We start from the raw sequence: 57,671 nt of genomic DNA, 5'->3' as shown, positions 1-57,671 counted from the left end.
TCTCCACACCGCAGACCGCGATTTCGTTCGTCGCCGCCGGTCTTGGCGTGACCCCGGTAACGGAACGCATTGCCGGGCATCGCGACGAAATCGTCCTCCTCGACCCTCCGGAATGGCTGGCACCCATGAAAGCGACGCTTCTGTGGAAACGGAACAGTGAGATTACGCCGCTCATGGAGCGCTGGCTTCAGGCCACCCGGGAGGTGGCGCGACACCTTCGCCTGAAAAGCAGGTGACGTAGCCATACAAGAAACTATGGGACCCCCCAATGATCCGTGTATGGAAAGGCTCCAGAAAGCTCGGTGAGCGATAGGGAAAACCCGCCCTCCAACGTGTGATACACATCACACACCAGGGTGGACCACGGGGTTTCGAAAGAGTCGGGGGATTCGACAAAAGCCCAGGTGGCGGGCTGTTCTGAGGGACGCCTCCAGCTGGGTTGACATGGTGTGTGGGCTGTTCCCGGGCCGTCTCGGGAACAGCCCATATCTATTGCCTGAGCCACCTTCTCCGTGTCAGTCTTCCGGGCAATTCGGCACGCCGCGAGCATCTTCGTAAACGCCACGAGAGCACCCGGCGGGCGAGGAAACCCCTCGCCTCAGCGCATTCACATTCTCTCGGATACACACGGTTCCGGCTCTCTGGCTGGACGCGGCAGAACTCTCTCTCACTCCTTCGCACAGGACCATCCGCATCGATGAAATGGGGATCCCGTCATGACGGCGACACGTACGAATCAGTCGGCTCCGGAACCCACCGGCCGGGAACACATCCCCTTCACCGGGGATGAGTACCTCGCCAGCCTCGATGACGGCCGCGAGGTGTGGATCTACGGCGAGCGCGTGGAGAAGATCACCGAGCACCCGGCCTTCCGCAACTCGGCCCGCATGATCGCCCGCATGTACGACGCCCTGCACGACCCGGCCCGCAGGGAGGTCCTCACCGCCCCCACCGAATGGGGTGGCTTCACCCACCGCTTCTACCGCGCGCCACGGACCGTCGAGGAGCAGCTGGCCTCGCGTGACGCCATCGCGGAGTGGCAGAGGCTCGCCTGGGGCTGGATGGGCCGTTCGCCCGACTACAAGGGGTGCTTCCTGGGAACCCTCGGCGCCAACGCGGAGTTCTACCGCGGCTACGAGGACAACGCCCGTGCCTGGTACCGCAAGGCGCAGGAGAAGACGTACTACATCAACCACGCGATCATGAACCCGCCGGTCGACCGCGGGAAGGGCGCCGACGCCGGTCAGGACGTGTTCGTCCGCGTCACCAGGGAGACCGACGAGGGCTTCTACGTCAGCGGGGCCAAGGTGGTCGCCACCGGCTCGGCGCTCACCCACCACACCTTCGTCGGCCACGTCGGCCAGGTCGCCATCCAGGACCCCGCCTACTCGCCGGTGTTCATCACCCCGACGAACGCCCCGGGCGTCAAACTCCTCTGCCGCACCTCGAACGAGTACCGTGCGGCCGCCCTGGGCAGCCCCTTCGACTACCCGCTCTCCAGCCGTCTCGACGAGAACGACGCGATCCTGGTCCTCGACGACGTGTTCGTCCCCTGGGAGAACACGTTCATCTACAACGACCTTGAGCAGGCCAACAAGTACAACATCCAGTCCGGTTACCTGACGCGAGCCTCGATGCACGGCTGTACCCGGTTCGCCGTCAAGATGGACTTCCTGGTCGGCATGCTCTCCCGGGCACTCGACGTCACCGGTGCCGGCCAGTTCCACGGTGTGATGTCGCAACTCGGCGAGGTCATCGCCTGGCGCAGCACCTTCTGGGCGCTGTCCGACGCCATGGCCAAGAGCGCCGTGCCGTGGCGGAACGGCATGGTCCAGCCCGACGCCGAGGCCGCTGGCGCCTACCGGGTCATGAACCAGCTCGCCATGCCGAAGATCAAGAACATCATCGAGCAGGTCGTGGCCAGCGGCCTGATCTACCTCAACTCGCACGCCGGCGACTTCAGGGTCCCGGAGATCCGCGGCTACCTCGACACCTACCTGCGGGGCACCGGAGGCATCGAAGCCGAGGAGCGCGTCAAGGTCATGAAGATGCTCTGGGACGCCATCGGGACCGAGTTCGGCGCCCGCCACGAGCTGTACGAGATCAACTACATCGGCAGCAACGACGTCACCCGCCAGACCAACCTCTTCGGCGCGCGCGGCAGTGGCCTGCTCGACCGCTGCCGTGACTTCGCCCAGAGCGCGATGGACGAGTACGACCTGGACGGGTGGACCGTGCCCGACCTGGTGGGTCCCGATGACGTCAGCATCCTCAAGGCCTGACCCGCCCCTCACCACCGCACGGCATTCCCGCCCACACCATCGGAGGGACCCATGGCCACCGCCATCGACGCCGCCCACGTCACCTACGAGGCACCCGACCTGGAGGTCGCGGAGAAGTTCCTGACCGCCTTCGGCATGACCAGGGTCGCGGGCAGCGACGACCACACCCTGTACATGCGGGGGACGGGCACCCAGCACCACATCCACGTCACCCGCAAAGCCGACAGGCAGCGGTTCGTCGGCGCCTCCATCGAGGTCGCCACCCACGACGACCTCGTCGAACTCGCCGCGCTGCCCGGCTCCTCGCCGGTGCGGAGGTCGACGGAGCCCGGCGGCGGCGACGAGGTCGTGATGACGATGCCCGACGGCATCGAGATCCGCGCCATCCACGGCCGGGCGAAGGCCGAGCCGATCACCGGCCGCGCCCCCTTCGTCCCGAACAACATCCGTGACAAGAACCGGGTCAACGCGACGGTCCGCGTCGCCACGGCACCCGCCACCATCGCGCGCCTCGGCCACTTCGTCCTGCATGTCAGGAACCACGACGAGTCGATGGCCTGGCTCACCGATCGCTTCAACTTCCTTCCGTCGGACTACTTCCTGCCTCCGGGCCAGGACGGCCCCGTCGTGGGCACCTTCGTCCGCCTCGACCTCGGCGAACAGCTCGTCGACCACCACTTCCTGCTGGTCCTGGAGTCCGACTGGGTCGGCGTCCACCACAGCGCCTTCGAGGTCACCGACATGGACGCGGTCATGAGCTCCCACGACTACCTCCTGCGGGAGGGCTACACCCCGGACGTGGGAGTCGGCCGTCACCTCCTCGGCAGCCAGGTCTTCGACTACTGGAAGGACCCCTTCGGCTTCCGGATCGAGCACTACACCGACGGCGACGTAGTCGACGCGAACCACCGTCCCGGCAGGTTCAACGGCACCGCCAGCGAGACCACCCAGTGGGGTAGCCGGCCGCCTCTGGAGTTCTTCGCATGACCGGCATCGCCACGCCGTCGGACGCGCCGCTCGACGAGTCGGTACGCGGCACCCTGCTGCGCGTCGGCTCGGCCACCGTCGCCAACGTCCTGCTCAAGCGCGGCCTGCGCAACGTCCTGATGACCGGCGTCCGGCCGCTGGCCCCGGGGCAGCCGGCCATGGTCGGCCCCGCCTACACCCTGCGGTTCATCCCGGCCCGCGAGGACCTCGACAGCATGGCCACCTACCGCCGCGACGACAACCTCCACCGCCGGGCCATCGAGGAGTGCCCGCCGGGCGCCGTCCTGGTGATCGACGCGTTCGGCTCCACCGCCGCCTCCTCCATGGGCGACCTGATGGCCGCCCGCCTCCACCACCGCGGCGTGGCCGGCGCCGTCACCGACGGCGGGTACCGGGACTCGGCGGCCATCCGCGCCACCGGCCTGCCCTGCTACCAGCGGGACAACGCCCCCCGGGCGACCCCGGTCGCCCTGTGTCCCATCGCCCTCGACGAACCCGTCGGCTGTGGCGGAGTCGCCGTCTACCCCGGTGACGTCCTCCTCGGCGACAGCGACGGCGTCGTCGTCATCCCTCGCCACCTGGCCGCCGAAGCGGCCCAGGAGGCCCTTGACACCGAGCGGTTCGAGGAGTTCGCCGCGCTGCGCATCGCCGCCGGCCGCCCCATCCTCGGCCTCTTCCCCGCCACCCCCGAAAGCCGACAGGAATACGACGCGTGGGTGGCCGCGGGCCGCCCCGGACTGGAGTGAACGATGGACATCAACCCCGAGACCCTGGCGTCCCTCGAAGTCCTGATCCACCCGGACAACCTCGACGAGGACCGGTGGATCGACTACCCGGACTACGGCTTCCGCCAGTACTTCCTGCACAAGAACGCCGAGACCGGCGCCAGCATCGCCCTCCTCGAGTACGAGAGGGGCGGCACCATCCCCACCCGGCACACCCACGCCTCGAACCAGTTCATGTACTGCCTCGAAGGCGACTACGAGTACACCGACTCCGGTCTCCGGCTGCGCCCCGGTTCCTTCTACATGAACCCCAAGGACCACCCCCACGGCCCCACCCTGGCCCACGAGCCCAGCCGCCTCATCGAGATCTACGACGGTCCGCACTACTACGAGAAGCCCGAGTACCACACCGAGGAAACCATCGGCGACTTCCTCGCCAAGGACTGACGGGCACCGCCCTCCACCCGCTCCTCCCGGGCGTTCCCACCCTCCGCCCACCGACCACACCAGGAGAGATGATGTCCGAGGCCACCAAGCCCCTGTTCGACACCGCCTCGGTCCTGGCCACCCTCGGCCTCGACCACCCGCACTCCGGTACGTACGCGGACTCCCTCGGCTGGGGCCCAGTCGAGGGCCGACCGGTCATCGAGGCGGTGTGCCCAGCCGACGGCGAGATCGTCGGCCGGATCTCCGCCTCCGACGCCGCTGACTACGAGGCCCTCGTCTCGGCCGCCGTGGAGCGTCAGAAGAGCTGGCGTGCGGTGCCCGCGCCGAGGCGCGGCGAGTTCGTGCGCCGCATCGGCCAGCTCATCGAGGAGAACCTCGACGACCTCGCCGCGATCGTCTGCCTGGACACCGGCAAGTCGATCATGGAGGCCAGGGGTGAACTCCGCGAAGCGGTCGACATGTCCACTCTGGCCGCCGGTCAGGCCCGCATGATGTACGGCTTCACCCAGCAGTCCCAGCGGGTCGACCACCGCATGTACGACCAGTGGCTGCCGCTCGGCGTCGTCGGCCTGATCAGCGCGTACAACTTCCCCGCCGCCGTCTGGGCGCAGAACGGGTTCCTGTCCGCGATCGCCGGCAACACGGTGATCTGGAAGCCCAGCCCGAAGGTCCCCCTGACCGCCGTCGCCATCCAGAAGATCGTCAACCGGGCGGCCGCTGAGACGGACTCGCGGGGCGTCTTCTCCCTCTTCATCCCCGACGACGACACCCTCGCGGAGAGGCTGGTCGCGGACGCCCGCGTCGACATGGTCTCCTTCACCGGCTCCACCCGGGTCGGCAGGAAGGTCGCCGAGATCGTCGGCTCCACCCTCGGCCGCCGTTACCAGCTGGAGTGCTCGGGCAACAACGGCTGCCTCGTCGACGAGACGGCCGACCTCGAACTCGCCGCGAAAGCACTCACGTTCGGCGTCGTCGGCACCACCGGCCAGCGCTGCACCAGTACCCGCCGCGTCATCGCCCACCACAGCATCGCCGACCGGCTGGTCGAGCTGATGAAGCGGTCCTTCGACCAGATAGCCGTCGGCGACCCGCGTGACCCGGGCACCGTCGTCGGCCCGCTCATCGACCGGCGGGCCGTGGAGGACTTCCGGAACGTCCTCGCCCAGGCGGAGAAGGACGGTGCCACCGTCGTCCACGGCGGCGGGGTCATCGACCGCCCCGGTCTGTACGTCGAGCCGACCATCGTCACCGGCGTCCAGCCGCACTTCGCCATCGCCCAGGAGGAGACCTTCGTCCCGATCGTCTCCGTCCTGACCTACGAGGACCTCGACGAGGCCATCGCCATCCACAACGACGTAGCCCAGGGGCTGGCGTCGGGGATGCACAGCACCAACGTCACCCACATCGAGACGTTCCTGTCGGCCCGCGGCAGTGACTGCGGCATCGTCCGCGTCAACATGGGGACCACCGGCGCCGACGTCGGCTCCGCCTTCGGCGGTGAGAAGGAGACCGGCGGCGGCCGCACGGCCGGTTCCGACGCCTGGAAGGGCTTCGCCCGCCGCCAGAGCGTCTGCGTGAACTGGGGCGGAACCTCCGCCTGGGACAGCCGCATCAGCCTCTGACGCTGAGCACCCGCGGAAGTCCCCGACGCCTCCCACGAGAAAGCACCGCACCATGAAGAAGCAGCGAATCCAGTCCGCCGCCGTCCGCGAACCGGCCGACGGGATGTGGTCCAACTGTCTCCGCGTCGACGGCCAGATCTTCGTCTCGGGCATGACCGCACGCGGCGACGACGGTGAGACCGTCCTCGGCGACACCGCGTACGAGCAGGCCAGGACCGTCTTCCAGAAGATCAGGGACCTCGTCGAGGCGGCGGACGCCGCGATGGACGACGTGGTCAAGATGACGATCTTCGTCACCGACATGAGCGACAACCACCTGGTCTGGAAGGCCCGCCGGGAGTTCTTCACGGGCGACTTCCCCGCCTGCTCCCTGGTCGAGGTCGCCGCCCTCGCCAAGCCCGAACTCCTCGTCGAGATCGAGGCCGTCGCCGTAGCGGGCTGTAGCCGCGGCTGACGAACGGTCAGTCGCAGCGGGCCGGCCGGCCCGGCCACGGACCTTGACCGCGGGCACCCACCCCACCCGCGGGCTCCCCCAAGGGTTCTCAACGACAGGACACACACCGTGACTCCACACACCAGCACTCCCGGCCCCGCCCCCGCCGGGCCGGCCGACTCCTCCCTGGCCGCCGCGGCCGAGGACCACGCACTGGTCAGCGTGCCCGAGGCCGAGCGCCGCAGCGGCTACCAACTGGCCCTCAGCCCCGTCAGTGTCGCCACCGCGCTCGTCGTCTTCGCCATCGCCGGCTTCACCGTGGTCCTCGCCGGTTTCACCGTCGGCATGATCGTCGGTGTTCTGGTAGCGGTGCTCGGCGTCGCCCTCGGCAAGGCGCTCGGACGGATGGCCCACGCCACCGGGATGTCGTCCACGCTCACCTCCCGGTTCTTCGGATTCGGCTTCAAGGGCTCGGCGATCGGCTCCGTCATCTTCGTCTTCATGATCCTGGGCTTCCTCGCCATGGAGTCCGCGCTGCTCTACCAGGGCACCCTCCTCATGTTCGACGTGCCCGACTCATGGACCTGGCGCATCCTCCTCTACGGACTCATGACCCTGGCGTGGATCGCGCTGGCCATCTTCGGACTCAAGCTCGCCCTGCGCGCCACCGGCGCCCTCACCGCCATCACCCTCCTCGTCACGATCTACATGATCATCGACATCTACGTCGTGCAGGGCGCCAGCCCGATGGACGTCTTCACCTACGAGGGGGTGGTCCCGGGGGGCCTGTGGGCCAGGTACGAGTCCGCGATATCGGTGATGGGCGCCACCGCCGGCACCATCGCCCTGGTCACCACCGACTTCGCCCGCTACTGCCGCACCCGCCGCGACGTGACCGTCCTGGCCGTGGCCGGACCGGTCACCCAGAACATCGTGATGACCGTGCTCGGCTCCCTCGTCATGATCGGCGGCATGCCCCGCGTCGTCGACCACCTGATGGCCGAGAACGCGGGCATGACCCGCGAGGCCGCCACCGCCAGCGGAAACGCCTTCGTCATGGAGAACACCGGCGCCTTCTTCGTCATCTTCGCGGCCTGGATAGGCTTCGTCACCATCTACGCCGCACAGGCTAAGGCCCAGGCCATCAACGCCTATTCGGGCTCCCTGTCACTGGTCAACCTCATCGACGCCCTCACCGGACGCAAGCCCGGCCGGGCTTCCATGGTGATCGTCGGAAACCTCATCGCCCTCGCCATGATCGCCGCCGGTATCCTCGGCAAGTTCAGCGAGTACCTCGCCTACCTCGGCGCGATGACCCTCGGTATGTGCGGCGTCATGATCGCCGACTACTACCTGGTCCGCCGGACCCGCTTCGACAGCGCCACCCACCGCGTGGAGAACTGGAACTGGGCCGGAGTGCTCACCCTCCTCATATCCGCCGCCGTCGGCGTCGTCCTGATGGCCACCGACGTCTTCGCGCTCGGCTTCCTCATCTCCCTCGTGCTGGCCATCGTCCTCTACCCGGTGCTGCGCGCATGGCTACCCGAAGGCACCGCGACCACCTTCGCCACCGGCGGCGAAGCGCGCACCGAAGCGCACTGACCCGGGCCGGGAGCCGTCCGCCCGCCGACTCCCGGCCCACCCGTATCCACCCGCGACTCGTTCCCCGGAGATCCGGCATGACCGACACCGTTCACGACGCGACACCCCGCACCGCCGTCCGGCCCCCCGACGCCCGCCAACTCCGCGACGCCCTGGGCAACTTCGCCACCGGCGTGATCGTCCTCACCTACCGGTCCGAAGGGCGCCACCACGGCGTCACCGTGAACTCGTTCACCTCGGTGTCGATGGACCCCGCCCTCGTCCTCGTCTCCATCCAGCGCACCTCGCGCGCCCTGCCATACCTCCTCAGACTGCCCTTCGCGGTCAACGTCCTCGGGGAGGACCAACTCGCCACCGCCATGCGGTTCGCGGGCCGCCCCCAGGACGCCCACCACGTCCCGTGGATCCAGGACACCCCCGACTCCGCGCCACGCATCAGCGGTTCGCCCGCCTACTTCCAGTGCACCCCGTGGGCCGACTACGACGGTGGAGACCACGTCCTGATCCTCGGCCTCGTCCACTCCTTCGGCCACACGGACGACAGCGGTCCCCTCCTCTTCCACCGGGGCAGATGGGGCTCCCTTGCCGGGGAGAGCGACGGACGGGGGAACCCGGCATGAGGCTCGCGACCGTACGCACCGCCGACGGCCGCGGCGCGGCCCGCCTCGACGACACCACCCTCACCCGAATCCCCGGCTACACCGACGTCGGCGCCCTGCTCGCCGAGGCCGACTGGCGGGAGATCGCTGCCGACGCGACCGGCCCGAGCCACCCCCTGACCCGGACCGACCTCGACACCGTCGTACCGAACCCGTCGAAGGTCATCTGCGCGGGCCTCAACTACACGTCCCACATCACGGAGATGGGCCGGGACCTCCCACGGTTCCCCACCCTCTTCGCGAAGTTCGCCGACACCCTCACCGGTCCCGCCGACCCGGTCAGCACCGTCGCGGAGGACCCCGCGATGGACTGGGAGGGCGAACTCGCCGTCGTCATCGGCCGCACGGCGTACCGGGTGAGCCACGACGCGGCGCACACCCACATCGCCGGCTACACCGTCGCCAACGACATCTCCCTGCGGGGCTGGCAGAACCGCACCGCCCAGTGGCTCCAGGGCAAGATCTGGGCCCGCTCCACCCCCGTGGGCCCGTACCTGGTCACCGCCGACTCCTTCGACCCCGCCGCAGCGACCCTGCGCACCACGGTCAACGGCACGCCGACACAGGAACACGCCCTGGCTGACCTGCTGTTCACCCCGGCACACCTGGTCTCCTACATCTCGACCATGGTCCCGCTCCACCCCGGGGACCTGATCCTGACCGGAACCCCCGGCGGGGTGGGGCACGCCCGCACACCGCGCCAGTACCTCGGGGCCGGCGACCGGGTCGAGGTGACGATCGACGGACTCGGCACGGTCTCCACCCCGATCCACTGACCGCACCGCCACCCCCGAACACGGCACGGCCCGCGGCCCGTCCGCCGCCGCCCGGGACCGACACCGGCCCCAGGGCGTTCTCCCGGGACACCGAGCACCCAGCGGCAGACGCGGGCGACGGCACATCCAGGCCGGTGGATGAGCGGCGAACGCCGAAGCCGACCACGAACCACGTCCCCGCGGCCAGCTCCCCGGGGCCCGGAGGCGGTGCGCGACGAACGGACGCTCCTCCCTGGAACGGAAGTGCGCCGGGTCCGTCGTGCACGGAGCTACTCGTTCCCCAGCTCCTTCTCGATGAGAGCGAACACCTCGTCGTCCACGAGGGGCACCAACTCCGTCTCCGCGATCGGCATGTCCGGCTCCGGACCCGTTCCCGTCCCCACCGCCGCTCCGTCGAACTCACGGAGCAGGAGTCGCAGCTTGTCCGCGACGGAGGAGGCCACACGGTCCTCGGGCGATGCGCCGCGCACTACGGTGTGCAGGCGGTCGAACGCTGCCAGCAGGTCCGACGGCTCGGGCACCTCCTCCTGTGGGAAGAGGTCCTCCTGGATGCGCGTGGCCAGTTGGGCGGGTGTGGGGTGTCGGAAGATGATCGTGCTCGGCAGGCGCAACCCCGTGGCCGCATTCATCCGGTTGCGCAGCTCGACCGCGGTCAGGGAATCGAACCCCATCTCGCGGAAGGACTGCTCGGGCGAGATGGCCTCCGCACTGTGGTGCAGAACCGCGGCTGCCTGGGACTGGACGAGTTCCAGCAGCGCCCGTTCACGCGTCTCGGGCGGACTCGTTGCCAGTTGCTCCCGCAGCCCGCCGTCCATACGGGACGCTGCCATCGGCCCCTCGGCGGCCCGCCGACGGACAGTACCCACCAGTCCCTGGAACAAGGCGGGGAGCTCGTTGGCCGCCGCCCGCTGCCGTAGGGAGGCCATGTCGAGCCGTGCGGCGACGACGTTGGGCCCGCCGACGGCGAGAGCGGCGTCGAAGAGGGCGAGCCCCTCGGCGGAGTCGAGTGGTGCCACTCCGGAGCGGGCCAGGCGGTCGACGTCCTGCTCGTCCAAGTGACCGGTCATGCCACTGGCCTGTCGCCATAGACCCCAGTTGACCGACACCGCGGGTAGCCCCTGCGCACAACGTCGCCGCGCCAGAGCGTCCAGGGCGGCGTTGGCCGCCGCGTAGTTGGCCTGGCCCGCCGTGCCGAGCACGCCGGCGACCGAGGAGAAGAGCACGAAAGCCTCCAGGTCGAGTCCAGCCGTCAGCTCGTCGAGGTTCTCCGCGGAGTGCGTCTTGGCCCGCAGGACCCGCTCAACCTGCTCGTCAGTGAGGGCTTCGACGACGGCGTCATCGAGGACACCTGCCGTGTGGATCACCGCGCCCAGCGGTCGATCGGCCGGTATGCAGGCGAGCTGTTCCGACAACGCCTCACGGTCTCCCGCGTCACAGGCGGCGACGGTGACCTGGGCGCCCGCTTCGACCAGCTCGGCTCTGAGTTGCTCCGCTCCTGGCGCGGCCGCACCGTGCCGGCTGGTGAGCAGGAGGTGCCGGGCACCGTGCTGGCTGACGAGGTGACGGGCGAGCAGGCTCCCCAGCGTGCCCGTGCCCCCGGTGATCAGCACGGTCTTCGCGGGGTCGAGCGGCCGGGGCAGGGTCAGGACGATCTTGCCCTGATGCCGGGCGTTGCGCATGGTGTCGAAGGCCTCGGGAGCATGACGGACATCCCAGACGCTGATCGGTGACGGCTGGAGCGCCCCCGTCGCGAAGAGGTTGACCAGGTCGCCCAGGGCCACCGCGACACGGTCGGGGTCCTCGACCATCAGATCGAACAACTGATAGTCGACACCCGGGTGGTCGACTGCCACGGTGCCCGGCTCGCGGATGTCGGTCTTGCCCATCTCCACGAACTGCCCCCCGCGGGGCAACAGATCGAGCGAGGCGTCGGTGAACTCACCGGCCAGTGTGTTCATCACCACGTCCACGCCCTCGCCGTCCGTGACCGTCAGGAACCGCTCACGGAAGCGGAGGTCGCGGGTGGAGGCGATGTGGTCGTCGTCGAGGCCCAGTTCGCGCAGCGTCGGCTGCTTGTCGGGGCTGGCGGTGGCGAAGACCTCGGCTCCCACGTGCTGGGCGAGCCGCACTGCCGCCATCCCCAGCCCCCCGGTGGCGGCGTGGATTAGGACGCGGCGCCCGGCGGTCAGCTTGGCGCCGTCCACCACGCCGAGCCAGGCGGTGAGGAACGCCACCGGTACGGCCGCTCCCTGGGCGAAGGTCCACTCATCGGGCATGCGTACCACACTGCGGGCGTCCGGGACGGCGGTCGGTCCCATGGCACGGGGGAGCAGACCCATGACACGGTCGCCCACCGCCATGCTGGTGACGCCGGGGCCGACCTCGGTGATCACCCCTGCGCCCTCGATGCCGATGGTCGACTCCCCCGGGTACATCCCGAGGGCGGTCAGGACGTCGCGGAAGTTCAGCCCCGCGGCGCGCACGGCCACACGCACGTGACCGACCGGCAGGCGCTCTGCGGCGTCGGGCACGGGAAGTGCCGTCAGACCATCGAGGGTTCCCTCGGCGCCGGCCGAGATCGCCCACGGTCCGTCCGCGGACAGCCGTACCGCACGGTCCTCGGGGTGTACCAGCCGCGGTAGCGCGATCCGCCCCTCGGCGGTCACGCGGATCTCCGGCTCCGTCGATGTCCCCAACGCACGCGCCGTCACGACGTACTCCGGGTCGTGGACGACGTGCGCCAGGACGAACCGCCCTGGGTGCTCGGTCTGCGCGGTGCGTACCAGCCCGGCCGCCGCGGCCTGGGCCGGACTGTCGCCATCCAGAGCAAGCACGAGACTCGACCCGACGAACCGCTCCCCGGCCAGCCATCGCCGCACCACGTGCAGCACCCGCACGACCGTTCCGCGGACGTCGGACTCGTCCGCAACGGGGAAGACGACGTGTGCGGGGACGGGATCAGGCAGATCGTCCAGGTCAGCCACGTCCTTGCCCAGGACGCACAGCGACCGGGGCATGGTGGCTACCGCGTCGGCGGTCGTCGTGTGGGACCAACCGATCCGGTACAACCCCCGCGCCGGCCCCTCGGCGGCCGCGCTCCCCTTCTCATCGATCGGCTCACGCAGGATCAGTGACTGGACCGAGGCCAGCGGCCGGCCCGAGGCATCCGCGAGGTCTACCGACAGGGCCTCGTCCTTCCCCGGTGCGACGCGGACACGCGCCGCCATGGCGCCGGTGGCGAAGAGTTCGACGCCGGCCCATGCGAACGGCAGGGCCGGACGTGTCGTGTCGCGATCCAGCCTGTCGAGCAACGCCCCGTGCAAGCAAGCGTCGAGCAACGCAGGGTGAATGCCGTAGCTCGCGGCGTACTGTTGCTGAGCGGTCGGCAAGGACACCTCGGCGAACACTTCGGCGCCCCGTCGCCATGCGGTCGTCAGACCCTGGAAGGCCGGGCCGTAGCTGTAGCCGATGACGGACAGCCGGGCGTAGAGCTCGTCGACGGGCACCGGCTCGGCGCCTTCTGGTGGCCAGGGGGCCGGATCGGCCTCATCACGCGAACCCGACGACGGCGTGAGCGTCCCGGTCGCGTGGCAGGTCCATGGGGCGTCAGTCGAGGCATCGGCCAGGCGGGCGTGCACGGCGAACGGTCGCCGGCCGGCCGGATCGTCGTCCTCGGTCTCACGCACGGCGACCTGGAGTTGGACCCCTCCCCGCTCCGGCAGATGGAGAGGCGCGTGGAGGATCAGCTCGTCCAGTCGTCCGCAGCCGACCTCGTCCCCGGCCCGCAGAGCCAACTCCACGAAAGCGGTGCCGGGCAGGATCACGCCGTCCGCCACCATGTGGTCGGCGAGCCAGGGCTCCGCCTGGCACGTCAAGGTCGTCGTCAGCAGTGCGCCGTCGCTGTCCGCGAGCGCCACGGCGGAGGCGAGCAGCGACTGGTTGTCGCCGCGCCCGCCCGTCGTGGTGGGGTCGAGCCAGTAGCGGTCGCGTTGGAACGCGTACGTCGGCAAATCCACCCGACGCCCACCAGCACACACCCGACGCCAATCCACCTCACCCCCCACCACCCAACTCTGCGCCAACCCCACCAACAACGACTCCACCTCACCCCGACCACGACGCCCCAACGACGCCACCACAACCCCCTCAGACCCACCCCAACCATCCACAACCAACCCAGACAACGACCCATCAGGACCCACCTCCAACACCTGACCAACACCCTCCCCCTCCAACCCCACCACCACATCAAAAAACCGCACACAATCCCGCGCATGCCGCAACCAATACTCCACCGACGCCAAATCCCCCGCACCCGCACGCCGACCCGTAACCGACGACACCACCGGCACCACCGGCTCACCAAACACCAACCCCTCCAACACCCCCCGAAACTCATCCAACATCGGCTCCACCAACGAAGAATGAAAACCATGACTCACCCCCAACCGACGCGTACGCACACCCCGCGCCGAAAACACCCCCGCCACCTCCAACACCGCCTCCACACACCCCGACACCACCACCGACTCAGGACCATTCACCGCCGCAACACACACCTCACCCTCACACCCCGCCAAAACCCCCAACACCTCCTCCTCACCCACACCCACCGCCACCATCGCCCCACCCTCAGGCAACCCCTGCATCAACCGCCCACGAGCCGCCACCAACACACACGCATCCCCCAACGACAAAACCCCCGCCACATGCGCAACAGCAACCTCCCCCACCGAATGACCCGCCAACACACCAGGCCGCACCCCCCACGACTCCAACAACCGAAACAACGCCACCTCAAACGCGAACAACGCCGGCTGCGCCCACTCCGTACGCTCCAACAACCCCTCATCCCCACCAAACACCACCTCACGCAACGACCCCGGCAACAAACCATCCAACACCCCACACACCTCATCCCACACCTCAGCAAACACCCCAAACGCCTCATACAACTCCCGCCCCATCCCCAACCGCTGCGCACCCTGACCCGCAAACACCAAACCCACCAACCCACCACCACCACCCACACCACCACTCACCACACCCACACCCTCACCACCAGCAGCCACCACACCCAAACCCTCCAACAACGCCTCCCGATCCCCACCCACCACCACCGCACGATCCTCCAAAACCGACCGCGTCCCCGCCAACGACCACCCCACATCCACCAACGAACAACCCCCACCCCCCCGACCCAAAAACTCCCGCAACCGCCCCGCCTGCCCCCTCACCCCACCCACACCACGCCCCGACAACACCAACGGCACCACACCCCCACCAGCACCAGCACCAGCACCAGCACCAGCACCAGCACCAGCACCAGCACCACTCAACTCCCCCACCACACCAGAACCAACACCACCCCCATCACACACACCACCCCCAGAAACCCCCTCCAGAATCACATGCGCATTCGTGCCACTAATACCGAACGACGACACACCAGCCCGCCGCACACCCTCACCAGGCCACGACCGAGCCCGCACCAACAACTCCAACGGCTCCCCCACCCAATCCACATACGCGGAAGGCTCATCAACATGCAACGTCCGAGGCAACACACCCGCCCGCATCGCCATCACCATCTTGATCACACCCGCCACACCCGCAGCAGCCTGAGCATGACCAATATTCGACTTCAAAGACCCCAGACACAACGACCGCTCAACAGACCGACCACGACCATAAGTCGCCAACAAGGCATTCACCTCGATCGGATCACCAAGCCGCGTACCAGTACCATGCGCCTCCACCGCATCAACATCCGAGGGGCTGAGCCGGGCGTCGGCCAGCGCGGCGCGAATGACCTCTTCCTGCGCCTCTTCGTTCGGCGCCGTCAGACCGTTGGACGCACCGTCCTGGTTCACCGCTGAACCCCGCACCACCGCCAGCACCGGATGCCCCTGACGCCGCGCCTCCGAAAGCCGCTCCAGCACCAGCATCCCCACACCCTCGGCCCAGCTGGTGCCGTCAGCCGCGGCGGAGAACGACTTGCACCGCCCGTCAGCAGCCAGGCCGCCTTGTTTGTCGAACTCCATGAACATGCCCGGGCTCGACATGATGGTCACGCCACCGGCCAGCGCGACGGAGCAGTCGGACTGGCGTAGCGCCTGCGCCGCCAGGTGCAGAGCGACCAGCGACGAAGAGCACGCTGTGTCCACGGTGATCGCGGGTCCCTGAAGGCCCAGGCTGTACGCGATACGGCCGGACAGCACGCTGTTGGACGTGCCGGTCAGGAGCTGCCCCTCGAATCCCTCCGGCGCCTGGTCGAGGCGGGTGGCGTACTCCTGGGCCATGGCTCCGACGAAGACGCCGGTGGCGCTGCCCTTGAGGGTGGACGGCACGATCCCGGCCCTTTCCAGAGCCTCCCAGGAGACCTCCAGGAGCACCCGTTGTTGCGGGTCCATCGCCAGGGCCTCACGCGGGGAGATACCGAAGAATGCGGCGTCGAAGTCCGCGGCATCGTGCAAGAAGCCACCCTGGCGCGATCCGGGAGTACTGTCGTTGCCGGGTTCGGGGGCAAGGGCCGTCAGATCCCAGCCGCGGTCGGTTGGGAAGGCGGTGATCGCGTCCGTCTCCTCCTCGACCAGGCGCCACAGGTCCTCTGGCGTGCGGACCCCGCCGGGGAGCCGGCAGGCCATGCCGACGACGGCGATCGCGTCGTCGTCCGTGTCGGGGCGTCCAACCGCCGGGGTGCCGACGGCGGCCTCTTCGGCCGCCGTGCCGAAGGACTCCTCGCGCAGCCGCTCGGCGAGTGCCGTGGGCGTGGGGAAGGAGAACAGCAGGTCCGATGGGAGTGACAGTCCGGTGGCCACGCCCAGGCGGTCGCGCAGCTCCACCGACATGTGCGAGTCGAAACCCGCGTCCCTGAACGTCGTCTCGCCGTTGACCCTGCTCGGATCGGTATAGCCGAGCACGGCGGCCGCGTGTCGGAGGACCAGGTCGAGCACGTGGGCACGCTGGCGGTCGACGCTCTGCGCCGACAACCCCCCGGGCACGGACCCGGTGGCAACCGGTTCGTCCCATGCGGTTTCGGAGGGCACTTCCTGGTGGACGGGTCCCTGCTGGACCGGGGCCCGCGTTCCAGCGTCACCGAGAGGCAGCCAGTGCCTCGTGCGCTGAAAGGCGTAGGTGGGCAGGTCCACCGTGTGGGCGTCGCCGAAAGCGGGCGTCCAGTCCACGTCGGCTCCGCGCACGTGCGCCTGCGCGAGGCTGGTGAGGAAGTGCTCGGCCTGCCCGTGGTCGCGCCGCAGGGAGCCAACGGAGTGCGCGGCTGCGCCCGTCCCTCCCCCTTCGCGGAGGGCTTCGGAGATCTCCTGGATCGGGAGGGTGAGCACGGGATGGGAACTGACCTCGACGAAAAGTCTGTTCCCCTCGTTGATCAACCGCGTCACGGCGTCGGAGAAACGCACGGTGTGCCGCAGGTTGCGCACCCAGTACGAGGCGTCCAGTTCCTCACCTGACAGCAGGCCGCCGGTGAGCGTCGAGTACATCGGCGTCTGACACGTCCGCGGACGAACGTCGGAGAGTTCGGTCTCCAGTTCCTCCGCGACCTGGGCCACCTGCGCCGAATGGGAGGCATAGTCGACCGCGACCCGGCCGACGCGCACCCCTGCCTCCTTCCAGGCGGCCAGCAGCGTCTCGACGGCCTCGGGCTCTCCCGAGATCACCGTCGCCGCTGGTCCGTTGACGGCCGCGACGGACACCGCGTCACCCAGCCCGGCCAGGCGTTCCTCGACGCGTTCCGGCGGGAGGGCCACCGACGCCATCGCCCCTTGTCCGGCCAACCGACGCGCTATCAACTGTGCCCGCCTGGCGGCGATCCGCGCGCCGTCCTCCAGGGACAGTCCGCCGGCGATCACCGCTGCGGCGATCTCTCCCTGGGAGTGCCCGACCACCGCGGCGGGCGTCACGCCGAACGACCGCCACAGCCGCGCCAGCGCCACCATGACGGACCACAGGGCCGGTTGGACCACGTCCACCCTGGACAGGTCACCCGACAGAGCGGTGGACAGGTCCCAGTCCACCCATGGGCGCAAGGCGTCCTCGCACTCCTTCAGGGCCGCCGCGAACACGGGGTACGACCGGGCCAGTTCCAGCCCCATGCCCGACCACTGCGGCCCCTGTCCCGGGAACACCAGCACCGGATCCGGTCCAGCACCGGAGACCCCCTGGAGCACGTCGACAGTGGGCTCGTCGTGGGCGAGGCGTTCGAGGGCGTCGAGCAGGTCCCTCCGATTCATCCCCAGGGCCACGGCCCGGTGAGCGAACCGCGAGCGGGAAGTGGCCAGCGTCAGACCGACGTCCTGGGGCCGCCGCCCGGGGTGTGCCAGCAGGTCGGTCCGCAGCCGTGCGGCCTGGTCCCGCAGTGACTGAGGGCTACGGCCGGAGAGCACCCACGGGAGGGGTTTCGCGTGCGTCGCGTCGTACGGCGTGGCCGCGACCGACGGCGTCTCCGCCTCCGCGTGCTCGGCCTCCGTCACCACGACGTGGCAGTTGGTGCCGCCGAGGCCGAAGGAGGACACGCCGGCCACGAGCTGGTGGTCCGGTGTGGGCCAGGGAGCGAGTTCGGTCTGGACCCGCAGCCGCAGACGCTCCAGCGGGATTCCGGGGTGTGCCGTGGAGTAGTGCAGGCTGGGTGGGAGGGCACGATTGCGCAGGCTGAGGAGCACCTTCAGCAGGCCGATGACACCCGCCGCCCCTTCGAGATGTCCCACGTTCGTCTTGACCGAACCGACCCGGACAGGGTCCCCGACGTCGTGGCCAGCCCCGATGGTGGCCCCCAGGGCCGCTGCCTCGACGGGGTCTCCCGTGGGCGTACCGGTTCCGTGCAGTTCGACGTACTGGGCGTGGGCCGGGTCGAGACCGGACTTCTCCCAGGCCAGGCGCAGCACCTCCGCCTGGCCTTCGCGGCTAGGTACGCCGAGCGCGTCGCCCCCACCGTCGTTGTTGACGGCGCTGCCACGCAGGACGCCGTACACGGTGTCACCGTCGGCGACCGCCTGTTCCAGCGTCTTGAGGACGACGACGCCTCCCCCTTCACCACGTACGTAGCCGTCGGCCTCGGCGTCTAAGGTCCGGCAGCGTCCGCCGGGGGACAGCGCGCCCAGGCGGGCCGAGGTGCTGGTGGAGCCGGGCCCACCGATCAGGTTCACCCCACCGGCGAGCGCGGTGGTCGCCTCCCCACGACGCAGGCTCTCGCATGCCAGGTGGACGGCGACCAAGGACGAGGACTGGCCGGTGTCCACGGCCATGCTGGGCCCGCCGAGTCCCAGGGCGTGCGAGACACGATTGGCGAGCATGGCCCGCCGGGTGCCGGTGAAGGTATGCGGAGTCAGAGCCCCTCCGCCGCGCTGGTGGGCCAGCTCGGCGTAGTCGTCCCACAGCGCGGAGGCGAAGACCGCCGTGCGCGCACCCCGGAGCGTGGACGGCACGATGTGAGCGTGCTCAAGAGCCTCCCACGCGAGTTCCAGCATCAACCGCTGCTGGGGGTCCATGGCCGCAGCTTCCCGCGGGGAGATCCCGAAGAACTCCGGGTCGAACGCGTCAATACGGTCGAAGAACCCACCATGTGTCAGGCCCGCGGCGTGCTCGGCACGTCGGGGCGGCGTCTCCCTGACGACCGTGCGGCCGTCGCGCAGCAGACGCCACAGTTCCTCGGGGCTCTCGACGCCCGGCAGCCGGCAGGCCATCCCGACCACGGCGACGGGCGCCGCCTCCTCCGCACGGTCCGGCCGCGCGGGTACGGAGCGCCGGGGAACGGTGGAATCCTTCATGTCATCGACAGTCATGTGCTGTGCTCTCTCGCCCGTTGATACTGGTCGGCGGTGCGCGGGAGTCCCCTCACGCACCCTGGCGTCCGTCCCCGGCCGCGCCGCGGCCCGCAGGATCAGCGGCTCGTCGGGGGTCCCACGGTCTCGGCCAGCCACTCCCTGATCAGCCGTCCCACCTCGTCGACATGCGGTTTCTCCATCATGGAGAAGTGGTTGCCGGGAGCGTCCATCGCCTGGCCCTCGGTCCATGTGGCCTGCCAGGCGGCGTCCGGCTCCGGCACCAGTGGTTCGGAAGCGCGGACCAGCAGGGTCGGTACGCCCAGCGGACGCACCGTGTAGTCGAGTCCGAAGTACTGGGCCCGTGCGGTGACCCAGGTGTCGTCACCGCGGTCGTCCAGGGCCGCGCTGTCCTGGTTGCGGTCCAGCAACAGCTGGGAGACCGGGACGTCCCAGCTCTCCGAAGCCATGCCCCCTGTCGCGTCCCAGCGGTAGGTGTCGATCAGGACCAGGGCGGCCGGCGGGGCGCCGCGCGCAGTGAGTAGATCGGCGACGACACTCGCGACGAACCCGCCGGAGGAGTAACCGAGCAGGATCCGCGGTGCGGTGGTGTCCGGCAGCACGGCCGCCTGGAGGCGGGCGAGGGCGGTCGCGGAGGCGGGGAGTGACTCACCCGGCAGGAAGCCGGGGAGGGAGAGCACCGACAGGTCGTGGCTTCCCTGGAAGCCTCGTGCCAGGCGCAGATACTGCTGTGGGCTCGGCTGCCACGCGAAAGAGGGCCAGCAGAGGACTTCCGGGCCGTCTCCGGTGCTCAACCGCACCCGCTCCACCTTCACACCGGGCTCGGCCTCCTCAGCGGTGAACTGGGGGCGCAACAGCGCGACATGCCGCAGTGCCCGGGTCGCTTCCTTCATTCTGCCCTGTCGGCAGGCCTCAACGAAGATTCCGCTCAGCCCCGCCGCGGGGCCCTGGTGTGACGACTCCGGCTCAGGAGCGGTGTGGGGTCCTTCGGCACCCGTGGCCTGGAGCTGCTTGCAGCAGTGGGTGGCCAGGTCCGCGGGCGTGGGGTGGTCGAAGATGACGGTCGCGGGCAGCCGCAGGCCGGTGGCGGCGGTCAGCCGGTTGCGCAGCTCCACGGCGATGAGCGAGTCGAACCCCATGTCGGGGAACGCGGCGTCCGGTGCCACCGCCCCGGCGGACCCGTGTCCGAGGACGGTCGCGACGTGGGAGGTGACCAGATCGAGGACGTGGCGACGCCGGCCGGCGTCGTCGAGCCCGGCCAGCCGTGCGCGCAGGGCCTCGGGTCCGTCGGCGGTGCCGGTAGGACGCGTTGCCCGTCGGCGGCTCGCCGGACGGCTGAAGCCGCGTAGCAACGGGGGGAGTTGCTGCGGCTCGATGGTGGCGAGGGTGCCCATGTCGAGGGCCGCCGGCATCAGCAGTGCCTCGCCGCTGCGCAGCGCGGCGTCCATGAGCGCCAGTCCGTGTTCGTTGGTCATGGCCGCGATGCCACCGCGCGCCATGCGCTGGTGGTCCGCCTCGCTGAGGTGGCCGGTCATGCCGCTGGCCTGGCCCCAGTAGCCCCAGGCGAGGGAGGTCGCGGGCAGACCCGACTGCCGACGGCGGAAGGCCAGGGCGTCCAGGTACGCGTTGGCCGCGGCGTAGTTTCCCTGTCCGCCACCGCCCAGCAGGCCGGCGGCGGAGGAGAAGAGCACGAACCACTCCAGGTCGAGCCCGGCCGTCAGTTCGTGCAGATTCACCGCGGCATCCAGCTTGGGCCTCATGACCCGCTCCAGCTGTTCGGGCGTGAGGGTGTGGACCATGCCGTCGTCCAGTACGCCGGCCGCGTGAACCACGCCGACCAGGGGGAACCGACCGGGCAGGGAACCCAGCAGATGGGACAGCTGCTCGCTGTCGCTGGTGTCGCAGGCCGCGACGGTCGTCTCGGCGCCCAGCTCCGTCAGCTCCTGGCGGAGGTCCTCCGCCCCGGCTGCCTCGGGGCCGCTGCGGCTGACCAGCAGAAGGTGGCCGACCTGGTGACGCTCGACCAGGTGCCGGGCCACCAGTCGCCCCAGTGTTCCAGTCCCACCGGTGACCAGTACCGTGCCCTCGCGTGGCAGACGCCTGGGCACGCGCAGGACGTTCTTACCGATGTGGCGGCCCTGCGCCATGAACCGGAAGACTTCGGGAGCTCGCCGCAGGTCCCACAGCCGCACCGGCGGCGGGGCTGCGTGCCTGGCGGTGAGCGCGCCCACCACCTCCTCGAGCAGGTCGCCGATGCGCCCCTCGCCCGCCTCACGCAGGTCGAACGCCCGGTACCGGACGTCGGCCCGGACCTGGGCGATGTCCTCTGCCGAGCGGATGTCGGTCTTCCCCATCTCCAGGAAGCGTCCGCCGGGCGCCACCAGCTCCAGGGAGGCGTCGACGAACGCTCCAGCCAGCGAGTTGAGCACGACGTCCACGCCGCGCCCGGCGGTGACCTTCCGGAATCGCTCAGCGAAGCCGACGTCGCGGGACGAGGCGATGTGGTCCTCGTCCAGTCCCATCGCCCGTAGCACCGGCCACTTGTCGGGATGCGCGGTTGCGAACACCTCCGCGCCCCACCAGCGCGCCAACCGCACGGCGGCCGTGCCCACTCCGCCGGCACCGGCGTGGACCAGCACCGTCTCGCCTGCCCGCAGGGCAGCCAACTCGGCCAGTCCGTACCAGGCGGTGGCGTAGGCGATCGGCACCGAGGCCGCCGTGTCCCACGACCAGTCCCGCGGGACGGGTACGAGCAGCCGTGCGTCGACGGTCACTGACGAGGCGAACGCGCCCGGCAGCACGCCCATCACCCGGTCGCCCGGGGTGAGCCCCGTGACCCCTGGCCCCACCTCCTCGACCACGCCGGCGCCCTCGCCACCCGTGGCCTGAACGCCGGCCGACTCCGCCGGCACCATGCCGAGTCCGCCCACGACGTCGCGGAAGTTTAGGCCCGCGGCGCGGACCCGGACCCGGACCTGGCCCTCCCCCGGTCCGTCGAGGGCGTCGGGCGCGGTCACCATAGCCACGTCGTCGAGCGTGCCGGACTCCCCCATCGTGAGGCGCCATTCCAGTGCGTCGTCGGGCACCAGCAGGGCTCCGCCGGACTCCACTCGCCGCAGACGCGGGACGAGTACTCCGCCCCGGCCGCCCAAGGCCACCTCGCCTTCGCCAGCGTCCAGGCAGGCCAGCGCCGGGGCCAACATCTCGGGCCGTACGGGTTCGCTTCCAGTCTCCAGGAGGCCGAACCGGCCGGGGTGCTCGGCCATGGCCGATCGCACGAGTCCGCGTACCGTCGCACCGACCATGTCGACGGTGGCGAGGGGGTCCGCGCCCGTGTCCACGGCGCCGGTCGTGACGACGACGAGGCGGGAGCTGCCCCACCGTTGCCCGGTGACCCAGTCCCGCAGGACCGCGAGCACACCCGTCGTCACCTCGCGCGCGGCCGACGCGGTACGGGCGAGGTCGGCGTCCAGGTCACCCCGTACGGGAAGAAGCACCGTCCCAGGGAGCAGAGTCCCCGCGTCGAGGGCCTCGGACAGGGCGGCCAGGTCGGAGTAGCGGGATGTGCCCGGTGCGCGGAAGGTGGGCTCGTCACTGGCGTCTCCGTGGGTGCCAAGCACGGCCCAGTCCGGTTCGGGGGCGGCCGGGGGCGTCTCCTGCCGGGGTTCCCAGCTCAGGCGGAACAGGGAGTCGTGGTGAGGTGGGCGGGCCGCCCGGAGCCCCGCGGCCGTGACGGGGCGAGAGACCAGCGAGGCGATGGTCGCCACCGGCTGGCCGGTCTCGTCGAAGGTGTGCACCTCCATGGTGTGGTCGTCGGTGTAGCGGGAGCGGACTCGCAGGGTCGTGCTGCCGGAGGCGGACAGGGAGACGCCGTTCCAGGCGAACGGCAGGAAGACCCGTGCCGCGCCGTCGTCGGCGGCCACCAGTCCGGTGTGCAGGGCCGCGTCAAGCAAGGCGGGGTGGATCCCGAAGCGTTCGGCCAGCTCCTCCTGGTCCTCGGGCAGGCTGACCTCGCCGAAGACCTCTCCGTCCCGGCGCCAGGCGGCTCGCAGGCCGGTGAACGCTGGTCCGTACTCGTAGCCGACCTGGCCCAACCGCTCGTAGAACTCCCCCAGCGGTACCGGTTCGGCGTCGGCCGGGGGCCAGGCCAGCGCGCCGCGGGGGGAGTCGGCGGCGGTCTCGCGGGTCAGCACACCGGAGGCGTGCTGGGTCCACGCGGAGGTGTCCCTCAGCGTGGACGTCCGGGAGAACACCTCCACCGGCCGAGCGCCGTCGGCCGCTTCGGCGCCGACCACCACTTGAAGGTGCGCCTCCCCGCCGTCCTCAAGCACCAGGGGTGCCGACAGGGTCAGCTCGTCCACCAGCGGGCAGCCGACCTCGTCGCCCGCGCGCAGGCACAGCTCGGCGAAGGCGGTACCCGGAAGCAGAACCGAGCCGTTGACCCGGTGTCCGGCGAGCCACGGGTGACGGGCCAGGGACACGCTGCCGGTGAGGGTGACACCCTCGTCATCGGCGCGGGACAGTGTGGCTCTCAGCAGTGGGTGTCCGGTTCCGGCCAGGCCGAGTGCCGCGATGTCGGTGACGGCGTCGTCCTCGGTGCCGTCCAGCCAGAACTCCTCGCGCTGGAAGGGGTAGCAGGGAAGGGGCACCGGGCCGCCCGTGTCCTGGGGAACCAGAGTCGTCCAGTCAACCCGCATGCCGCGTACGTGTGCCTCGGCGAGGGAGTGGCAGAAGCGGCCCAGCCCGCCCTCGTCGCGCCTCAGGGTCGGCAGGGTGACGGCCCTGGCCTCCATCTCGTCGAAGGTCTCGCCCAGCCCGACCGCGAGCACCGGGTGCGGACTGGCCTCGACGAAGACGTCGTAGCCCCGGTCCAGCAGATGTCGGGTCGCGGTCTCGAACTCCACCGGCTGACGCAGGTTGCGGTACCAGTAGTCGCCGTCCAGGGTGGCGGTGTCCTCGGGCCCACCGGTGACGGTGGACACGAAGACGGTGTCGCACGAGCGGGGGCTGACGTCGGCGAGCAGCTCGCGCAACTCGTCTTCGATCTCCTCCACGTGGGCGGAGTGCGAGGCGTAGTCCACCGGTATGGACCGCGTCCGGACGCCGTCGGCGCCCCAGGCGTCGACGAGCGCGTGGACGGCCGCAGCGGAACCGGACACGATGGTGGAGGAGGGGCCGTTGGCGGCGGCGATCGTGATGTCCCCCGCGCCCTCCGCGTCGGCCGTGAGCCGACGGCGCACCTCGTCGCGGGACAGTCCTATCGACGCCATCGCACCCTTGCCCGACATGCGGCGCAGCGCGCGGCTGCGGACGGCCACGACACGCGCGGCGTCCCGCAGCGTGAGCGCCCCGGCGACGTAGGCGGCGGCGATCTCGCCCTGGCTGTGGCCGACGACAGCGGCGGGCTGCACCCCGTGGGCCCGCCACAGGGCCGCGAGGGAGACCATCACCGCGAACAGCACCGGCTGCACGACGTCCACCCGCTCCAGACCGGGGGCTCCGGGGTGCTGCCGCAGCACCTCGGTCAGAGACCAGTCGACGTGCGAGGCGAGGGCCTCTTCGCAGGCGGCGACCTCGGTGGCGAAGGCCGGGGAGGTCTCCAGAAGCTCCTGCGCCATGCCAGCCCACTGTCCGCCCTGGCCGGGGAAGACGAACGCGACGCGGCCCACCGGCCCGGCGGTGCCCTCGATCACGGCGGGGGCGGACTGGCCCTGGGCCAGCGCGTCGAGCGAGGCGAGGAGGTCATCCCGGCTGTCGGCGATCACCACGCTCCGTCGGGGCAGTGCGGCCCGATGGTACGCCAGGGTGGAGGCAATGGCCGGAAGGCCGGTCCCGGGATGGTCGGCGAGGTGGTCCCGGAGCCTGGCCGCCTGGGCGAGCAGGGTCGGCCGGTCCTGTCCGGACACGAGGAAGACGGCGGGGTGCGGGGCGTCGGGCTGTTCGACGACCGGTGCCGACGGCTCAGACGGCTCCTCCACGGGCGCTTCTTCGATGATGAGGTGGGCGTTGGTGCCGCTGATGCCGAACGAGGAGACGCCGGCCCGGCGAGGGTGGCCGGCGCGCGGCCAGTCGCGGGCCTCGGACAGCACTCGCACGGCGCCGGTCTCCCAGGCGATGTGCGGGGACGGCTCCTCGGTGTGCAGGCTCCGGGGCAGACGATCGTGGCGCAGGGCGAGCACCATCTTCATCACCCCGGCCACACCGGCTGCGGCCTGGGCGTGACCGATGTTGGACTTCACCGAGCCCAGCCACAGCGGTTCGTCCCCCTGCCGGTCCTGACCGTAGGTGGCGAGCAGCGCCTGGGCCTCGATCGGGTCTCCGAGCTTGGTGCCCGTTCCGTGGGCCTCGACCACGTCCACCTCGGACGCGGCGAGGCGCGCGTTGGCGAGGGCGGCACGGATGACCCGCTCCTGGGAGGGGCCGTTGGGGGCGGTGAGCCCGTTGCTGGCTCCGTCCTGGTTCACCGCCGAACCGCGGATCACCGCGTGGATCCGGTGGCCGTTGCGCCGGGCGTCGCTCAGGCGTTCCAGCAGCAGGACCCCGCTCCCCTCGCCGGGCCCGAATCCTTCGGCACCGGCGCCGAAGGCGCGGCAGCGGCCGTCCTCCGCCAGCCCCCGCTGACGGCTCAGCTCGATGAACGCGGCGGGAGACGACATCGCCGTGACTCCGCCGGCCAGAGCGAGGGTGCACTCCCCCTGCCGCAGCGACTGCACGGCGAGGTGGATCGCCACCAGGGAGGCCGAGCAGGCCGTGTCGACGGCGATTGAGGGCCCCTCGAGGCCGAAGACGTAGGAGACGCGGCCGGAGACGACGCTCCCCATGTTGCCGGTAGCGACGTAGCCCTCGACGGCGGGCGGGATGCCGTTCCAGCGGACCGCGTAGTCGGAGGAGATCGCCCCGGCGAAGACTCCGGTCGGAGACCCTTTCAGGGACAGCGGGTCGAGCCCGGCGCGCTCGAACGCCTCCCAGCACGATTCGAGGAAGAGGCGCTGCTGCGGGTCCATGGCGAGCGCCTCGCGCGGGGCGATACCGAAGAGGGCGGCGTCGAAGCCGCGGACGTCCCGGAGGAACCCGCCACCGCGCACGTAGGTCGTCCCGGGGTGGTCGGGGTCGGGGTGGTACAGCGTCGCGAGGTCCCAACCGCGGTTCTCGGGAAATGGGGAGATGACGTCCCGCTCCTGGTCGACCACCTGCCACAGGTCGTCCGGGGAGTCGATGTCGCCAGGGAGCCGACAGGCCATGCCGACGATGGCGATGGGCTCGGTCGTGGCCGCCCACAGCTGCTGGTACTGCTCACGCGCACGCTCGGTTTCGGCGGCCGATACCCGCAGCGCCTGGACCAGCCTGTCGGTTGAGGTGGTCGGGGTGGAACTGGTCATGGAGAGGTCCTCTCCTCATGTGCTGACGGGATCATTCGTGGTCGCCCAGGAACATGTGGACGAGGGCGTCGGCGTCCATCGTGGCGATCGACTTCTCGCCCTCCGCGGGACCGAAGCTCGCGGTGGCGTCCTCGCCCCTGGCCAGCCGCAGGAGGACGTCGGCGACGCCGGCCTCCTCGAACCGTGCGAAAGGCAGGGTGGCCAGCGCTCGGCGGATCTCGGCTTCCCGTGTGTCCTCGGGTGCGGCCGGGGTGCTGGGGGCCAGCTCCTTGAGCAGTAGCCGGGTGAGTGCGACCGGCGTCGGGTGGTCGAAGACGAGTGTCGCCGGGAGCCGCAGGCCGGTGGCGGAGGTGAGCCTGTTGCGCAGCTCCACAGCGGTCAGCGAGTCGAACCCCAGGTCCTGGAAAGCACGTTCGGGGTCGACGGCCTGTGGGGAGGTGTGTCCCAGAACGGTGGCGGCGTGCGTGCGCACCAGGTCGGTCACATAGCTCTCCCTGGCCGCCGGCGGGATCGTGACCAGCCGGTCGGCGAGCGCCTCCGGCGCTGCGTCGGCCGCCACGGCGCGGGCCGGTCGACGCCCGGTGGAGCGGACGAGAGTCCGCAGGATCGGCGGAACCTGTTCGGGAGAGGCCGCACACAGGCCCCCCAGATCGATGGCGGCGGGCATCAGGAGGGGCTCGCCGCTGCGCAGCGCGATGTCGAACAGCTCCAGCGCTTCGTCGTTGCTCAGGGGCAGGATGCCCCCGCGTTCGAACCGTTTCCTGTCGACCTCGTCGAGGTGGCCGGTCATGCCGCTGGTCTCGGACCAGTAGCCCCAGGCCAGGGAGACCGCGGGCAGACCTCGTCCGTGGCGGTATGCCGCCAGGGCGTCGAGAAAGGAGTTGGCGGCCGCGTAGTTGGCCTGACCCGGTCCGCCGAACACGCCGGACGCGGAGGAGAACAGCACGAACCACTCCAGGTCCGCCCCGGCGGTCAGCTCGTGCAGGTGCGTCGCGGCGTCGAGTTTCGGCCGCAGAACTCGTTCGGTCTGTTCGGGGGTGAGGGCGTGGATCATGGCGTCGTCCAGCACGCCGGCGGCATGGATGACGCCGGCCAGCGGACGGTCGGCGGGTAGGACATCCAGTAGTGACGCCAGTTCGTCGCGGTCGCCGACGTCGCACGCCGCGATGGTCACCTGGGCGCCCAAACCGGTCAGTTCGGCCCGCAGCTCCTCCGCCCCCGGGGCGTCGGGGCCGCGACGGCTGGTCAGGAGCAGGTGCCCGACGCGGTGTTCGGTGACAAGGTGCCGGGCCACCAGGCGGCCCAGCGTTCCGGTCCCGCCGGTGATCAGCACCGTGCCCGTCGTGGAGGGCCGCTGGGGGACGCGCAGGACGTTCTTGCCGATGTGGCGGCCCTGTGCCATGCGGCGGAAGACTTCCGGCGCTCTCCGGATGTCCTGTGTCGTCACCGGAAGGGTGCCCACGTGGCCCTTGGTCAACGCGTCCACGAGGTCACGCAGCAGCTCGACGAGTCGTTCCGGGGTGGCCTCACGCAGGTCGAACGCCCGGTAGTGAATGTCGGCCCGGACATCCGTGATCTGCTCGGGGGAACGGATGTCGGTCTTGCCCATCTCCAGGAACGTCCCGTCGGGTGCGACCAGGCGCAGGGAGGCGTCGACGAACTCGCCGGCCAGGCAGTCGAGCACGACGTCGATCCCGCGCCCACCGGTGACCTCGCGGAAGTTCTCCTCGAACGCGAGGTCCCGGGACGAGGCGATGTGGTCATCGGCCACCCCGAGCTCCCGCAGCACGTGCTGCTTGTCAGGGTGACTGGTGGCGAACACCTCGGCGCCCCACCAGCGGGCCAGTCGCACTGCGGCCATCCCCACGCCGCCGGCACCCGCGTGGACGAGCACGGACTGGCCGGCGGCGAGCCCAGCCAGGTCGCCGAGGCCGAACCAGGCGGTGGCGTAGGCGATGGAGACGGAGGCGGCGGTCTCCCAGGACCACGCCTCGGGGACGGGGACGAGCGCGTGGGCGTCGACGACGGCGATCGATCCGAGGGAGCCGGACACCAGTCCCATCACCCGGTCCCCGACCGCCAGTCCTGCCACGCCGGGTCCGGTTTCCAGGACCCAGCCGGCGGCCTCACCTCCTATGCCGCCCTCGGCGGGCACCACGCCCAGTCCTACCACCACGTCACGGAAGTTGACTCCCGCCGCCCGGACGCGGATCCGGACTTCGCCGTCCTTCAGGGGACGCCACGCCTCGTCGGACGCGGCCAGGGACAGGTCGTCCAGGGAGCCGGAATGGCCCACGGTGAGCCGCCATCCATCCTCCTCCGGCGTCGTCAGCACGCCTCCGGGCCCGAACGGCCGCATCCGGGGCACCAGTACGGCGCCCGTGGCACCGATCGCCACTTCGGGTTCGGCGCATGCCAGGGCCCGATGCAGGGTCTCGGACCCAGTCCCGTGAGGTCCGAGGTCCACCAGCCCGAAGCGGCCCGGGTGCTCGGCCAGTGCGGAACGCAGCAGACCGCGAACGGCGGCACCCGCCAGGTCGGTCGTCGCCCCCGCCGCGGTGGCGCCATGGGTGATCACGATCAGGCGGGAGGCCGCGAGCCGCTCGTCGTCCAGCCACGCCCGCACCACACCGAGCGCGTCGAGAACCACGTCCCGCACCGTGCCGGGCTCGGGAGCCGTCTCATCGGCCGATGCGGCGGAGGGGCTGTAGAGCACGGCCGTTGGTGTCATACGGCCCCGGTCCAGCGCGGCAGTCAGCTCGGCCACGTCCTGGTAGGTCTCCGCCGTCGGCAGCGCTTCGGTGAGCTGCCGGCTTCGGCGCCCGAGGACGACCGGGTCACCCCCGGGGACGGACGTGGTCGGCGGTGCGTCGACCCATGTAAGCCGGAACAGGGCATCGGAGGTAGCCGCCTGCTCCTTCGGAGCGGCTAGCGCGGCGGGACGGGAACGCAGTCCCCTGATGGACATGACGGGGCTGCCCGCCGGATCCCAGGCGGCCACGGACACCTGGCCGTCACGGTCGGTCGTGACACGGACACGAAGAGAGGTGGCCCCTGTGGCCGTCAGTCCGAAGTCGTTCCACACGAAGGGCAGGTGGACGGACTCCTCCCCCGCCCCCTCCTCGGTGACGGAGAGCAGCGTCGCGTGCAGCGCGGCGTCCAGCAGCGCGGGGTGGATGCCGTACGCGGTCGCGGTCGCGCGTTCCTCTTCGGGAAGTTCCACCTCGGCGAAGGTCTCCGCGCCACGCCGCCAGGCCGCTTTGAGCCCCTGGAACGGCGGGCCGTACTGGTATCCGGCCCGCTCCAACCGTTGGTAGAAGTCGGTGGTGTCAGCCGCTTCGGCCTCGGCGGGGGGCCATGTCCCCACAGCTCCCGGCGCCGAGCCCGGGTCGGCGGCGACAAAACCGCCGGCGTGGCGCGTCCAGGCCGTGTCGAAGCCGTCAGCACGACGGGAGTGAACGGTCACCGCCCGGCTGCCGCGGGGGTCCTCGGGGCCGACCCGCACCTGGAGTTCCACCTCGGCGTGCTCGTCCAAGACCAGCGGCGCCTCGAAGGTGAGCTCCTGGAGGTGTCCGCAGCCGACCTCGTCGCCCGCGCGCACGGCCAGTTCGGCATAGGCCGCTCCGGGTACCAGAACCGTGTCGCCGACCGCGTGTCCGGCGAGCCAGGGCTCGGACTGGAGAGACAGTTTGCCCGTCAGGACGCGGGTGTCCTCGCCCGCGAGCCTCAACGCCGCTCCCAGCAGCGGGTGACCGACGTTCCCGAGTCCGAGGGCACCGAGGTCGGTGTGGCGGTTCTGCTCCGGGGTGAGCCAGTAGCGTTCCCGCTGGAAGGGGTAGCAGGGAAGCTCGACTCCGGCGGAGGACCCTGACAGGGCGGGCGTCCAGTCAACGTGCACCCCGTGGACGTGTGCCTGCGCCAGGGAGAGCAGAAACTCCCCGGGACCGCCCGAACCGCGCTGTAGCGTGGGGACGGCGTGGGCCGGGGCGTCGCTGGCGTCGAAGGTTTCGGTAAGGCCCATCCGCAGCACTGGGTGGGGGCTGATCTCGATGAAGGTGCCGTATCCCAGGCCCAGGAGGTGACGGGTCGCCGCTTCGAACTCCACGGTCTGCCTCAGGTTCCGGTACCAGTATTCGGCGTCCAGCCTGGTGGTGTCCAGCGGTTCCCCGGTCACGGTGGAGCAGAAGAGGGTCTGCGTCCCGGTCGCCGTGAGACCGGAGAGCGCCTTGGCCAACTCGTCCTCGATCTCTTCGACGTGTGTGGAGTGCGAGGCGTAGTCCACGGCGATCCGGCGGGCGCGGACACCGTTCCTCTCGCACTGGGCGAGCAGTTCGTCCATCGCCTCCGGCTCACCCGCCACCACCGTGGAGCCCGGTCCGTTGGCCCCTGCCAGGGACAGTCGTCCCTCCCAGGCCGCGAGGCGGTCCGTGGCGGCGTCCCGCCCCTCACCCAGTGACGCCATGGCCCCTCGTCCCGCGAGCCGGACGATGGCCGCGCTGCGCCGGACGACGACCCCGGCCGCGTCCTCCAGCGACAACGCTCCGGCGACGTGCGCGGCGGCGATCTCACCCTGGCTGTGGCCGACGACACCGGAGGGTTCGACGCCGTGCGCCTGCCACATCGCGGCGAGCGCGACCATCATGGCGAACGAGACCGGTTGGACGACGTCGACGCGATCCAGGCCCGGGGCCCCGGGAGCGCCCCGGAGGACGTCGGTGAGCGACCAGTCGACCAGTCCCGCGAAGGCGACCTCGCAGTCGGCGATGGTGGCGGCGAACACCGGGGAGGTGTCGAGTAATTCCCTGCCCATCCCCTCCCACTGAGCGCCCTGGCCGGGGAAGACGAACGCCACCCGGCCCGGTGTGCGGGTCGCCCCGGTGACCAGCTGCGGCGTGGGCAGGCCGGCGGCCAGGGCACGCAGCCCATCGGTCAGTTTCCCCCGTTCGGAGGCCACGATCACGGCCCTCTGGTCCAGGGCCGAGCGGGTCAGAGCCAGCGCGGCAGCGATGTCGGCCGGTTGCAGCTCCGGCCGTCCCTCCACGAAGTCGGCGACCCGGTCAGCCTGCGCCGCGAGGGCGGCCTGGCTCTTGCCTGAGACCAGCCAGGGCACCACGGGGGTGCGCCAGGCGTCGTCCGTGGGCCCGGCGGTGTCCTCCTGGTCACCGGCCGACGCGGTGTCCTGCTCCGGAGCTTCCTCGACGATGACGTGGGCGTTCGTCCCACTGACCCCGAAGGCGGAGACCGCCGCCCGCCGGGGCACCTCGCCACGGGGCCAGTCCCGGGCCTCGGTGAGCAGTTGGACGGCGCCGGCGTTCCAGTTGATGTGCGGCGAGGGCTCGTCCACATGGAGGGTCATGGGCATGACGCCGCGCTGGAGGGCAAGGACCGTCTTGATGATGCCCGCCACCCCGGCCGCCGGTGCGGTGTGGCCCAGGTTCGACTTGACCGAACCGAGCCACAACGGACGGTTCTCGTCCCGCTCCCTGCCGTAGGTGGACAGCAGCGCCTGGGCCTCGATGGGGTCGCCCAGAGTGGTGCCGGTACCGTGCGCCTCCACCATGTCGATCTGCCTCGAGCCCACTCCGGCGTCGGCGAGCGCCGCCCGGATGACCCGTTGCTGGGAGACGCCGCTGGGCGCGGTCAGACCGTTGCTGGCGCCGTCCTGGTTCACCGCACTGCCGCGGACCACGGCGAGGATCCGGCGTCCGTCGCGCAGCGCGTCGGACAGCCGCTCGACAACAAGAACACCCATGCCCTCGGACATGTTGGTGCCGTCGGCCGCCGCCGCGAACGCCTTGCAGCGGCCGTCAGGGGCCAGCCCACGCTGCCTGCTGAAGCTGACGTAGATGTCCGGCCGGGCCATGACGATCACGCCCGCCACCAGGGCGCGGGAGCACTCGCCACGTCGCAGTGACTGGGCGGCCAGGTGCAGGGCGACCAGCGAGGCCGAACAGGCGGTGTCCACCGTCACCGCGGGCCCTTCCAGACCGAGGCTGTAGGCGATGCGGCCGGAGAGGACGCTGGAGGCGACGCCGGTCATAGCGTGGCCCTCCAACTCCGCCGGCAGCTCCGTCCCACTGCCGTATCCGGTGGAGTAAGCCCCGACGAACACACCGGTCCGGCTGCCGTGCAGGGACAGAGGGGCGATCCCGGACCGCTCCAACGCCTCCCAGGAGCCTTCCAGCAGGAGCCTCTGTTGGGGGTCCATGGCGAGCGCCTCGCGCGGGGAGATGCCGAAGAGTTCGGCGTCGAACTCCGCGGCGCCATCGAGGAATCCGCCCTCGGTGACGTACGAGGTGCCGGCCTGGTCCGGGTCGGGGTCGAAGAGCTGCGCCAGGGGCCACCCCCTGTCCCGCGGGAAGGGTTCCATCGCGTCCCGGCCCTGCTCGAGCATCTGCCAGTAGTCCTCCGGCGAGGTGACCCCGCCTGGCAGTCGACAGGACATGCCCACGATCGCCAGGGGTTGTGCCGCCGCCTCTTCGACGTACTGCAACTGCCGACGCGCCTGGCGTAGGTCAGCGGTCGCGCGCTTGAGGTAGTCGCGGAGCTTTTCTTCGGTGTTCACGCCTTCACCTCGTGGGAAAGTGCACGGTGCCTCAGGGGGAAGCGCCTGCCCGGTGCGGTCAGTGCGGGTCATGCTGAACCCAGTTCGCCGTCGAGGAAGTCGAACAGCTCGCTGTCACTGGCCGTTGCCAGTTCCTCCTCGCCGGAGGCCGTAACAGCCGACGAACCGGTGGCGTCCTGCCACCGTGTGAGCATGGAGCGCAGCCTTCCGACGACCTCGGCGCGGCCTTCGTCGTCATGTGCGGCGGGTGTCTCGAGCACGGCCTCGAGCCGGTCCAGCTCTGCCCGCAGCGGCGCCATGTCGTCGACGGAACCGGACAGTTCGCTGAGCAGGTGCTCGGCGAGCGCCTGCGGGCTCGGGTAGTCGAACACCATGGAGGAGGGCAGGACCAGCCCGGTGACCGCCTGGAGGCGGTTGCGCAGCTGCACGGCGGTGAGCGAGTCGAAGCCGAGTTCCTTGAACGCCCCGCTCGGATCCAGGGCGCTGACGTCCGGATGGCCGAGGACGACGGCGATCTCGCTGGTCAGCATCTCGAGCACGAGGAACGTCTGTTCCGTCGGGCTCTGTCCACGGAGCTTGTCGCGGATCCCCGCCGCCGGGTCACCGTCCGTATGCTCCTGCGTGGCGCCCGGGGAGTCGGCCAGTGCGGCACCGACCTCGGGGATGTCCTGGATGAACCTGCTGGGCCGCTCGTCGGTGAAGATGAACGTGAACCTGTCCCACCGCAGGTCGTTGATCACGCGGTAGGTCTCGTCGTGGTCGAGGGCCTGGCGCATCGCCGCGGTGGCGAGTTCGGGTTCCATCGTCATCATTCCGTGGCCCTGGGCACGCTCACCGACGGCCCCGTCGGCCATACCGCCGCCGGCCCAGGTGCCCCACCCGATCGTGGTGGCGGGCAGGCCTTGGTCGCGGCGCCATTCGGCGAAGGCATCCACATAGGCGTTGCCGGGCGTGTAGTTGCCCAGACCGGGGAAGCCGAAGGCGGAGGCCGTGGAGGAGAACAGGACGAACGCCGACAGGTCGTCCTTGACAGTCAGTTCGTGCAGGTTCCGCGTCCCGCCGACCTTGACTCGCAGCACCGCGTCCATCTGTCCGATGGTCAGTGTGGTCAGCATGGCGTCATCCAGCACCGCCGCGGTGTGGAAGACCGAACGCAGTGGCGCGGACGCGCATGCCCCGTCGAGAAGTGTGGCGAGCGCGTCCCGGTCCGTCACGTCACAGGCGGCGACGGTGACCCGGCCGGCACCCGCCTCCAGAAGCTCGTGCTCGAGTTCCGCAGCTCCGGGAGCCTCCGCACCTCTGCGGCTGATGAGCAGAAGGTGGTCGGCCCCTTCCTGCGCCAGCCAACGGGCCACGTTGGCGCCGATGCCGCCCGTGCCACCGGTGATCAGGGTCGTTCCCTCCGGCGTCCAGCGCCGGGCGGGCGTCCCGTGCAGCGGTGCCCGCGACAGCCGTCGGCCCAGTGTGCCGGAGGCCCGCAGGGCCAGCTGGTCCTCACCGTCGGTGCACGTCAGTGCATTGGCCAGCTGCCGCACCGTCTCCTCGTCGGGTTCCGCGGGCAGGTCGACGAGTCCGCCCCAGCCTGCGGGGTACTCCAGCGCCGCAACCCTGCCGAGACCCCAGATCTGCGCCTGTGCGGGGTCGAGGTGCCGGTCGGCGGGACCTGTACGGACCCCACCGCTGGTGACGGCCCACAGACGTCCTCGTTGGCCGGCGTCCGCCCACGCCTGGACGAGTAGCAGAGTGGCCGCGGTGCTGGCCGACACCGCGTCGTACCCGGTGGCCGTGCCCGTGGCGAGGCCAGTCAGCGTCAGCACCCCCTCGACGTCGAGGTGCTCGGCGAGGGTGGCGGCCAGCTCGTCGCGGTCGGCGTCCGGGGAGACGACGAGACGGGTCACCTGGGCTCCGCCGTCCGTCAGGGCCCGTTCGCACATCGCTGTCACGGGATCTGCCTCATGCCCGGGCGAGTGGGCGAGCAGCCAGGTGCCGCCAGGCCGGGGGTCACCGGCCGGGATCTGCGCCGGTTTCCACACCACCCGGTAACCCCAGGAGTCGAGCGCGGCGGTGTCGCGGCTGCGCCGCCGCCAAGCCGACAACGTGGGGAGGACGGCGGCCAGGGACCGGTGTTCGTCCTCCGGCCCGTCCCCGCGGGTGCCGATGGTCGCCGCGAGAGCCTCCAGGTCCTCGCGTTCGACCGCCTCCCAGAACATGCTCTCCACCTCGTCGGGTCCCACGCCACCCCCCTGGGCAACGCCAGCCGACGGGGTGTCCAGCCAGTAGCGGGTGCGCTGGAACGCGTACGCGGGCAGCTCGACGTCGGTGGCGAGCTCGGGGGACAACAGCGGGGACCAGTCGGGACGCAGCCCCTGGGCGAAGGCTTCACCCAACGCCGTGTACATCTGCCGAGGGCCCGGAACGTCGCGGCGCAACGTGCCCCAGGCCACTGCCTCGTGGCCGCCGTCCTCGAAGATCTCCGTCAGGGCGGGAACCAGGACCGGGTGCGGGCTGACCTCGATGAAGTGGGTGTACCCGTCGTCGGCCAGGCGGCGCACGGCGCTCTCGAACTCCACCGGCCGGCGGAGGTTGGTCAGCCAGTACTCCGCGTCGAGCCGTTCCCCGTCGACCATCTGGCCGGTGACCGAGGAGGCCATCGCCACACGGGCCGGCCGCGGTTCGATTCCTGCCAGCTCCTGCCTGATCTCCTCAGCGAGGACGTCCACGTGTGGCGAGTGCGAGGCGTAGTCGACGGCGATGCGCCGTGCCCGCACTCCCTCCTCCTCGCAGAGGACCATCGCCCTCTCCACGGCCGCCGGGTCTCCGGAAACCACGGTGGCGCGCGGTCCGTTGGCCGCGGCGACCCAGACCTGACCGACGTCCTCAGGGACGCGCTCCAGCAGTTCCGCGGCTGCCGAGCGGTCGAGGGCGACCCATGCCATCGCGCCGCATCCGGCGAGGCGGCGAATGGCCTTGCTGCGGTTGATCACCACGCGCGCGCCGTCGACCAAGGACAGCCCGCCGGTGACGACGGCCGCCGCGATCTCCCCCTGCGAGTGGCCCACGACACCGTCGGGCGTCACGCCGAACGACTGCCAGACCCGGGCGAGGCCGACCATGACGGAGAAGGAGACCGGCTGGACCACGTCGACGGCATCCAGGCCGGGGGCGTCCGCGTCCTGGCGCAGGACGGCGGTCAGGGACCAGTCGACCAGCCCCTCGAACGCCTCCTCACACTCGGCGACGGCCTGCGCGAAGACTGGGTTCCCGGCGAGCAGGTCGCGCGCCATGCCGTCCCACTGGGCGCCCTGCCCGGGGAAGACGAGTGCCACGCCACCGAGCGCCGTGCCGCCGCTGCCGCACACGACGTTCTCGGCCGGGTCTCCCCCAGCCACCGCCGTCACGCCGTCACGCAGTTCCGTCATGTCCTCGGCCACGACGACGGCCCGGTGGTCGAGAACCGCCCGTCCGAAAGCCAGCGAGGTGGCGACGGCCGAGACCGGGACGTCCGGGTGTTCCGCGCTCCACTCGCCCAGGCGCGCGGCCTGTGCCCGCAGCGCCCGGTTGTTGTGGGCGGACAGGACCACGGGCACCGGCCCGGTGGGGCCTTCGGCCGGGGCGGTGGTGTGTTCGGCATCCTCGACGATGATGTGCGCGTTGGTGCCGCTGACGCCGAAGGAGGAAACCCCTGCGCGGCGGGGTCGGTCCTCATCCCGCTCCCAGTCACGGGTCTCGGTCAGCAGCTCGACTGCACCGACGGACCAGTCGACGTGCGGGGAGGGCTCATCGACGTGCAGGGTGCGCGGCAGCTTCCCGTGCCGCATCGCCATCACCATCTTGATCACACCGGCGATCCCCGCCGCCCCTCCGGAGTGGCCGATGTTGGACTTCACCGAACCCAGCCACAACGGACGCCCCTCCGGGCGGCCCTGCCCGTACGTCGCCAGCAACGCCTGCGCCTCGATCGGATCGCCCAAGGACGTCCCCGTACCGTGCGCCTCCACCGCGTCCACCTCATGCGGAGCCAGCCCCGCGTTCACCAGCGCCGCCTTGATCACCCGCTGCTGCGAAGGCCCGTTCGGCGCCGTCAGACCGTTGGACGCGCCATCCTGGTTCACCGCCGAACCCCGCACCACCGCCAACACCCGATGTCCCAGCTCCCGCGCCCGCGACAACCGCTCCACCAACACCAGACCCACACCCTCGGCCCAGGCGGTGCCGTCGGCGGCGGCAGCGAACGCCTTGCACCGCCCGTTGGCCGCCAGGCCACGCTGCCGGGCGAAGTCGATGAAGGCGAGGGGGGTCGGCATCACGGCCACGCCGCCAGCGAGCGCCATCGTGCACTCGCCCAGGCGAAGGGCCTGGATCGCCTGGTGAAGGGCCACCAACGAGGAGGAACAGGCCGTGTCCACCGTCACCGCGGGACCCTCCAGGCCCAGGGTGTAGGCGACGCGGCCGGAGATGACGCTGGTCAGCCCACCGGTCACCGCATAACCAGCCACCTGGTCCTGTATGGCTGGCTCCGCGATGGCACCATAGGCGGACGCCGTGCCCCCGATGAACACCCCGGTGGAGCTGCCCTGCACGGAGGAGGGGTCGATACCGCCCCGTTCGAGGACCTCCCAGGACGCCTCCAGCAACAGCCGCTGCTGCGGGTCCATCGCCAGCGCCTCACGCGGCGAGATACCGAAGAACCCCGCGTCGAAGTCGGCCGCGTCGTGCAGGAACCCACCCGACCGCGCGTACGTGGTACCCGGGTGGTCCGGATCCGGGTGGTAGAGCCGACCCAGGTCCCACCCCCGATCGGTGGGAAAGTCCGTGATCCCTTCCCCACCCTCGGCCACCAACCGCCACATGTCCTCCGGCGAACCGATACCACCGGGATAGCGACAGGCCATGCCGACGATGGCGATCGGATCGTCGTCAGGGAGCGCCAGGGCTCCGGCCGACGGTTCGCCCACGGCCGTCGCCTCGGTGCCCAGGAGTTCGCCGAGTATGTGTGTCGCCAGCGCCGTCGGTGTGGGGTGGTCGAAGATCACGGTGGCCGAGAGCCGTACGCCGGTCGACTCGTTGAGACGGTTGCGCAACTCCACGGCCGTCAGCGAGTCGAAACCCAGCTCCTGGAAGGCGCGCGTCGGCGCGACGGCGGCCTGGGAGGAGTGGCCGAGAACGTCGGCGGCCCGGGTACGGACGAGTTCCAGCACGGTGCGGTGACGGTCGTCAGAGCTGAGGCCGGCCAGCTGCTTGGCCAGTTCGGACTCCGGCTCGTCACTCTCGTCGGCTTCGAGCAGTCTGGCGACGTCGGGCAGGTCGGCGATCAGCGGCTGAGGACCGGCGGCGGTGAAGACCGGTACGAACCGTCCCCAGTCGATGTCGGCGACCAGCAGGTGGGTCTCGCCGTGGTCGAGTGCTTCCTGAAGAGCCTGCACTGCCAGGTCAGGCTCCATGGCACTGATACCGCGGCGGGCCAGACTCTTCTCAGCGTCACCGGTCGAGGCCAGCCCGCCGCCCGCCCACGCCCCCCAGGAGATGGCGGTGGCGGCCTGCCCCTGAGCACTGCGCCACCGCGCGAACGAGTCCAGGTAGGCGTTGGCGGCCGCGTAGGGACCCTGACCAGCACTGCCCCACACCCCCGCCTGGGAGGAGAAGAGCACGAAGGCGTCCAGCGGTCCGGGCAGCAGCTCGTGGAGGTTCCGGGTCCCCGTGACCTTGGCGGCCAACGCGGCCGCCACGTCCTCTGTCGTGATGTCCACGAGCCGGCCGGAAGGCGCCTCACCGGCGGCCTGCACGACCGCTGTGACATCGAGGCCGGACACCAGCTCGGCCAGGGCGTCACGGTCAGCGACGTCGCACGCGGCGACGGTGACTCGGACACCCTGCGCCAGCAGTTCCTCACGCAGCTCCGGGGCACCCTCGGCTGAGATGCCCCGCCGGCTCGTGAGCACGAGGTGCTCGGCGCCCCGTGCCGCGAGCCAACGGGCGACGTGGCCGCCCAAGGCGCCGGTGCCGCCGGCGACCAGGACAGTGCCCCTCGGGCGCCAGGGGGTGTCGGGCTCCCGCTCGATGAGCGGGGCGCGCATCAGGCGGCAGGCCAACAGGCCGGAGCCGCGCAGGACGAGCTGGTTCTCGCGATGGACGCCGCTCAGCGCGGCGAGCGCCCTGTCCCACGCGACGTCGTCCAGCTCGGCGGGCAGATCCAGCAACCCACCCCAGCGGTCGGGATGTTCCAGCCCGATGACGCGGCCCAGTCCCCACAGCGACGCCTGCTCCGGGTCGGTGACGTCCAGCACCGCGCCGCGGGTGGCCAACCACAGCGAGGCCTCCAACCCGGCCCGCTCCATGGCCTGCACGAGGGCCACGGTGGCGGCGGCCGTCCCGTGGAGCGACAGCACGCCGTTCAACGGCTCCTGAGGGAGGCCGTCGGTCTCCGTGCCGGTGAGCACCCGAGCCCCGGTGCCGGCGAGCCTTTCGGCCCAGCTGTCACGCTCGGGGCCGTCGTCGCCCAGCAGCAGCCAGGTGCCGGTCAGCGGCCACGCCGTCCGGTCGGCGAGTGGCTGCCAGTCGACTCGGTAGCGCCAGGAGTCGGCGGTAGCGCGGTACAGCGCGTTCTCGCGCCACGAGGTAAGTGCGCGCAGCGCCTCACCGTCCAGGGCGAGTTCACCGCGCTCGACCGCCGCCCAGAATCCGTCGTCAGCCTGGACGGATGGGCTGTCGATCCAGTACCGGCGCCGCTGGAAGGGGTAGGTGGGAAGGTCGACGCGGTGCTCGGGAAGATGCCAGTCGACAGGCAGGCCGGAGACGAACGCCTCGCCCAGGGACAGCGACAGCCGATCCATGCCGCCTTCGTCGCGCCGCAGCGTTCCGACGACGGCCGCAGCGGCCCCGAGCGACTCGACGGTCTCGCGCAACGGTACGGCCAGCACCGGGTGCGCGGAGACCTCGACGAAGGTGGTGAAGCCGTCGTCCAGCAGCGCACGGGTGACCTGTTCGAACCGCACGGTTTCGCGCAGGTTCTCGTACCAGTACCCCTCGTCCAGGCCCGCAGTGTCCACCGGCCCGCCGGTGAGCGAGGAGTAGAGGGGGATCGTGGAGGAGCGGGGCCGGGTACCGGCCAGCTCCTGGACGAGTTTTTCGCGCAGGGGCTCCACCTGGGCGGAGTGCGAGGAGTAGTCCACGTTGATACGCCGGGCACGCTCGACGGAGGCGAGCGTCGCCTCCAGGCCCTCGATGCTCCCGGACACCACCACCGAACGAGGGCTGTTAACGGCGGCGATCGACACGCCGTCCGGCAGGTCGATCTCGTCTGCGGGCAGCGGGACGGAGACCATACCGCCCTGGCCGGCCAGCGCGGCGACGGCCCGCGAGCGCAGCGCGACCACGCGGGCCCCGTCCTCCAGCGGCAGTCCTCCGCAGACCACGGCGGCAGCGATCTCACCTTGGGAGTGACCGACCACGGCCGCGGGCTCCACGCCGTGGGAACGCCATACGGCCGCCAGCGAGACCATCATGGCCCACAGCAGCGGTTGGACGACTTCAACCCGTTCCTGTAGCTGCGGGTCCGTGAGAGCCGCGTGGAAGTCCCAGTCGACATAGGGGGCCAAGGCCCGGTGGCAGTCCTCCATCGACTCGCGGAAGACCGGTGAGGCGTCCCAGAGGCCGGCGGCCATGCCCACCCACTGGGACCCCTGGCCGGGGAAGACGAACACCGGGCGGGCCTCGTCGGTGACTACCTGTCCGGTGACCACCGCTCCGGTCGTCCTGTCGGTCTCCACCGCGGCCAGTGCGGCGAGCGCCTCCTCGCGGTCGTGAGCCACCACCACGGCCCGGTGATCAAGGCTCGCGCGAGTGTGGGCCAGTGCGCCGGCTATGGTCACCGGCTCCAGATCGGCGTTCCGCGCGGTGAACTCCCGCACCCGGGTGGCCACTACGCGCAGGGCCTTGCGGGAACCTCCCGAGATCACCCACGGCAGGGGGCCGACCGGTGCCGCGGCGGGCTCGGACGGCTCCGCGTCCTCCACCGCCTCCTCGACGATGAGGTGCGCGTTGGTGCCGCTGGCCCCGAAGGAGGAAACCCCGGCGCGGCGGGGTCGGTCCTCATCCCGCTCCCAGTCACGGGTCTCGGTCAGCAGCTCGACTGCACCGACGGACCAGTCGACGTGCGGGGAGGGCTCATCGACGTGCAGGGTGCGTGGCAGCTTCCCGTGCCGCATCGCCATCACCATCTTGATCACACCGGCGATCCCCGCCGCCGAGGCCGAGTGGCCGATGTTGGACTTCACCGAACCCAGCCACAACGGACGCCCCTCCGGGCGGCCCTGCCCGTACGTCGCCAGCAACGCCTGCGCCTCGATCGGATCGCCCAAGGACGTCCCCGTACCGTGCGCCTCCACCGCGTCCACCTCATGCGGAGCCAGCCCCGCGTTCACCAGCGCCGCCTTGATCACCCGCTGCTGCGAAGGCCCGTTCGGCGCCGTCAGACCGTTGGACGCGCCATCCTGGTTCACCGCCGAACCCCGCACCACCGCCAACACCCGATGTCCCAGCTCCCGCGCCCGCGACAACCGCTCCACCAACACCAGACCCACACCCTCGGCCCAGGCGGTGCCGTCGGCGGCGGCAGCGAACGCCTTGCACCGCCCGTTGGCCGCCAGGCCACGCTGCCGGGCGAAGTCGATGAAGGCGAGGGGGGTCGGCATCACGGCCACGCCGCCAGCGAGCGCCATCGTGCACTCGCCCAGGCGAAGGGCCTGGATCGCCTGGTGAAGGGCCACCAACGAGGAGGAACAGGCCGTGTCCACCGTCACCGCGGGACCCTCCAGGCCCAGGGTGTAGGCGACGCGGCCGGAGATGACGCTGGTCAGCCCACCGGTCACCGCATAACCAGCCACCTGGTCCTGTATGGCTGGCTCCGCGATGGCACCATAGGCGGACGCCGTGCCCCCGATGAACACCCCGGTGGAGCTGCCCTGCACGGAGGAGGGGTCGATACCGCCCCGTTCGAGGACCTCCCAGGACGCCTCCAGCAACAGCCGCTGCTGCGGGTCCATCGCCAGCGCCTCACGCGGCGAGATACCGAAGAACCCCGCGTCGAAGTCGGCCGCGTCGTGCAGGAACCCACCCGACCGCGCGTACGTGGTACCCGGGTGGTCCGGATCCGGGTGGTAGAGCCGACCCAGGTCCCACCCCCGATCGGTGGGAAAGTCCGTGATCCCTTCCCCACCCTCGGCCACCAACCGCCACATGTCCTCCGGCGAACCGATACCACCGGGATAGCGACAGGCCATGCCGACGATGGCGATCGGATCGCGCATCTGGTCCTCGAACTCCGACAGTCGCCTGCGCAGCTTGTTGAGGTCCGTCGTGGCCCGCTTGAGATAGTTGCGGAGCTTTTCTTCGTTGCTCATTTCACGTCACCAGTTCCAGAGCCACGTCAGGGAGTTTCGAGTCGGTCGTCGAGGAGGTCGAAGAGTTCGTCGTCCGAGGCGTCTTCGACCGTGTCGGTCAGGGCCTGGTCCTCGCCGGCCCCGACGGAGTTGTCCAGGTGGGCCAGCAAGGCGCGTAGTCGCACGGAGATCTCGTCCCGAGCCGTTGTCTCCGCCGACAGCGAGAGCACCGACTGCTCCAGCCGCTGGAGATCCCCCATGACCGGGGCTCCGCCGCCCGTGCCCCCTCCGACGACCCGGCCAAGCACACTGGCGGCGAGGGCGGCGGGAGTGGGGTGGTCGAAGATCGCCGTCGCGGGCAGTCGTACGCCGGTGGCACGGGTGAGGGCGTTGCGCAGCTCAATTCCGGCGAGCGAGTCGAATCCCGCGGCCTTGAACGGCTGTTCCGCACCGAGGCTGCTGCCGTCGCCGTGCCCGCGCCCGCCCAGGACGGCTGTCGCGTGTTCACGGACCAGGTCCACCACGAGTCGCAGACGCTCGGACTCCGACGCGGCGGTGAGCCGCTGACGCAGTTGCTCGACCCGCGCGTCGTGCCCGGCTGGCGCCATCGTGTCGTCGTGGGTGACCAACGCGCGGATCTCGGTCAGTTCGCTCAGCAGCGGACTGGGGCGTTCGGTGGTGAGGAACCCGGCGAACCGGTCCCAGTCCACGTCGGCCACCACCGTCGCGGTCTCGTCCAGTCCCACGCTCCGGGACAGGGCGGTGAGCGCGGCCGGTGGGGGCAGGGCACTCAGCCCCTGGCGTTCCAGGAGACGAAGGGCGTCCTCGTCCTGGTGCGCCGCGTCCGCGTCGTCCCAGGGCCCCCAGGCGATGGTGGTCGCCGTGCGGCCGTGGGCCCTGCGCCGGTCAGCCAGAACGCCGAGGAAGGCGTCGGCCGAGGCATGTGCCGCCTGCCGGATGCCGCCCCACACGCCGACGTGGGACGAGAAGAGCACGAACGCGTCCAGCACGGAGTCCCGGAAGATCGCGTCCAGGTGCGCCGCCCCGGTCACCTTGCCCTGCCAGACCCGCGCGCAGGCGGCCAGGTCGGTCTCCCCCAGCCCACCGGCGTGCGTCTCGCCCACGGCGTGGACCACCGCACGCACCGGCGGCCCGGTGGTCTCCACCTCCGCCACCGCGGCCTCCAGCGCGGCGCGATCGGCCACGTCACAGGCCACGGTCACCACGTCGGCGCCATGGACCTCCAGTTCCTCGCACAGCCGGGCGGCGCCCGGTGCGTCCGGCCCGCGACGGCTGAGCAGCGCCACGCGTTCCGCTCCCTGCTCGACAGCCCAGCGGGCCACGTGGGAGCCGAGTGCTCCCGTACCACCCGTGATGAGCACCGTGCCGGTGGGCAGCCATTCGTCCGCGCCGTTCCAGGGCCGCGCTTCCTCCCGTACCAGACGGCGCGCCCGCGCGCCGTCCGTGCGTAGCGCGACCTGGTCCTCCCGTCCGGAGGCGATCACCCGGGCCACGTGGGTCCACGTCCCGGCGTCTAGCGGCCCCGTGGGCAGGTCGACCAGACCGCCCCAGTGCTTCGGGAGTTCCAGCGCCGCAACGCGGCCGAGCCCCCAGATCGTCGACTGGCGCGCGTCACCCAGCGGTTCGCCGGGCACGACGGGGAAGGCGCCCCGGGTCACGCACCACAGCCGCCCGCCACAGTCCGCCTCGGCCAAGCCCTCGACCAGTGAGCCGGTGGTCACCCACCCGCGCGGCAGGTCGGGAAACTCCGGGTGACGGCTCTCGTCGAGCCCGAGCAGTGAGACGAGCCCGCCCACTGTGTCCCGGGCGGTGGAGAGTTCCTTGAGGACACCAGACACGTCGGTGTCCTCAACCTTGACGGGGACGACGGACTCGGCTCCGAGCTCCTCCCACGCCCGCACGCAGTCGGCGACGACCTGTTCGGGCACGCCGGGGGGGACGATCATCCACCACTGGCCGGTCAGGGCGCACGATTCCGCGGCGGGCGGCACCAGCGGCCGCCAGGTGACACGGTACCGCCACGAGTCGACCTGCGATCGGGCCAGCCGCCGGCGTCGCCAGGAGGACAAGGCGGGCAGGACTTCCGCTAAAGAACCCTCACCCACCTCGCCACCGGTCTCACGCAACGCCGTGGCCAGTTCCTCGGCGTCACCACGGTCCACGGCCTCCCAGAACCGCGCCTCGTCCCAGATCGGCACGGCGTCGGTGAGCGTCTCGTCCGCCTCCAGCCAGTACCGGCGGCGTTGGAACGGGTAGGTCGGCAGGTCAATGCGGCGACCACCGCTGCACACGGCGGCCCAGTCGACGTCGGCCCCCACGGTCCACGCCCGACCGAGACCTTCCAGCAGCGCGACCGATTCCGTCCGGTCCTTGCGTCCCAGGGACGTCACGGTGACCGCGTCCGGCTCGGCCAGGCACTGCCAGGCCATTCCCGCCAGGGCACCGTCCGTGCCGATCTCCAGCAGGTGACGGACACCCAGGCCCTCCAGCTCCGCCACCGCGTCCGCGAAGCGGACCGGCTCCCGGACGTGCCGCACCCAGTACCCGGCAGTCGTCCACTCCTCCCCGTCCGCCACGGTGCCCGTGAGTGTGGAAACCACGCCCTGGGGCAGGGGAAGGTAGTCCAGCCCCTCGGCCACCGCGCGGAACTCGTCGAGCATCGGATCCATGAGCGGTGAGTGGAATGCGTGACTCACCGACAGGCGCCGAGTCTTCGCGCCCCGCCTGGAGAACTCCTCACCGAGGGCGACCGCCACGTCCTCCGCTCCGGAGACGACGGTGGCCGCGGGTCCGTTGACAGCGGCGATCCCGACCACCGACTCGTCATGGCACGCCAGCGCCGCGCGGACCTCCTCCTCCGACGCGGCGACGGCCACCATGGCACCACCGGAGGGGAGTGCCTGCATGAGTCGTCCCCGCGCGGTCACCAGACGGCAGGCGTCCTCCAGCGACAGCACCCCGCTCACGTGCGCGGCGGCGATCTCACCGACCGAGTGGCCGATCACGAAGTCCGGCCGGACACCCCAGGACTCGACGAGCCGGAACAGCGCCACCTCGAAGCAGAACAGCGCGGGCTGGGCCCACCGGGTGGCGTCGAGCAGCGCGGGGTCCTCGCCCCAGACGATCTCATTCAACGGAGCGGGCAGCGAGACGTCCAAGACGGCGCGAATCTCGTCCCACGCCTGCGCGAACACCGGTTGAGTGGCGTGGAGTTCGCGGCCCATGCCGAGTCGCTGGGCACCCTGGCCAGCGAACATGAACCCAGTGGTGCCACCGCCGGGACGCACGGACCCGTCCGCCACAGCGGCGGTCGGCGCGCCGCTGGCCAGCGCGGTCAGGCCCGCGACGGCCTCATGGCGGTCGCGGGCTACCACGATGCCGCGGTGTTCGAGGGCGGCACGGGTCGTCGCCAGCGAGTGTGCGATATCTGGGAGCCGCACCGTGTCGTCGCCCGTCATGAACTCCTTCAGACGGGCGGCCTGGGCACGGACCGCGGCCTCGCCCCGGCCCGAGACGATCAGAGGCAGTGGGGCCGGAGCGTCCGGGGCCCGCGCCGCGCGCTCCTCCTCGTTGGGCACGGTCTCGGGCGCCTGTTCCAGGATCAGTTGGGCGTTGGTGCCGCTGATGCCGAACGAGGACACCGCGGCCCGGCGGGGCCCGTCCGAGACGGGCCACGGCCTGGCTTCGGTGAGCAGCCCGAGGCCACCGTCAGACCAGTCGACGTGCGGGGAGGGCTCATCGACGTGCAGGGTGCGCGGCAGCTTCCCGTGCCGCATCGCCATCACCATCTTGATCACACCGGCGATCCCCGCCGCGGCCTGGGTGTGGCCGATGTTGGACTTCACCGATCCCAGCCACAACGGACGCCCCTCCGGGCGGCCCTGCCCGTACGTCGCCAGCAACGCCTGCGCCTCGATCGGATCGCCCAAGGACGTCCCCGTACCGTGCGCCTCCACCGCGTCCACCTCATGCGGAGCCAGCCCCGCGTTCACCAGCGCCGCCTTGATCACCCGCTGCTGCGAAGGCCCGTTCGGCGCCGTCAGACCGTTGGACGCGCCATCCTGGTTCACCGCCGAACCCCGCACCACCGCCAACACCCGATGTCCCAGCTCCCGCGCCCGCGACAACCGCTCCACCAACACCAGACCCACACCCTCGGCGGGGCCGAACCCGTCGGCGGCGGCGGAGAAGGGCTTGCAACGGCCGTCCGCGGCGAGTCCCCGCTGCTTGCTGAACTCCACGTACAGGCTGGGCTCGGACATGACCGTGACACCACCGGCGAGGGCCAGGTCGCACTCCCCCTGCCGAAGGGACTGCACCGCCTGGTGCAGGGCCACCAACGAGGAGGAACAGGCCGTGTCCACCGTCACCGCGGGGCCCTCCAGACCCAGGGTGTAGGCGATCCGGCCGGAGCCGACGCTTCCGGCGTTGCCGGTGGCCACATAGCCCTGTAGCTCCTCGGGAACCTTCCGGACACGCGACACGTAGCCCTGGGCCACCATGCCGACGAACACGCCAGTCCGGCTGCCGTGCACCGTGTCCGGAGGGATACCGGCCCGCTCGAACGTCTCCCAGGCCGTCTCCAGCAGCACCCGCTGCTGCGGGTCCATCGCGAGCGCCTCACGGGCGGAGACACCGAACAACTCCGCGTCGAAGTCAGCGATGTCGTTCAGGAAGCCGCCTCGGCGGAGGTAGCTTGTGCCCGGGTGCTCGGGGTCGGGGTGGTAGAAGGCCGCCTCGTCCCAGCCACGCCAGGCCGGTACCTCGGTGATCGCGTCGGTGCCATCAGCGACGAGGTCCCACAGCTCCGCCGGCGTGGCCACCCCACCGGGGAAGCGGCACGCCATCGAGACGATCACGATGGGGTCGTCCTCGGGCGGCGCGGATGTCACCGTTGCCACCGGGGGAGCCTGGGTCGCGGTCTGGACGATGCCGGTGTCCAGCAGTTCCGACCCGAGGTGCCGGGCCAGCGCGGCCGGTGTCGGATGGTCGAACACCAGCGTGGCCGAGAGCCGCAGCCCGGTGGCCGCGCTCAGGCGGTTGCGCAGCTCGACCGCCATGAGGGAATCGATTCCGAGTTCCTTGAAGCCCTTGCCCGGGTCGACGGAGCTGGCCCCCGTGAAGCCCAGCACCACCGAGACCTGGTCGCGCACCAGGTCGCTGAGCGCCTGCTCGCGCCGGTTCTCGGGCAGTTCCGCCAGCCGCTGCAACAGGGGAGACTCATCCACGTCCGCCGTCGACGCGACAGCGCGCCGGACGGGGCCGCGCACCAGCCCCCGCAGGATCGCCGGGAGCGTTCCCGCGCCCGCCTGCGTGCGCAGTGCCCGCGCGTCCAACGGCGCCGGGAGCAGCAGGGCCTCGTCGAGTCGCAAGGCGGCGTCGAAGAGTTCCAGACCGCGTTCGTTGGACAGCAGAACGATGCCGCTGCGGGCCAGGCGAGCCCGGTCCTCCCTGCTGAGGTGACCAGTCATCCCGCTGTGTTCGGCCCACAGGCCCCAGGCGAGGGAGACGCCGGGCAGCCCCTGTGCCCTGCGGTGCGCTGCCAGGCTGTCGAGGAACGCGTTGGCCGCCGCGTAGTTGCCCTGTCCGGGGCCGCCCAGTACGCCCGCCGCCGAGGAGAACAGGATGAAGGCGCCCAGGTCGGCGTCCCGGGTGAGCTCGTGCAGGTTCCAGCCGGCGTCGACCTTGGGCTTGAGCACCCGCTCCAGCTGTTCGTCGGTGAGGGAGTCGAGCATGCCGTCGTCGAGTACGCCGGCGGTGTGCACCACCGCAGTCAGGGCGTGTTCCGCGGGCACGTCGGCCAGTGTCCGCGCCAGGGCGTCACGGTCCGCGGCGTCGCAGGAGACGATGCGCGCCTCGGCGCCCATCGCCGCGAGTTCCTCTCGCAGTTGGTCGGCTCCGGGTGCTTCGGCGCCCCGACGGCTGGTCAGCAGCAGGTGACGCACACCGTGCTCGGTCACCAAGCGGCGGGCCATGAGGCCGCCCAGGGTCCCGGTGCCGCCGGTGATCAGCACGGTACCCTCAGGGTCCAGGGCCCGGGGGATGGTCAGCACGAGCTTGCCGGTGTGCCGGGCCTGACTCATGTACCGGTACGCGCCGACCGCGCGGCGTACGTCCCAGGCCATCGTGGGCAGGGGCGGCAGCGAGCCCTCCGACAGGGCCACCGTGATGGTCTCCAGCAGTTCCCGGAGGCGCTCGGGACCCGCCGCCGTCAGAAGGTCGAACGCCTCGTAGATCACTCCGGGGTGGTCCTCGCCGACCCGCTGCTGGTCTCGGACATCCGTCTTGCCCATCTCCACGAACCGGCCGCCGGTGGCCAGCAGGCGGAGGGATGCGTCCACGAACTCACCGGCGAGGGAGTTGAGAACGACGTCCATGCCCTGTCCACGGGACGCGGCGCGGAAAGTCTCCTCGAACACGGTGGTACGCGAGGAGGCGATGTGCTCGTCGTCCAAGCCCATCGCCCGCAGGGTGGGCCACTTCGCCTCACTCGCGGTCGCGAAGACCTCGGCCCCACGGTGTCGCGCCAGCCGTACGGCGGCCATGCCGACGCCGCCGGCGGCCGCGTGCACCAGAACCCGGTCGCCGGCCTCCACCCTGCCCAAGTCCTCCAGCCCGAAAGCCGCGGTCAGGCAGGCGACCGGAAGGGCGGCGGCCTGTTCCCAGGTCAGGCCGTCCGGTACGTGCGTCACGAGCCGGTGGTCGGTCACCGCGGTGGGGCCCATGCCCGCGTCCAGCAGTCCCATCACGCGGTCGCCGGGAGTCACACCCGTGACGGCGGCGCCCACGTCCGTGACCACTCCAGCGCCCTCACCACCCATCACCGCGTTCTCCGGGTACATGCCGAGTGCGATCAGTACGTCACGAAAATTCACCCCTGCTGCCCGGACCGCGACGCGGACCTCGCGCTCTCCCAGCGCAGCGGTGGCCCCTGGATGAGGCGTGAGAGCGAGGTTCTCCAACGTGCCGGGTTCCGGGATGTCCAGGTGCCACGGCCGCGTGCCCGGAGGGATCAGCGCCTCCCCGGAGTCGGCCCTGACCAGCCGTGGAACCATCGGCTCGCCGCGCCGGACGGCGACCTGCGGCTCGCCCGCCAGGATCAGGGAGGCGGCTCCGCACAGTGCAGTCCCGGGCTCGTCCCGCGCCGCCTCCTCGTCGAGGTCGATCAGGGCGAAGCGTTCGGGATGCTCGCTCTGCGCCGAGCGCACCATGCCCCACACGGATCCGGCCGCGAGGCACTCCCCCGTCGTCGCGCCCCGGGTCACCACGACGAAGCGGGAAGCGACGGTCCGCTCGTCCGCCAGCCACTGACGGATCCCACCGAGGACCTCGTGCAGCGTGGCCCGCACCACGCCGGAGCCCACGGCCTCGCGGGCGGGAACGGGGAACAGCACGGCGTCCGGCAAAGTGGCACCGCCGTCCGTGCGAGCGAGCAGCTCAGGCACGTCCCGAAAGGTCTCCTCGCCCAGGCCACGGGCCGCCGGGAACGTCCCCGCGTCGCCGCAGACCGCCCATCGAGCCTCTGTCCGCGCGCTGCTCGGCCCGGTCTGGTGCGGCGCGGCGGACGCCTGCTGCCAGTCCAGCCGGAACAGTGAATCGGCCCAGCGATGGCGGGATTCGTCCAGCCCCCGGACGGAGAGCGGGCGGGTCGCCAGCGACCGTGCCGAAAGGACCGGGCGGCCCGTCGCGTCGGCGGCCGTGACGGCCATGGCTTCGGGGCCCGCGGGTGACAGCCGGACGCGAAGGTCCGTGGCACCGGACGCGTACAGCGACACGCCTTCCCAGGAGAACGGCAGACGCGGTGTGCCGGCGTCGGCGAACAGTCCGCCGACACCCGCGGCGTGCAGTGCGGCGTCCAACAGGGCGGGGTGCAGGCCGAAACGCTCCGCCTCTTGGCGTCGCGCGTCCGGCAGGGCAATGTCCGCGTAGACGTCGTCGCCGAGCCGCCACGCCGCCCGCAACCCCTGGAACGCGGGGCCGTATCCGTAGCCGGAGCGGTGGAGACCCTCGTAGTAGTCGGTTACGTCGACGGCCGTGGCGCCGGCGGGCGGCCAGGAAGCCTCTCCGAGCAGGGACTGCGCGGCGTCGTCCGCCGGCTCCGGGCTCAGCACACCTGCGGCGTGGCGTGTCCAGTCGGCGGCTTCGAGCGGATCGCCGTCTCCGCGTTCGGGGCGTGAGTGGACCGCGACGGTGCCGCGGCCGTCTGGTGCGGGCGCTCCGACGCTCACCTGGAGCTGCACGGCGCCCTGAGCCGGAAGGACCATGGGCGCTTCCAGCGTCAGTTCCTCAAGGTGGCTGCGGCCCGCCGCGTCGCCGGCCCGGACGGCCATCTCGACGAACGCGGTGCCTGGGAGCAGCACCGTCCCCGCCACTGCGTGATCGGCCAGCCAGGGGTGCGTGTGCAGGGAGAGCCGCCCCGTGAGGATGAGGGCGTCGCCATCGGGCTGCGCCTGGGCGGACGCCAGGGCCACGGCGGCGCCCAGCAGTGGATGGTCGGCGCCGGTCAGGCCCAGCCCCACGGCGTCGGCGGGGACCCCGTCGGACCGGTCGGCCAGCCAGTACCTGCCGCGCTGGAAGGCGTAGGAGGGCAGTTCGGCGGACACATGGGCATCGGTGCGGGCCGGAGCCACGGACGGCGGTTTCCAGTCCACCGGCACGCCGTTGACCCATGCCTCGGCCAGCGCGCCTACCCAACGTCCGGCGCCTCCCTCGTCACGTCGCAACGAGGAGACCACCGCTGCCTCGACGCCCATGACCCGTGCGGTCTCGCGGAGGCCGACCGTCAGGACGGGGTGGGGGCTGACCTCGACGAACGTACTCGTGCCGCGTTCCAGCAAGCCCCGGACCGCCTCCTGGAAGCGCACCGTGTGCCGAAGGTTGTCCGCCCAGTAGTGGGCGTCCAGGTTCTCCGTGCCAGTGAGGTGACCGGTCACGGTCGAGTGGAACGGTGTCTGGCCGGACCGCGGGGCGATGTCGGCCAGTGCCCTGAGCAACTCCTCACGTACGCCGTCGACCTGCGCCGAGTGGGAGGCGTAGTCGACAGCGATGGGCCGGACCCAGACCTCCTCTCCGCGGGCCTTCTCCACCAGTTCGGCCACAGTGGCCGGATCACCGGCGACGACCGTCGACTCAGGGCCGTTGACCGCCGCGACCGAGACCTGGTCCGCGTACCCCTCCAGCCAGTCAGTCATCATCTTGGCCGGCAGCGCGAACGAGGCCATGGCCCCGGCTCCAGCAAGCTGTTCACCAATCAGGCGGGACCGCAGCGCGACCACCCGGGCACCGTCCCGCAGCGACAGGCCACCAGCGACGACGGCGGCGGCGATCTCGCCCTGGGAGTGCCCCACCACCGCCGCGGGGACGACGCCGTAGCTCTCCCACAGCCGCGCCAACCCCACCATCACCGCCCAGGATGCCGGCTGCACCACATCCACCCGGGTCAGGTCACCGCGCAGTTCGGTCAGCAGGTCCCATTCCACCCAGGGCCGCAGCGCCACGGCGCACTCCTCCAACGCGTGGGCGAACACGGGGCTGGCGGCGGCGAGCTCCACGCCCATGCCCGCCCACTGCGCACCCTGGCCGGGGAAGACGAACACCGGGCGGTCCGCGCGTTCGACCGCCACACCCGTCACCACGTGACCGTCGGGACGGTCGGTGGCGAGGGCATCGAGCGCCTCCCGCCGCGACCGGTCGTCCGCCGCCAAGAGGACGGCGCGATGCCGGAGCGCGGCCCGCCCCGTGACGAGAGCGGCGCCCACAGCGGCCGCGGACCGGCCGGGCCGCTCTGCGGCGTACGTGTGCATCCGTGCCGCCTGGGCCTGGAGGGCGGCCGGGCTGTGCGCTGAGAGCACCCACGGCACAAGCGTGTCCGGGGCCGTGGCCTGGGCGACGCTCGTGACGGGTGCCGTGGTGTCCGCGTCGGGGCGGTCGACCACCTCGTCTGACGCGGCCTGTTCGAGGATCACGTGGGCGTTGGTGCCGCTGATGCCGAACGAGGAGATCCCGGCGCGGCGCACGCGACCCTCGCGTTCCGGCCAGGCGACTTCCCCGGTCAGAAGCGAGACGGCGCCGGAGGCCCAGTCGACGTGCGGGGACGGTTCAGCGGCGTGCAGTGTGGGAGGGAGGACGTCGTGGCGCAGCGCCTGCACCATCTTGATCACGCCCGCCACACCGGCGGCGGCGCTCGTGTGGCCGATGTTGGACTTGACCGAACCCAGCCACAACGGAGACTCGCGGTCCTGGCCGTAGGTGTCGAGCAGCGCCTGGGCCTCGATCGGATCGCCCAGCGACGTGCCGGTACCGTGGCCTTCCACCGCGTCGACCTGATGCGGTGAGAGCCCCGCGTCGGCCAGCGCCGCACGGATCACGCGCTGTTGCGACCGCCCGTTGGGAGCGGACAGGCCGTTACTCGCGCCATCCTGGTTGACGGCGGACCCGCTGATGACCGCCAACACCTGGTGACCGTGGCGCCGCGCGTCCGACAGGCGCTCCAGAAGCAGCAGTCCGGCCCCTTCGGCCAGTCCGAAGCCGTCGGCCGCCGCCGAGTATGCCTTGCAGCGTCCGTCCGGCGCGAGTCCGCGCTGAGCGCTAAAGCCGACGAACTGGACCGGGGACGCCAGCACCGTCGCGCCGCCGGCCAGCGCCATCGAGCACTCGCCACGTCGAAGCGCCTGGGCGGCCAGGTGCAGCGCGACCAGTGAGGAGGAGCACGCAGTGTCCACGGTCATCGCCGGACCCTGGAGCCCGAGTTGGTACGACAGACGGCCGGAGATCACAGCGGCGGAGCCGCCGGTCATCAGATGACCACCGAGCCCGTCCGGAATATCCCTGAGTGCCGGGGTGTAGTCGATGATGCTGCTCCCGGCGAAGACGCCGACCTCCCGTCCCCCGAGAGAGTGGGGATCCAGGCCCGCGTGTTCGAAAACCTCCCAGGACAGCTCCAGCAGCAGCCGTTGCTGGGGATCCATCGCGAGCGCCTCACGTGGCGATATTCCGAAGAACTCGGGGTCGAACCCCGCGACGTCCTCCAGAAAGCCACCTTCCCTGACGTACGTGCCGCCATTCCCCTGAGCATCGGGTGAACACAGCGCCTCGATGTCCCAACCGCGGTCCCTCGGCAGCTCGGTGATCGCATCTCCACCGGAGCTGATGAGCCGCCAGAAATCCTCGGGGGACGTGGAACCGCCCGGGTAGCGACAGGCCATTCCGACGATGGCGATGGGTTCGGTGCGAGCCGCCTCCATGTCGTCGGCTCGCCGTCGCGCCTGGTGGAGCTCGGCCGTCGCCATCTTCAGATATTCGCGGAGCTTCGTTTCATTCGTCATTTCGCTACCCCCGATGGATCGCCGCACGATGTGACGTACAGATGGCTCAGGAAAGAAAACGTCACGCCGGTCGATCCGCCCTTCCCAATTCCTCGTGCAACATTGAGAAAAGCTCGTCGTCCGAGGCGGAATCCAGCTTCCGGGCTATTTCCTCGACCGAGCCCTTGCTCGGCGTACCGGCACCGGAGCATGTGGCCAGCAGGCCCTCCAGCCGCCGGGTCAGCTGCGCTCTCTCCGTGTCGCTGACCGTGATCCGCGACAGGCTTCGGTCCAGCCGGTCGAGTTCGGCGTGCAGAGCCGCCACCGTCCCGGTGGCGTCCTGGACGAGCCCGGCCCGAAGATGTTCGGCGAGCGCGGCCGGGGTCGGGTACTCGAAGGCGAGCGCTGCTGGCAGGCTTAGCCCGGTCGTCCGGCTGAGCCGGTTGCGCAGCTCGACCGCCGTCATGGACTCGATGCCCAGGTCACGGAAGGTCATCTGCGGGTCCACCGGTGTTTCGGAGCTGTGGCCGAGTACGGAGCCGGCGAGCCCGCAGACCAGACGCGCCAGCTCGTACTGCTGCTCCTCGGCCGGCAGACCAGCAAGCCTGTCACGGAGTCGGTCGACGGCCGTGAGGTCCTCGGGGCCGTCCGCCCCCTCCGTGGAGAGCGCTGCCTTCGCCTCCGGTACTCCCTCGATGAGCCGACGAGGGCGCGCGAGGGTGAGGCCGGGTGCCAGACGCGCCCAGTCGACGGACGCCACTGCGACGGTCCCGTGCTCCCGGCCCAGTACCTGGTCCAGAGCGGCCAACGCCAGCTCCGGCGACAACGCGGGTAACCTGTCGGCTGCCGGTGCCTCGTCGCGGGCCGCCACGTCGCCGAAATGCCCGTCGGTCGCCGCCCAGTCCGCCCAGGCCACCGACGGTGAAAGGTGCCCGCGGGCCCGGCGCTGCCGGGCGAGCGTGTCCAGGTGCGCGCCCGCCATGGCGCCGACGGCGTGGCGCGGGCCACCGAGGAAGGCCGCGACGGACGAGAAGTACAGTCGCGTCGTCGCCAGGCCCGCCTCGTCCAGCGCCGCGTCCATGCGGAGCGTCGGCTCCGTCTGCGCGGCGACCGCAACACCGAGGCTCGCGGGATCGGTGCGATCCAGCGGGGTGAGATCGGCGTCGGGCGGCAGGTGCACGACGGTGCTGATCGGCTCCTCCCGGGAACGCAGCCGCTCAAGGAGGTCGTCCACCTGCGCGCGGTCGTCCTGCTGGCCGGTCTCGACGGTGAACCGGGCGCCGAGTGCGGCGAGATCGTCGGACAGGCCGCTCAGGGCGACGGCTTCGGCGTCCTGGGCCGGAGAGCATCCGGTCAGGACCACGTGCCGGGCTCCCCGGGTCGCCAGCCAGCGAACCACCGCGCGCTGCACCGGGCCGTCGCCGCCGGTTACCAAGGCGCAGCCGTCGGTCCGCCAGGCCTGCCGGGCGTCGGCGGCCGCCGACGCCACGCGGGTCATCCGGCGGACGAGGAGCCCACCGGCGCGCACTGCCAGCTCGTCCTCACCCACGTCGTTGGCCAGTGCGGCGACCAGTGCGCTGCCGAACCGCTGTGCCGCGGCCTCCTCCAGAGTCTCCGGGCCTCCAGGCAGGTCAACCAACCCGCCCCAGGTACGGGGGTGTTCGCCAGCGGCCACCCGGCCCAGCCCCCAGATCTGCGCCTGGGCCGGGAGCGGGACGTGCTGGTCCGCAGTCGCCGCCGCTGCTTCCGTGTCGGCTTCCGCCGTGGCAACCGCTCCACGGGTCGCGCACCACAACCGGGTGTCCCCCGCCTGATCCCCGAGGTCCGCCATGGCTTGGATCAGCAGGAGGGTGCCGGCCACCGCGGCGGTGGTGCCCGGGTACCGCGGGTGGGGACGCTCGTCCGCGAAGAGGAGCGAGACGACACCGCCGGTCCCCGCCTGCTCTCCCAGGGAGTCCCGCAACGTGGTGGCCAGTCCGGATCTGTCGGCCCTCGTCGCGTCGACCGTGCAGGTCCGGACCGCGACCCCTGCCTCGGTCATGGCCGCCAGGACCGCCGAGGCGCTCTCGTGTCCGCTCCCGTCCACGTTCTTGGGTGGGAGCACTACGAGCCACGAGGCGGACGGCACGCCGTGCGCCAGGAAGGTGGCGGTCACGGGGCGCCACATCTCGCGGTACAACGACGAATCGACTACCGACCGCTCCCGTGCCCGTCGGCGCCAGTCAGCCATGGCGGGCAGCGCCGCTTGCAACGGCTGTTCGCCGTCCACATCGAGGAGCGCGCCCAAGGAGGCCATGTCGGCCGCCTCGACGGCCTGCCAGAAGCGTCGTTCTCCCACGGAGTCCTGGGACGCTTCGTGGCGCCCGGCGCCCGGCGCGGTCGCTCCGGAAATGTCCGGAAGCCAGAAGCGTCGTGCCTGGAACGCGTAGGTCGGCAGGTCGACATGGCGTACCCGGTCGCTGGCGAAGGCCACGCCCCAGTCAATATCCACACCAGCGGTCCACAGCCGGGACAGCGCGGTACTGAAGGTCGTCACCTCGTCGTGGTCACGCCAGCAGGTCGGTACGAACACGGTGTCCGTTCGCTGGACGCACTCGGCGACCATGGCCGAAAGCACCGCGTCCGGCCCCACCTCCAGGAATCGGGTGACACCGGCCGCCGCCAGGGAGGCCACGCCGTCACCGAAGCGCACCGCCTGACGTACGTGGCGGACCCAGTACTCGGGGGTGGCGATCCGCCCGTCCGCGATCTGCCCAGTCACGTTCGACACCACCGCGACGTCGGGAGCCCGGTACGAGATCGCCCGGGCCACCTCCTCGAAGTCCGTCAGCATCGGGTCCATCAGGGCGGAGTGGAAGGCACGGGTGACGGCCAGCCGCCGTGTCTTGACGCCCGCGTCCGCGAAGTGGGTCTCCAGGACCTGCACTTCGGCGTCCTCTCCCGCGACCACGACCGCTCGCGGGCCGTTCACCGCAGCGATGTCGAGCCGGACGCCGAGCTCGTCCAGCGCCGTCCGCACTTCCGCCTCGCTCGACTGCACGGCGAGCATGGCGCCGCCTTCGGGAAGGGACTGCATGGCCGCTCCCCGGGCGGCCACCAGCCGACAGGCGTCGGACAGGTCGAACACACCGGCGACGTGGGCCGCGGTCAGTTCCCCGACGGAGTGGCCCGCCAGGAAGTCCGCCCGCACCCCCCACGATTCCCACAGGCGCCACATCGCTAGCTCCACGGCGAAGAGCCCTGCCTGGGTGAACACGGTCTCGTCGAGCAGTGCGGCCGTCCGGCTGTTCGGGGCGGCCGTCAGCACCTCGGTGAGGGGCCGCGGCAACAGCCCGTCGAACTCGGCACAGACCTCGCGCAGGGTTTGGTCGAACACCGGGTGGGCAGCTGCCAGCTGGGTCCCCATACCGGCGCGTTGCGCGCCCTGGCCGGTGAAGAGCGCGGCCAGCCGGCCTTCGCCGACAGTGCCGGTGTGGACGCCGGGAGTTTCCTCATCCGCCGCCAGTGCCCGCAGCGCACCACCCAGTTCGGCGGCGTCCCTCGCCCAGACCACCGCACGCTCCGTCAGGGACGTCCGCCCGGTGGCCAACGTCCATCCCACGTCGGCGAGGTCAGTACCCGCGTCCAGCACCGCGCTCAGTCGTGCGGCCTGGTCGGCGCGTGCCCGCCCGCCCCGGGCGGAGATCACGAACGGCA

The 57,671-nt window shown here is 71.1% G+C and carries 15 protein-coding genes and 1 pseudogene (2 of these 16 running past the window's edge); 10 read left to right on the top strand and 6 right to left on the bottom strand.

Annotated features, from left to right (window positions below):
• The 10 genes from E0L36_RS07035 to E0L36_RS06990 form a co-directional block, all read left to right on the top strand.
• Window positions 1-236, top strand: the end of a protein-coding gene (locus tag E0L36_RS07035) for a LysR family transcriptional regulator (RefSeq protein ID WP_180927940.1). Its footprint begins 670 nt before the window's first position; only the last 236 of its 906 coding nucleotides appear in the window; the start codon falls outside the window, past its left edge; it ends in the stop codon at window positions 234-236.
• A 480-nt stretch (window positions 237-716) separates the two neighbouring features.
• Window positions 717-2,282 (top strand): 4-hydroxyphenylacetate 3-hydroxylase N-terminal domain-containing protein, encoded by a 1,566-nt coding sequence (locus E0L36_RS07030; RefSeq protein WP_180927939.1) that lies wholly within the window; start codon window positions 717-719, stop codon window positions 2,280-2,282.
• 51 nt (window positions 2,283-2,333) lie between these two features.
• Entirely contained in the window at window positions 2,334-3,269 is a 936-nt protein-coding gene (locus tag E0L36_RS07025) for a VOC family protein (RefSeq protein ID WP_180927938.1), read from the top strand.
• On the top strand, window positions 3,266-4,015 hold the full coding sequence (locus E0L36_RS07020) for a dimethylmenaquinone methyltransferase (protein ID WP_180927937.1): 750 nt from the start codon (window positions 3,266-3,268) through the stop codon (window positions 4,013-4,015). The genes E0L36_RS07025 and E0L36_RS07020 overlap by 4 nt, the downstream gene beginning before the upstream one ends.
• Before the next feature lie 3 nt (window positions 4,016-4,018).
• Window positions 4,019-4,441 carry a cupin domain-containing protein gene (locus E0L36_RS07015; RefSeq protein ID WP_180927936.1) on the top strand — a complete coding sequence of 141 codons (423 nt, stop codon included), beginning with the start codon at window positions 4,019-4,021 and terminating at the stop codon, window positions 4,439-4,441.
• Window positions 4,442-4,512: 71 nt separating this feature from the next.
• Window positions 4,513-6,063, top strand: a complete 1,551-nt coding sequence (locus E0L36_RS07010) for an aldehyde dehydrogenase family protein (RefSeq protein WP_258015928.1) — start codon at window positions 4,513-4,515, stop codon at window positions 6,061-6,063.
• 52 nt (window positions 6,064-6,115) lie between these two features.
• On the top strand, window positions 6,116-6,517 hold the full coding sequence (locus tag E0L36_RS07005) for a RidA family protein (RefSeq protein WP_180927934.1): 402 nt from the start codon (window positions 6,116-6,118) through the stop codon (window positions 6,515-6,517).
• 108 nt (window positions 6,518-6,625) lie between these two features.
• Complete coding sequence (locus E0L36_RS07000; protein WP_308416657.1) at window positions 6,626-8,098, top strand: hypothetical protein; 1,473 nt, start codon at window positions 6,626-6,628, stop codon at window positions 8,096-8,098.
• A 77-nt stretch (window positions 8,099-8,175) separates the two neighbouring features.
• Window positions 8,176-8,718 (top strand): flavin reductase family protein, encoded by a 543-nt coding sequence (locus E0L36_RS06995; RefSeq protein ID WP_180927933.1) that lies wholly within the window; start codon window positions 8,176-8,178, stop codon window positions 8,716-8,718.
• Window positions 8,715-9,533, top strand: coding sequence for a fumarylacetoacetate hydrolase family protein (locus tag E0L36_RS06990; protein WP_180927932.1), 819 nt, complete (start codon window positions 8,715-8,717; stop codon window positions 9,531-9,533). The genes E0L36_RS06995 and E0L36_RS06990 overlap by 4 nt, the downstream gene beginning before the upstream one ends.
• A gap of 269 nt (window positions 9,534-9,802) precedes the next feature.
• Here the strand turns inward: E0L36_RS06990 and E0L36_RS06985 are convergent, their stop codons facing one another.
• The 6 genes and pseudogenes from E0L36_RS06985 to E0L36_RS06940 form a co-directional block, all read right to left on the bottom strand.
• Window positions 9,803-19,330 carry a type I polyketide synthase gene (locus tag E0L36_RS06985; protein WP_258015927.1) on the bottom strand — a complete coding sequence of 3,176 codons (9,528 nt, stop codon included), beginning with the start codon at window positions 19,328-19,330 and terminating at the stop codon, window positions 9,803-9,805.
• A gap of 98 nt (window positions 19,331-19,428) precedes the next feature.
• Window positions 19,429-26,592: pseudogene (locus E0L36_RS06980) on the bottom strand (SDR family NAD(P)-dependent oxidoreductase); the annotation flags it as partial.
• Window positions 26,593-26,740: 148 nt separating this feature from the next.
• Window positions 26,741-33,274: a type I polyketide synthase gene (locus E0L36_RS06975; RefSeq protein ID WP_308416656.1), complete on the bottom strand. Its 6,534-nt coding sequence runs from the start codon at window positions 33,272-33,274 to the stop codon at window positions 26,741-26,743.
• A gap of 68 nt (window positions 33,275-33,342) precedes the next feature.
• Complete coding sequence (locus E0L36_RS06970) at window positions 33,343-42,672, bottom strand: type I polyketide synthase (protein ID WP_180927929.1); 9,330 nt, start codon at window positions 42,670-42,672, stop codon at window positions 33,343-33,345.
• A 26-nt stretch (window positions 42,673-42,698) separates the two neighbouring features.
• On the bottom strand, window positions 42,699-53,996 hold the full coding sequence (locus E0L36_RS27470; protein ID WP_258015926.1) for a type I polyketide synthase: 11,298 nt from the start codon (window positions 53,994-53,996) through the stop codon (window positions 42,699-42,701).
• A gap of 61 nt (window positions 53,997-54,057) precedes the next feature.
• Window positions 54,058-57,671: the 3' portion of a type I polyketide synthase gene (locus tag E0L36_RS06940; RefSeq protein WP_374705513.1), read on the bottom strand. The gene runs 1,534 nt beyond the window's last position; 3,614 of the gene's 5,148 nt are visible here — the last part of the coding sequence; its start codon lies beyond the right edge, outside the window; it ends in the stop codon at window positions 54,058-54,060.

Source organism: Streptomyces sp. AJS327, from assembly GCF_013450295.1.
In the GTDB taxonomy this organism is placed as follows: Bacteria; Actinomycetota; Actinomycetes; order Streptomycetales; family Streptomycetaceae; genus Streptomyces.
The sequence above is the reverse complement of the archived record's forward strand: the minus strand, read 5'-3'. Positions and strand labels throughout refer to the sequence as shown.

Bases quoted from the DNA above. Each gene is read 5' to 3' on its own strand.
- E0L36_RS07030 (WP_180927939.1), top strand. From the start codon at position 717: ATGACGGCGACACGTACGAATCAGTCGGCTCCGGAACCCACCGGCCGG.
- E0L36_RS07025 (WP_180927938.1), top strand. From the start codon at position 2,334: ATGGCCACCGCCATCGACGCCGCCCACGTCACCTACGAGGCACCCGAC.
- E0L36_RS07020 (WP_180927937.1), top strand. From the start codon at position 3,266: ATGACCGGCATCGCCACGCCGTCGGACGCGCCGCTCGACGAGTCGGTA.
- E0L36_RS07015 (WP_180927936.1), top strand. From the start codon at position 4,019: ATGGACATCAACCCCGAGACCCTGGCGTCCCTCGAAGTCCTGATCCAC.
- E0L36_RS07010 (WP_258015928.1), top strand. From the start codon at position 4,513: ATGTCCGAGGCCACCAAGCCCCTGTTCGACACCGCCTCGGTCCTGGCC.
- E0L36_RS07005 (WP_180927934.1), top strand. From the start codon at position 6,116: ATGAAGAAGCAGCGAATCCAGTCCGCCGCCGTCCGCGAACCGGCCGAC.
- E0L36_RS06995 (WP_180927933.1), top strand. From the start codon at position 8,176: ATGACCGACACCGTTCACGACGCGACACCCCGCACCGCCGTCCGGCCC.
- E0L36_RS06990 (WP_180927932.1), top strand. From the start codon at position 8,715: ATGAGGCTCGCGACCGTACGCACCGCCGACGGCCGCGGCGCGGCCCGC.
- E0L36_RS06985 (WP_258015927.1), bottom strand. From the start codon at position 19,330: ATGACTGTCGATGACATGAAGGATTCCACCGTTCCCCGGCGCTCCGTA.
- E0L36_RS06970 (WP_180927929.1), bottom strand. From the start codon at position 42,672: ATGAGCAACGAAGAAAAGCTCCGCAACTATCTCAAGCGGGCCACGACG.
- E0L36_RS27470 (WP_258015926.1), bottom strand. From the start codon at position 53,996: ATGACGAATGAAACGAAGCTCCGCGAATATCTGAAGATGGCGACGGCC.